The sequence below is a fragment of the Enterobacter sp. CP102 genome (assembly GCF_025152625.1).
Classification (GTDB): domain Bacteria; phylum Pseudomonadota; class Gammaproteobacteria; order Enterobacterales; family Enterobacteriaceae; genus Enterobacter; species Enterobacter soli.
On sequence record NZ_CP104014.1, the window covers coordinates 2,066,884 to 2,123,030 of the forward strand.

60 protein-coding genes (2 of these 60 only partly in view) are annotated in these 56,147 nt (G+C 54.0%); 35 read left to right on the forward strand and 25 right to left on the reverse strand.

The genetic code is table 11. The annotated features are described in order from the left end of the window. Both N1249_RS09730 and smrA read left to right on the forward strand, forming a co-directional pair. Positions 1-92 carry the 3' end of a LysR family transcriptional regulator gene (locus N1249_RS09730; RefSeq protein WP_014070022.1) on the forward strand. 820 nt of this gene lie to the left of the window's left edge, so only the last 92 of its 912 coding nucleotides appear in the window; its start codon lies beyond the left edge, outside the window; its stop codon occupies positions 90-92. A 354-nt stretch (positions 93-446) separates the two neighbouring features. After that, entirely contained in the window at positions 447-1,010 is a 564-nt protein-coding gene (gene smrA / locus N1249_RS09735; RefSeq protein ID WP_259837224.1) for a DNA endonuclease SmrA, read from the forward strand. Here smrA and N1249_RS09740 read toward each other — a convergent pair. After that, positions 1,007-1,627, reverse strand: a complete 621-nt coding sequence (locus tag N1249_RS09740) for a LysE family translocator (protein ID WP_259837226.1) — start codon at positions 1,625-1,627, stop codon at positions 1,007-1,009. The two genes, smrA and N1249_RS09740, sit on opposite strands and share 4 nt — an antisense overlap. Before the next feature lie 110 nt (positions 1,628-1,737). Between N1249_RS09740 and N1249_RS09745 the strand changes: the two genes are divergently transcribed. After that, a complete protein-coding gene (locus N1249_RS09745) occupies positions 1,738-2,637 on the forward strand; it encodes a LysR family transcriptional regulator (RefSeq protein ID WP_259837228.1) in 900 nt (299 codons plus the stop codon). A gap of 27 nt (positions 2,638-2,664) precedes the next feature. Here the strand turns inward: N1249_RS09745 and tcp are convergent, their stop codons facing one another. After that, positions 2,665-4,329, reverse strand: a complete 1,665-nt coding sequence (gene tcp / locus N1249_RS09750) for a methyl-accepting chemotaxis citrate transducer (RefSeq protein ID WP_259837230.1) — start codon at positions 4,327-4,329, stop codon at positions 2,665-2,667. A gap of 142 nt (positions 4,330-4,471) precedes the next feature. On the opposite strand from tcp, the gene N1249_RS09755 reads away from it, so the two are divergent. Next, positions 4,472-5,338, forward strand: a complete 867-nt coding sequence (locus N1249_RS09755; protein ID WP_259837233.1) for an aldo/keto reductase family oxidoreductase — start codon at positions 4,472-4,474, stop codon at positions 5,336-5,338. Positions 5,339-5,393: 55 nt separating this feature from the next. On the opposite strand, the gene N1249_RS09760 is transcribed toward N1249_RS09755, so the two are convergent. Then, entirely contained in the window at positions 5,394-5,612 is a 219-nt protein-coding gene (locus N1249_RS09760) for a hypothetical protein (RefSeq protein WP_259837235.1), read from the reverse strand. Between the two features lie 292 nt (positions 5,613-5,904). Here N1249_RS09760 and N1249_RS09765 point away from each other — a divergent pair, with 292 nt between their 5' ends. The 7 genes from N1249_RS09765 (at position 5,905) to umuC (ending at position 14,870) form a co-directional block, all read left to right on the forward strand. Further along, positions 5,905-7,449, forward strand: a complete 1,545-nt coding sequence (locus N1249_RS09765; protein ID WP_259837242.1) for a DUF1593 domain-containing protein — start codon at positions 5,905-5,907, stop codon at positions 7,447-7,449. A gap of 72 nt (positions 7,450-7,521) precedes the next feature. Further along, positions 7,522-8,910, forward strand: a complete 1,389-nt coding sequence (locus N1249_RS09770; RefSeq protein ID WP_259837244.1) for an MFS transporter — start codon at positions 7,522-7,524, stop codon at positions 8,908-8,910. Further along, positions 8,900-9,916, forward strand: coding sequence for an ROK family protein (locus N1249_RS09775; RefSeq protein WP_166716793.1), 1,017 nt, complete (start codon positions 8,900-8,902; stop codon positions 9,914-9,916). The genes N1249_RS09770 and N1249_RS09775 overlap by 11 nt, the downstream gene beginning before the upstream one ends. A 42-nt stretch (positions 9,917-9,958) precedes the next feature. Then, positions 9,959-11,347, forward strand: a complete 1,389-nt coding sequence (locus N1249_RS09780; RefSeq protein ID WP_259837247.1) for a Xaa-Pro peptidase family protein — start codon at positions 9,959-9,961, stop codon at positions 11,345-11,347. A 132-nt stretch (positions 11,348-11,479) separates the two neighbouring features. Next, the gene (locus tag N1249_RS09785) at positions 11,480-13,003 is read left to right on the forward strand and encodes a cyclic diguanylate phosphodiesterase (protein WP_259837249.1); all 1,524 of its coding nucleotides are present in this window, start codon (positions 11,480-11,482) and stop codon (positions 13,001-13,003) included. A gap of 135 nt (positions 13,004-13,138) precedes the next feature. After that, positions 13,139-13,624, forward strand: a complete 486-nt coding sequence (gene umuD / locus N1249_RS09790) for a translesion error-prone DNA polymerase V autoproteolytic subunit (RefSeq protein ID WP_259837251.1) — start codon at positions 13,139-13,141, stop codon at positions 13,622-13,624. Next, the gene (gene umuC, locus N1249_RS09795) at positions 13,608-14,870 is read left to right on the forward strand and encodes a translesion error-prone DNA polymerase V subunit UmuC (RefSeq protein ID WP_259837255.1); all 1,263 of its coding nucleotides are present in this window, start codon (positions 13,608-13,610) and stop codon (positions 14,868-14,870) included. The genes umuD and umuC overlap by 17 nt, the downstream gene beginning before the upstream one ends. A gap of 60 nt (positions 14,871-14,930) precedes the next feature. On the opposite strand, the gene N1249_RS09800 is transcribed toward umuC, so the two are convergent. Continuing rightward, positions 14,931-15,512 (reverse strand): nuclear transport factor 2 family protein, encoded by a 582-nt coding sequence (locus tag N1249_RS09800; RefSeq protein WP_259837257.1) that lies wholly within the window; start codon positions 15,510-15,512, stop codon positions 14,931-14,933. A gap of 109 nt (positions 15,513-15,621) precedes the next feature. Between N1249_RS09800 and N1249_RS09805 the strand changes: the two genes are divergently transcribed. Both N1249_RS09805 and N1249_RS09810 read left to right on the forward strand, forming a co-directional pair. After that, the gene (locus N1249_RS09805; RefSeq protein ID WP_259837259.1) at positions 15,622-16,491 is read left to right on the forward strand and encodes a LysR substrate-binding domain-containing protein; all 870 of its coding nucleotides are present in this window, start codon (positions 15,622-15,624) and stop codon (positions 16,489-16,491) included. Positions 16,492-16,574: 83 nt separating this feature from the next. Beyond that, positions 16,575-17,522, forward strand: a complete 948-nt coding sequence (locus tag N1249_RS09810) for a zinc-dependent alcohol dehydrogenase family protein (protein WP_259837261.1) — start codon at positions 16,575-16,577, stop codon at positions 17,520-17,522. A gap of 24 nt (positions 17,523-17,546) precedes the next feature. Here N1249_RS09810 and N1249_RS09815 read toward each other — a convergent pair whose 3' ends face one another. Beyond that, positions 17,547-18,581, reverse strand: a complete 1,035-nt coding sequence (locus tag N1249_RS09815; RefSeq protein ID WP_259837268.1) for an AI-2E family transporter — start codon at positions 18,579-18,581, stop codon at positions 17,547-17,549. Between the two features lie 423 nt (positions 18,582-19,004). On the opposite strand from N1249_RS09815, the gene mdtJ reads away from it, so the two are divergent. The 3 genes from mdtJ (at position 19,005) to N1249_RS09830 (ending at position 21,928) form a co-directional block, all read left to right on the forward strand. Further along, positions 19,005-19,367, forward strand: a complete 363-nt coding sequence (gene mdtJ, locus N1249_RS09820; RefSeq protein ID WP_259838069.1) for a multidrug/spermidine efflux SMR transporter subunit MdtJ — start codon at positions 19,005-19,007, stop codon at positions 19,365-19,367. Then, complete coding sequence (mdtI, locus tag N1249_RS09825) at positions 19,354-19,683, forward strand: multidrug/spermidine efflux SMR transporter subunit MdtI (RefSeq protein WP_259837270.1); 330 nt, start codon at positions 19,354-19,356, stop codon at positions 19,681-19,683. The genes mdtJ and mdtI overlap by 14 nt, the downstream gene beginning before the upstream one ends. A gap of 82 nt (positions 19,684-19,765) precedes the next feature. After that, positions 19,766-21,928 carry an EAL domain-containing protein gene (locus tag N1249_RS09830; RefSeq protein WP_259837271.1) on the forward strand — a complete coding sequence of 721 codons (2,163 nt, stop codon included), beginning with the start codon at positions 19,766-19,768 and terminating at the stop codon, positions 21,926-21,928. Between the two features lies 1 nt (position 21,929). Here N1249_RS09830 and N1249_RS09835 read toward each other — a convergent pair whose 3' ends face one another. The 5 genes from N1249_RS09835 to N1249_RS09855 form a co-directional block, all read right to left on the reverse strand. Then, positions 21,930-22,751, reverse strand: a complete 822-nt coding sequence (locus N1249_RS09835) for a serine protease (RefSeq protein WP_259837273.1) — start codon at positions 22,749-22,751, stop codon at positions 21,930-21,932. A gap of 277 nt (positions 22,752-23,028) precedes the next feature. Next, a complete protein-coding gene (gene asr, locus N1249_RS09840) occupies positions 23,029-23,493 on the reverse strand; it encodes an acid resistance repetitive basic protein Asr (protein WP_014070043.1) in 465 nt (154 codons plus the stop codon). 178 nt (positions 23,494-23,671) lie between these two features. Further along, a complete protein-coding gene (locus N1249_RS09845) occupies positions 23,672-24,214 on the reverse strand; it encodes a thioredoxin fold domain-containing protein (protein WP_259837281.1) in 543 nt (180 codons plus the stop codon). 160 nt (positions 24,215-24,374) lie between these two features. Continuing rightward, positions 24,375-25,862, reverse strand: a complete 1,488-nt coding sequence (locus tag N1249_RS09850) for a carboxypeptidase M32 (RefSeq protein WP_259837283.1) — start codon at positions 25,860-25,862, stop codon at positions 24,375-24,377. Between the two features lie 134 nt (positions 25,863-25,996). Beyond that, entirely contained in the window at positions 25,997-27,250 is a 1,254-nt protein-coding gene (locus N1249_RS09855) for an MFS transporter (RefSeq protein WP_259837285.1), read from the reverse strand. A 122-nt stretch (positions 27,251-27,372) separates the two neighbouring features. On the opposite strand from N1249_RS09855, the gene N1249_RS09860 reads away from it, so the two are divergent. The 3 genes from N1249_RS09860 (at position 27,373) to bioD (ending at position 30,445) form a co-directional block, all read left to right on the forward strand. Further along, positions 27,373-28,278: a LysR family transcriptional regulator gene (locus N1249_RS09860; RefSeq protein ID WP_259837287.1), complete on the forward strand. Its 906-nt coding sequence runs from the start codon at positions 27,373-27,375 to the stop codon at positions 28,276-28,278. Positions 28,279-28,398: 120 nt separating this feature from the next. Beyond that, a complete protein-coding gene (mlc, locus tag N1249_RS09865; protein WP_259837289.1) occupies positions 28,399-29,619 on the forward strand; it encodes a sugar metabolism global transcriptional regulator Mlc in 1,221 nt (406 codons plus the stop codon). 130 nt (positions 29,620-29,749) lie between these two features. Then, positions 29,750-30,445, forward strand: a complete 696-nt coding sequence (gene bioD / locus N1249_RS09870; RefSeq protein WP_014070052.1) for a dethiobiotin synthase — start codon at positions 29,750-29,752, stop codon at positions 30,443-30,445. Here bioD and clcB read toward each other — a convergent pair. The 6 genes from clcB to N1249_RS09900 all read right to left on the reverse strand — a co-directional run bounded on the left by clcB (position 30,380) and on the right by N1249_RS09900 (position 36,451). Beyond that, the gene (gene clcB, locus N1249_RS09875; protein WP_259837291.1) at positions 30,380-31,690 is read right to left on the reverse strand and encodes a voltage-gated ClC-type chloride channel ClcB; all 1,311 of its coding nucleotides are present in this window, start codon (positions 31,688-31,690) and stop codon (positions 30,380-30,382) included. The two genes, bioD and clcB, sit on opposite strands and share 66 nt — an antisense overlap. Positions 31,691-31,793: 103 nt before the next feature. After that, positions 31,794-32,942: an osmoprotectant ABC transporter ATP-binding protein OsmV gene (gene osmV / locus N1249_RS09880; protein WP_259837294.1), complete on the reverse strand. Its 1,149-nt coding sequence runs from the start codon at positions 32,940-32,942 to the stop codon at positions 31,794-31,796. Then, on the reverse strand, positions 32,942-33,589 hold the full coding sequence (gene osmW / locus N1249_RS09885; RefSeq protein ID WP_182060844.1) for an osmoprotectant ABC transporter permease OsmW: 648 nt from the start codon (positions 33,587-33,589) through the stop codon (positions 32,942-32,944). Before osmW ends, osmV begins: the two co-directional genes overlap by 1 nt. 8 nt (positions 33,590-33,597) lie before the next feature. Further along, entirely contained in the window at positions 33,598-34,497 is a 900-nt protein-coding gene (gene osmX, locus N1249_RS09890) for an osmoprotectant ABC transporter substrate-binding protein OsmX (protein WP_259837296.1), read from the reverse strand. 18 nt (positions 34,498-34,515) lie between these two features. Continuing rightward, the gene (osmY, locus tag N1249_RS09895) at positions 34,516-35,229 is read right to left on the reverse strand and encodes an osmoprotectant ABC transporter permease OsmY (protein ID WP_259837298.1); all 714 of its coding nucleotides are present in this window, start codon (positions 35,227-35,229) and stop codon (positions 34,516-34,518) included. A 280-nt stretch (positions 35,230-35,509) separates the two neighbouring features. After that, positions 35,510-36,451, reverse strand: a complete 942-nt coding sequence (locus N1249_RS09900) for an NAD-dependent epimerase/dehydratase family protein (RefSeq protein WP_259837301.1) — start codon at positions 36,449-36,451, stop codon at positions 35,510-35,512. A 101-nt stretch (positions 36,452-36,552) separates the two neighbouring features. Here N1249_RS09900 and N1249_RS09905 point away from each other — a divergent pair, with 101 nt between their 5' ends. Beyond that, positions 36,553-36,951 (forward strand): MerR family transcriptional regulator, encoded by a 399-nt coding sequence (locus N1249_RS09905; protein WP_259837303.1) that lies wholly within the window; start codon positions 36,553-36,555, stop codon positions 36,949-36,951. 13 nt (positions 36,952-36,964) lie between these two features. On the opposite strand, the gene N1249_RS09910 is transcribed toward N1249_RS09905, so the two are convergent. Next, complete coding sequence (locus tag N1249_RS09910; RefSeq protein WP_259837305.1) at positions 36,965-38,134, reverse strand: MFS transporter; 1,170 nt, start codon at positions 38,132-38,134, stop codon at positions 36,965-36,967. Positions 38,135-38,217: 83 nt separating this feature from the next. Between N1249_RS09910 and N1249_RS09915 the strand changes: the two genes are divergently transcribed. Continuing rightward, positions 38,218-38,718 carry an Lrp/AsnC family transcriptional regulator gene (locus N1249_RS09915; RefSeq protein ID WP_014070061.1) on the forward strand — a complete coding sequence of 167 codons (501 nt, stop codon included), beginning with the start codon at positions 38,218-38,220 and terminating at the stop codon, positions 38,716-38,718. Positions 38,719-38,749: 31 nt separating this feature from the next. Here the strand turns inward: N1249_RS09915 and N1249_RS09920 are convergent, their stop codons facing one another. The 3 genes from N1249_RS09920 to N1249_RS09930 all read right to left on the reverse strand — a co-directional run bounded on the left by N1249_RS09920 (position 38,750) and on the right by N1249_RS09930 (position 41,902). After that, positions 38,750-39,373: a glutathione S-transferase family protein gene (locus N1249_RS09920; protein ID WP_259837307.1), complete on the reverse strand. Its 624-nt coding sequence runs from the start codon at positions 39,371-39,373 to the stop codon at positions 38,750-38,752. A gap of 177 nt (positions 39,374-39,550) precedes the next feature. Beyond that, entirely contained in the window at positions 39,551-40,726 is a 1,176-nt protein-coding gene (locus N1249_RS09925; protein WP_259837317.1) for an MFS transporter, read from the reverse strand. A 48-nt stretch (positions 40,727-40,774) separates the two neighbouring features. Further along, entirely contained in the window at positions 40,775-41,902 is a 1,128-nt protein-coding gene (locus N1249_RS09930) for an alpha/beta hydrolase (RefSeq protein WP_259837319.1), read from the reverse strand. Between the two features lie 113 nt (positions 41,903-42,015). Here N1249_RS09930 and N1249_RS09935 point away from each other — a divergent pair, with 113 nt between their 5' ends. From N1249_RS09935 to N1249_RS09945, 3 genes are all read left to right on the forward strand, one after another. Then, on the forward strand, positions 42,016-42,900 hold the full coding sequence (locus tag N1249_RS09935; RefSeq protein WP_166716771.1) for a LysR family transcriptional regulator: 885 nt from the start codon (positions 42,016-42,018) through the stop codon (positions 42,898-42,900). 353 nt (positions 42,901-43,253) lie between these two features. Then, positions 43,254-43,709, forward strand: a complete 456-nt coding sequence (locus N1249_RS09940) for a hypothetical protein (protein ID WP_259837321.1) — start codon at positions 43,254-43,256, stop codon at positions 43,707-43,709. A 285-nt stretch (positions 43,710-43,994) separates the two neighbouring features. Further along, the gene (locus tag N1249_RS09945; RefSeq protein ID WP_259837323.1) at positions 43,995-44,795 is read left to right on the forward strand and encodes a Cof-type HAD-IIB family hydrolase; all 801 of its coding nucleotides are present in this window, start codon (positions 43,995-43,997) and stop codon (positions 44,793-44,795) included. 52 nt (positions 44,796-44,847) lie between these two features. On the opposite strand, the gene N1249_RS09950 is transcribed toward N1249_RS09945, so the two are convergent. Continuing rightward, positions 44,848-45,612: a DeoR/GlpR family DNA-binding transcription regulator gene (locus N1249_RS09950; protein ID WP_259837325.1), complete on the reverse strand. Its 765-nt coding sequence runs from the start codon at positions 45,610-45,612 to the stop codon at positions 44,848-44,850. A 173-nt stretch (positions 45,613-45,785) separates the two neighbouring features. Here N1249_RS09950 and N1249_RS09955 point away from each other — a divergent pair, with 173 nt between their 5' ends. From N1249_RS09955 to N1249_RS09965, 3 genes are all read left to right on the forward strand, one after another. Continuing rightward, positions 45,786-46,127: a hypothetical protein gene (locus N1249_RS09955; protein ID WP_136455360.1), complete on the forward strand. Its 342-nt coding sequence runs from the start codon at positions 45,786-45,788 to the stop codon at positions 46,125-46,127. A gap of 120 nt (positions 46,128-46,247) precedes the next feature. Next, entirely contained in the window at positions 46,248-46,835 is a 588-nt protein-coding gene (locus tag N1249_RS09960) for a sugar O-acetyltransferase (RefSeq protein WP_259837330.1), read from the forward strand. Positions 46,836-46,850: 15 nt separating this feature from the next. Continuing rightward, entirely contained in the window at positions 46,851-47,375 is a 525-nt protein-coding gene (locus tag N1249_RS09965; protein ID WP_259837332.1) for a phosphoribosyltransferase, read from the forward strand. 77 nt (positions 47,376-47,452) lie between these two features. On the opposite strand, the gene N1249_RS09970 is transcribed toward N1249_RS09965, so the two are convergent. Beyond that, positions 47,453-48,319 carry a LysR family transcriptional regulator gene (locus tag N1249_RS09970; RefSeq protein WP_259837334.1) on the reverse strand — a complete coding sequence of 289 codons (867 nt, stop codon included), beginning with the start codon at positions 48,317-48,319 and terminating at the stop codon, positions 47,453-47,455. A gap of 122 nt (positions 48,320-48,441) precedes the next feature. Here N1249_RS09970 and N1249_RS09975 point away from each other — a divergent pair, with 122 nt between their 5' ends. The 5 genes from N1249_RS09975 (at position 48,442) to N1249_RS09995 (ending at position 51,529) form a co-directional block, all read left to right on the forward strand. Continuing rightward, complete coding sequence (locus N1249_RS09975; protein ID WP_259837336.1) at positions 48,442-49,149, forward strand: AzlC family ABC transporter permease; 708 nt, start codon at positions 48,442-48,444, stop codon at positions 49,147-49,149. Then, positions 49,146-49,454, forward strand: coding sequence for an AzlD family protein (locus N1249_RS09980; protein WP_259837338.1), 309 nt, complete (start codon positions 49,146-49,148; stop codon positions 49,452-49,454). Before N1249_RS09975 ends, N1249_RS09980 begins: the two co-directional genes overlap by 4 nt. Positions 49,455-49,536: 82 nt before the next feature. Further along, a complete protein-coding gene (locus N1249_RS09985) occupies positions 49,537-49,851 on the forward strand; it encodes a PTS sugar transporter subunit IIB (RefSeq protein WP_259837340.1) in 315 nt (104 codons plus the stop codon). Between the two features lie 99 nt (positions 49,852-49,950). Then, positions 49,951-50,901 (forward strand): helix-turn-helix domain-containing GNAT family N-acetyltransferase, encoded by a 951-nt coding sequence (locus tag N1249_RS09990; RefSeq protein WP_259837343.1) that lies wholly within the window; start codon positions 49,951-49,953, stop codon positions 50,899-50,901. Positions 50,902-50,944: 43 nt separating this feature from the next. Continuing rightward, positions 50,945-51,529, forward strand: a complete 585-nt coding sequence (locus N1249_RS09995; protein ID WP_259837346.1) for a dihydrofolate reductase family protein — start codon at positions 50,945-50,947, stop codon at positions 51,527-51,529. Between the two features lie 99 nt (positions 51,530-51,628). On the opposite strand, the gene N1249_RS10000 is transcribed toward N1249_RS09995, so the two are convergent. Both N1249_RS10000 and N1249_RS10005 read right to left on the reverse strand, forming a co-directional pair. Then, a complete protein-coding gene (locus N1249_RS10000; protein WP_259837347.1) occupies positions 51,629-51,946 on the reverse strand; it encodes a YebG family protein in 318 nt (105 codons plus the stop codon). Between the two features lie 77 nt (positions 51,947-52,023). Then, positions 52,024-53,004 (reverse strand): nitrilase family protein, encoded by a 981-nt coding sequence (locus N1249_RS10005; RefSeq protein WP_259837349.1) that lies wholly within the window; start codon positions 53,002-53,004, stop codon positions 52,024-52,026. Between the two features lie 100 nt (positions 53,005-53,104). Between N1249_RS10005 and N1249_RS10010 the strand changes: the two genes are divergently transcribed. After that, positions 53,105-53,980, forward strand: coding sequence for a LysR family transcriptional regulator (locus N1249_RS10010; RefSeq protein ID WP_259837353.1), 876 nt, complete (start codon positions 53,105-53,107; stop codon positions 53,978-53,980). Positions 53,981-54,014: 34 nt separating this feature from the next. Here the strand turns inward: N1249_RS10010 and N1249_RS10015 are convergent, their stop codons facing one another. Continuing rightward, entirely contained in the window at positions 54,015-54,368 is a 354-nt protein-coding gene (locus N1249_RS10015; protein ID WP_259837355.1) for a helix-turn-helix domain-containing protein, read from the reverse strand. A 336-nt stretch (positions 54,369-54,704) separates the two neighbouring features. Between N1249_RS10015 and N1249_RS10020 the strand changes: the two genes are divergently transcribed. Beyond that, a complete protein-coding gene (locus tag N1249_RS10020) occupies positions 54,705-55,880 on the forward strand; it encodes an efflux RND transporter periplasmic adaptor subunit (protein ID WP_259837357.1) in 1,176 nt (391 codons plus the stop codon). A gap of 23 nt (positions 55,881-55,903) precedes the next feature. Then, positions 55,904-56,147, forward strand: partial view of a multidrug efflux RND transporter permease subunit OqxB gene (gene oqxB / locus N1249_RS10025; RefSeq protein ID WP_259837359.1) — the beginning only. It continues 2,909 nt past the right edge of the window; 244 of the gene's 3,153 nt are visible here — the first part of the coding sequence; it begins with the start codon at positions 55,904-55,906; its stop codon lies off the right edge, out of view.

Sequence of the window (56,147 nt, forward strand, 5' to 3'; positions counted from 1 at the left end):
TAATTCAGCGCCGTGATTCCCGACAGACGCCATTGACTGAATCATTAATTACGCAATTCAGACGAGAAGCCCGGGCATTAATTTCAGAATAAAATAAAAAAAACAGGGGCTGCCGACATCAACAGACCCTATAGTACACACAGCAGTGTTTCCTTTCGCGAGTCCCGCATGTTTTATCCGTGGGGCAGGTTTATTAAGTTATAACAGACTTTTCTCAAAATGGTAGTATTCAGATTGCTCAAGTTCACAAAAATTTAACTTAAATACAGTCATTTAATTGCGGCTGAAATTTTAGTTAAGTTAAGTTTAACTTTTTAGCTGCGATATTATTTTATTCATCGGGTGAATATATCTCATTTCCACGGAGCAGGTTGCCAGGCAGAGGACGTTGAGACGCCTGTCAGGCGCGGGTATAGTACAGGCTCAGATGTAGCCGGAGGATTGCCATGAACCCTGACGACAAATCACTTTTTCTTGACGCCATGGAGGATGTCCAGTCACTCAAGCATTGTGCGGATATTCACTGGCAGCCGAGCCGCAATACCCGCCCCCGGCAGACGCTGAATGCTGAACAGCTCGATAACTTCTTAACGCTGGGGTTTCTGGAGCTGCTTCCGCTTGCTGAACCTCTGGCGTTTCAGCGGGAAGGGGTCCAGCAGGGGGTGATTGATAAGCTCCGTTCCGGTAAATATTCCCGTCAGGCCAGCATCAATTTGTTACGCCGGCCTGTTGAACAGTGCCGTCAGATGCTGTTTTCGTTTATCCGTCAGGCCGAACGTGACGGGCTGCGCAACCTGGTGATTGTCCACGGTAAAGGGCGTGAAGAGCAGTCGCATCCGAATGTGGTGCGCAGTTATCTGGCACGCTGGCTGACTGAGTTCGACTCCGTGCAGGCATTCTGCGTTGCACTGCCGCATCACGGCGGCAGTGGCGCCTGTTATGTGGCGCTGCGAAAATCAGATGAAGCCAGGCTGGACAACCGGGAGCGTCACGCCAAACGCAGCCGCTAGCCCGCTCTGAAAGCAAATAGAATAGCGTTTCCATTCCACACTGCGCCATAGATGGCGACGACAAGCATAAACAGCGCCGTCGCCAGCCGGATGGTGCGCGCGTAGCGAAGCGACACGTAGCGCCTGACGGCCACGATCCACAAGGTGAGGATCAGGAGGTCCAGCGCAATCCAGATGAGCGTCAGCAGGGTAATGCTCTGGGCAAAATTGCGTGTCACCGGCACGAACTGTGGGAAGAACGCGACAAAGAAGAGAATATCTTTTGGGTTGGCGATGGCGGTAAAAAAACCGGTAAGAAAGCCGCCTTGCCGCGCCGATGTGGCCGCTGTGGGCTGTGGATGCGCCAGCATCCCAATCCCCATCCAGCCGATAAACAGCGCGCCGATAAAACCCACCCCTGCCAGACTTAACGGGTGAATATCCACGATGCCCGCCAGGATCATCACCGCCATCGACAGCAAAACCAGAGACGCCAGATTGGTTCCAGCAAGCGTAATAAAGGCGCGTCTGTAACCGTCCTGTACCGCGGTGTGGGTGACTAACGCAATAACAGGGCCGGGGGTGATAAGTAACAGCACCACCGCCAGCAGATATGTACCCAGTAGCGACATCGCCATGAAGAGGATCCTTTTGTGAAGAGTGGCAGGCAGTGTCGGTAAAATTCGCGGCATTGAAAAACGGAAAATCCTGCGCTTTAATGTGAGTTAAACTCACAATGAGCAATGCGATGCCATCACCACTTCCCCCTTTGTATGCGCTGCGGGCATTTGATGTCGCGGCCCTGTACGGTTCGTTCACCCGGGCCGCGCAAACGCTGCACGTCACGCCTGGCGCCATCAGCCGACATATCCGCACGTTAGAGGAGAGTTTTCAGTGTCAGCTCTTTGTGCGCAAAGGGCCGGCTGTGGAACTGACCGATGCCGGACGCGCATTAGCCAGCCAGCTGAGGCAGGGGTTCGCCACCCTGGAGAGCGCCTGCGACGCATTTCGGGCCACCCGACACGCGCTGCGCTTAAAAGCGCCTTCAACCCTGACGCTGAACTGGCTGCTGAATACCATGAAGGTATTTGTTGAGAAATACTCAACGCCGGAGGTGCATGTTTCGAGCGTCTGGATGGATGTTGATAAAGTCGATTTCCGTCAGGAGCCGTTCGACTGCGCGATTTTGCTCGGCAACGGCCAGTTTGGGGAGCAGACGCGTTCACAGTTGCTGTTTGACGAATGGCTTGCCCCGGTTTGCGCCCCCGGGCTGGTGGATAAGGCCAGAGACAGTCTCCAGGCCTGCGAGCTGATCCATCCGTCACCGGATCGCCGGGACTGGCGGCGCTGGCTCAAAGCGTGTTCGCCTGAGGCCACGCCGGATATCAGCAAAGGAAAGGTTTTCGATACCCTCGATCAGGGAAATCAGGCGGCCGTTGGCGGGCATGGCGTTTCGGTGGGGGATGTGACGCTCAGCCTTCCGGCGCTGGAGAACGGGTTACTGGTGATGCCATTTAGCCAGGCGATTAACACCGGTGATGGCTATTATCTGATCTGGCCGGAAAACAGCCCGAAACAGCAGGGGATAGCGACGCTGTGCGCGTTCCTGCTGGCACAGGTCCCGGATATTAGCGCCTACGTAAAATAGCGGGCGACCTCATCGCCCGCGTATTCCTTAAAAGGTTTCCCAGTTACCGTCTGCCACGCTTGCCGTGGCGGTTGCCGGGCGTAACAGCTGTGGCGTTTTCACATTCGTCGGGCGTGGTGCCGCGGCCTGGTCTTTGGCATTCAGACGGAATGCGGCAACGGCCTGGCGCAACTGTTCGGACTGATCTTCCAGCGCTGCGGCTGCGGTTGCGGATTCCTGTACCAGGGCGGCGTTTTGCTGCGTCACGCTGTCCATCTGCGAAACCGCGAGGCTGACCTGCTCAATACCCCGGCTTTGTTCATCAGAAGCCGATGAAATTTCGCCCATAATGTCGGTCACGCGGGTGACGGCGGCGACGATCTCTCGCATGGTTTCGCCAGCTTCGCTGACCTGCTCAGAGCCGGTATTGACCCTGTTGACAGAGTTTTCGATAAGCCCTTTGATCTCTTTTGCCGCCTGCGCACTGCGGCTGGCCAGGGTGCGCACTTCACCGGCCACTACGGCAAAACCACGTCCTTGTTCGCCAGCACGTGCCGCTTCAACCGCCGCGTTAAGTGCCAGAATATTGGTCTGGAAGGCAATGCTGTCGATAACGCCAGTAATGTGGGCGATTTGCTGCGAACTGTCGGAAATCTCGGTCATGGTGCGCACCACGTTATCCACCACCTGACCGCCGCGCGCGGCAGTTTCGGAGGCGTTTTTCGCCAGCAACGTGGCCTGACGCGCGTTATCGGAGTTCTGTTTCACCGTTGCGGTTAACTCTTCCATGCTGGCGGCGGTTTCTTCCAGCGAGGCCGCCTGCTGCTCGGTACGGGCAGACAGGTCATTGCTCCCGGCGGCAATTTCACCAGCACCGGTATAAATTGAGTCGGTACTGCCACGTACGGCGCTGACCGTGCTTACCAGCGACTGCTGCATTTCGTGCAGACCCACCGCCAGCTGACCCATTTCGTTACGGCTACCCAGGTTGATGTTATGCGTCAGATCGCCACCTGCGATGGTGCGAATATGGTTCATAATGATCTTCAGCGGTTTTAACAGCAGGTGTTGCAGGCCCTGCCAGATAACCACCAGCACGGCAACCACGGCGAGGAAAATAGCCGCCAGTGTCCACTGCATATGGGTAAAGCTGCTCTGATTCTCTTCAGCTGCGGCCTTCAGCAAGGTGTTGTTTTCGGCGCGCCAGCGGTTATAGACCGCTTCCATATCGTCCTGTGCCTGCTGGGCATCCAGGTCGCCATAAGCCTGATAGTTATCGGCACGCAGATACTCAATCGACAGACGCATCACTTCATGCATCTGGCTCCAGGTTTTCTGCATCTCTTCGGTTAACGCGGCGTTTTGTCCGTTAACCTGCGGCATTTTCTGCCAGGCGCTGTAATAGGTTTCTGCGTTGCCTAACGACGTGCTGGCCGTACCTAGAAGTTTGTTAATGGCGGCGAGGGACGCGGGATCGCGCTGGTTTTTCAGGTAGCGGATCGCCACACGGGTGACGGTGACGCGCGTTTTCACCAGCGTGTTGACGCTGTCGCTCAGGCTTTCCTGCTGGGCATTAAGCATCCCCGAGTTCTGGAAGTTATGGCGATCGTTGCTGACGGCAGAGTAGAACAAGCCTCCCGTGACAACTTGCAGCAGACAGAATATGGTGAGGGCAAAGAGAATACCGGTAATCACGTGCAGATTTTTCAGCATAGCGGTCGTCCGTTATAGGTGCAGGGGTTGCCCAAATACTATCGACGCAACGAAACTAAACTTTAATTTAACTATTGCTTAACTAATTGTTCCGTTCTGGAACCTGTTGTAAATCCGGATCATTTTTATGAGGAAGGTAGACATGAGCAGTATTGAGAAAAGCGGGACGTACACGCTCGGGACGCGTACGGTAAAACGACTCGGCTATGGTGCAATGCAGCTTGCCGGGCCAGGCGTATTCGGCCCGCCAAAGGATAAAAACGCCGCGCTGGCGGTGCTGCGTGAAGCCGTGGAAGCGGGTGTGGATCATATTGATACCAGCGACTTTTACGGCCCGCATATCACTAACCAGCTTATCCGTGAGGCACTTCATCCGTACCGGGACAATCTTACGATTGTGACCAAGATTGGGGCGCGGCGGGGTGATGACGCCTCCTGGCTCCCTGCGTTTTCGGCTCAGGAGCTGACGCAGGCGGTGCATGATAACCTGCGTAACCTCAAACTGGATGTACTGGACGTGGTAAACCTGCGGATCATGTTCAGCGCTCACGGCCCGGCTGAAGGTTCGATCACCGAACCGCTGACTACGCTCGCGGAACTGCAACAGCAGGGGCTGGTTCGCCATATCGGGTTGAGCAATGTGACCGCAGCCCAGGTCGCTGAAGCGCAGAAAATGGTGTCGGTGGTCTGCGTGCAGAACATGTACAACATTGTGAATCGCGGTGACGATGCTCTGGTGGATGCGCTTGCCGCTCAGGGGATCGCCTGGGTGCCGTTCTTCCCGCTGGGTGGTTTTACACCGCTGCAATCTTCCGGTCTTCAGGCGGTTGCGGATTCACTGGGGGCAACGGCGATGCAGGTGGCGCTGGCCTGGTTGCTGCAACGTTCACCGAATATTCTGCTGATCCCGGGGACCTCTTCCGTGGCGCATTTGCAGCAAAACCTGGCGGCGGCGGATCTGGTGCTGCCGGCCGAGGCAATCAATACGCTCAATGCGCTGGTGGCGTAAACGCGAAAAGGCCCGAAGCAACTGTCGGGCTTTTTTTATTGCACCATGTCTTACACTATGACGCCTGTTCGGAGGAGGCTTCTTCCCGGCGATTTTTCCGGTGAAGTGCTAATGCTTCTGCCACAATCTCCTGCTTGCTCTTGCGCGTTTCATACGCTGTGATCCTGACATACTCCATTAAGTCTGTTTCTACTCTGGCACTTAGCATCTTCAGATCAGCATCCTTTGCTAAACCGCGAGCAGTGCGTTTGTCCGGATAATCACGGGATGGCATAGAAAACGTCCTCCAAAAATTGTCTTGTTAATTCGTGCTATGAAATATGCTCCAGAGTATTTGTTAAGTCAATATGCAGTGATTCTTTAGTTACCTTTCATATTTGGTTTCTCTTGATTTAAGTCATCTAAAAGTGATTGTTAAGTGCCTGTGAGGGGACTTTTTAGCGCCGGATCTGGCGGCGCTAAAAATTCCGGCGTCATCACAGAATCGATCTTTTCCTTTTTACTTTGTTTCCTGTGTTAACTATGTTGAAAGCATTCGGTCTACAGCAAAAAAAAGTGAGAACAACATGGTGAACCAACAAATCAATAAGGTCGCGAAAGGGGTATTGCTGGCAATGGCAGGGGTCATGGCATTTGCCGCTCCGCTGGCTATTGGGGCAGAAACGGCGATCGCGCAAGCGGCCGGTAAAGTGCTGCCTTATCAGGAAAAACCGCGCGTTTTTGTCCTGACTGACATCGGTAATGAACCCGACGATCAGATGTCCCTGACGCGTTTTTTACTGTACTCAAATGAGATGAACGTTGAGGGGCTGGTGGCGACCACCTCCACCTGGCAGCGTGAAAAAGTACACACCGATATGATTGACCTTGTTGTGGGTCACTATGGTGAAGTGCAGCCGAACCTGCTGAAACATGCGGCCGGGTTCCCGACGGTGTCTCAGCTTCAGTCTGTGGTGGCACCGGGCCTCGCCAGTTACGGTATGGCGGCAACCGGTGAAGGTAAAAACACCGCCGGTTCCGATCTGCTGGTGAAAGCCATTGAGAAAAGTACCGATGCGGATCACCCGCTGTTTATTACCCTGTGGGGCGGGGCGAATACACTTGCGCAGGCACTTCAGGATCTCGCCAAAAAACACCCTGCGGATGTTGTTCAGTCGCTGACCCGCAACATGGTGGCGTATTCCATTTCCGATCAGGATGATGCCGGGTTCTGGATCCGCGAACATTACCCGGAAATGACCTGGATCGTCGATCCGTCCAGCCAGAATGGCGAAGATTACGCGCGTGCGACCTGGACCGGTATCAGCGGCGACCAGTATTACCGTAATGCGCCAGGCGCCGATTTTACGACCGTGTCCCAGCACTGGCTGGATGAAAATATCCGCAGCAAAGGGCCAATGGGTAAAGGCTACCTGAAGTACATGTTCATTATGGAAGGGGATACGCCGTCGTTCCTCAGTCTTATCCGTAACGGTTTAAACAGCGAACGAAACCCGGGCTGGGGCGGCTGGGGCGGGCGTTACATTGTGCGCCAGCCGCAGCATGAAACGCACCCTATCTGGAGCAGCGGCGGTGACTTCTATCCGGGCAACCCGAATGCCGCCGATACGGTGATCGGCAAAGACGGGAAACAGTACACCTCGAACCAGGCGACCATCTGGCGCTGGCGCGAAGCTTTCCAGCATGATTTTGCTGCCCGTATGGAGTGGGGCATCAAAGACTACGCTCATGCCAATCACAATCCGGAAGTCGTGGTGAACGGTCAGGCGGGGCAGCAGGTGGTTTATCTTAAGGCGAAAGCCGGAGACACGCTGACGGTCGATGCCGCAGGCAGCAAAGATCCTGACGGCGATAAGCTCAGCTATAACTGGTTCCTGTACCCGGAAGCAGGTTCAGCAAGCTCGCAACCGGTGGCGGTCAAAGATGTTCAGGGGCGTCGTGGGGAAGACAATCTCAATGCGCCGGCGGTGCTGACCCTGGGTGAAAATGGCAAACAGAGCGTGCAAGTGAAAGCCCTGCGTACCGGGACGGAACACCTGATCCTGGCCGTCACGGATAACGGCAAACCGTCGTTAACCTCCTATCGTCGTATTATTGTTTCCGTCAATTAATTCGGGTATTAGTGATGTCGGGTGCCGGTGGGCACCCGATTTCGCGTTATCGTTAATATTGTCGGTGAACCCATGATGAAAACCGCTCTTGCACCCGCCATCACTCTGCGAGAGAAGTTCTGCTACGGGCTGGGAGATACCTCAGCGAATATCTTTATGGGCATGACGATGATGTTCCTGTCCATTTACTACACCGATGTGTTCCGTCTTAGCCCGGTGGCAATGGGCAGCCTGTTTCTGCTGGCGCGTTTTATCGATGCCATTGGTGACCCCCTGATTGGCCTGCTGGCCGACCGAACCCGTTCCCCGCGCGGGCGTTATCGCCCCTGGCTGCTCTGGTTTGCCCTCCCTTATGGTCTGAGCTGTGCTGCGGTCTTTTTCTCACCGGAACTGAGCGCGACAGGGCGTATCATTTACGCCTATGTGACGTACATGGCGCTGGTGCTCAGTTTCAGTCTGGTGGTGGTGCCGTATGTGTCGCTCCTCGGGGCGATGTCCGTGGATAGCGATGAACGCATTCAAATCAACGCGATCCGTTTCCCGCTTGCCAAGCTGGCTTATCTGCTCTGTTCGCTGTTTGTTCCGGTACTTATTGCGCTGTTTGATAACGAAATCCTGGGATACCGGGCGGTGATGTGCGGCATCGGCGTGCTGTCCACGCTGCTGGTGCTGATTTGTTATTTCAATACCCGGGAGCGCGTTCCCCCGCAAAGCGTGCCGGCGATCGGGGTACGTGAGCAGTTTCGCCACCTGCTGCAAAATGACCAGGCGCTGATCCTGTTTGCCGCACAGGCCGTTGTTATGGTGATGAATACGCTAAAGTTTGGTGCGGCCGCCTATTTTGTGAAGTATGTGCTCCAGATGCCCGCCACCTTTTTAAGCCTGATGCTGACGGCCGCCTCGGTGGCCGGTATTGTCGCCCCGCTGGTGACCGGGTATCTGCTGCGGCGCGGGCGCATAAAACGCATCCCGCTGCTGGTTTACAGCCAGCTTGCCAGCGGAGTTATCACACTGGTGATGGGCTTTACACCGGCCAGCGCCGTCTGGCCGCATCTGTGGCTCTTTGTGTGCGCCACACTGATGGCCGAGCTGATTGCGGTGATCCTGTGGGCAAGCGTCGCCGATGTGGCGGATTATGGTTTTTATCGTTTCGGTGTGCGTATCAACGGCATGATTGGCGGCGGGATGCTCTTTTCCACCAAAGCAGGCATGGCCGTGGGCGGGGCGCTGATGGGCTACATTCTGGCCTGGTTTGGCTATCAGCCGGGCAACGCGACGGCGGCACTGCCGGAACAGCTTCCGGCATTCAGAGTGCTGTATATCTGGTTACCGGCCTGTTGCCTGTTCCTGACGGCAGGTATCCTGCAGTTTTACCGGCTGGATGAACAGAAAACGAGAGATGTTATGATGCGCACACAGGACGAAACCGGTCGGGCGGAGGCGAAACGACATGGACTATAAAAAGCAGATCCTCAATATTTTGCACAGCGAGCATGAGTCTCGCGCGGAAATGACCCGCCGGGTAGGTGTGACCAAAGCCTATATCACCAAACTGACCTCACAGCTTTTGCAGGAAGGGCTGATCGAGGAGCGGGAAATCAAAGATATTACCTTTGGCCGCCCGCAGCAGCTGTTGGCCGTGAAGGGCGGTTGCGCCTTCAGCGTGAATATCATGCTGCGTAAGGGCAGCTTTCAGGGCACGCTGAATGACTACAATACCCAGCGTGATGCGCTGGCCAGCCATCAATTTTCGCTGCCGGAGTCCATGACGCCAGACGAGCTGGTCATGCTGATTGCGCAAGGCATTAAGGCGCTTTGCGAGGCGGCGGGGATTGCGCAATCCCGCATTAACGTCGTCAGCGTGGCGTTGCAGGGCGGTATTGAACATTTCACCGGCGTGGTGCGTTATTGCCCGTTATTTACCGATACGAACGTTAACCTGATGGCGCGTATTCAGGAGCATGTTGGTATCACCACCCGGATTTACAATATCGCCCATTGCACTAACTATCTGCTGGCAAAGCGTTCACCGGGGCTGTCTTATGTGGCATTTATGCCCGGTTTTGGCAGCCTGGGGTATGGTTATTGCACCAACGGCGAACCGGGGCTGGGCGAGAACGGCTTTTACCCTGAAATTGTCCATCTGCCTTATGAAGGTGGCATTGAACAAGCCTTTAATGTGAAAGAAGAAAACAAAGCCGAAACCGTACAAACGACGGCCCGGGCGCTCTATTTTGCTATCTGTTGTACTGCGCCGATCCATAACATCAAACTGGCGATCGCCACCGGTGAGCTGTTTGAAGATTACGGCGACGAGGTATTACCGCGGGTGCAGGATATGCTTGATAACACCCCCAACCAGCATATTCGCGAGATCCGTATCCGGCATGATAAAACGGGATATCACTATGGCGTGAAAGGGCTGGTACAGCTCAGTTCGGACTGTATTACCGAGCTGCTGGCCTGATGATTACGCGAGGGTTCCCCATCAGAACGTGAGGTCAAACACATGGATTTTAGTGCGCTTCAGCTTCAGACGACGGTGGCTCCACACCAATTTTCGGGCGTCTCGCCCGTTCCCCTGACCGATGCCACTCTGCAGGAGCGTAAAGAGAAGCTTCTGGCACGGATGGCTATTGAGGGATATGACGCCCTCATTATTTATGCCGACAAAGAGCACGGCAGTAACTTTGAATACCTGACAGGATTTATTCCCCGCTTTGAAGAGGGGCTGCTGGTGCTGGCTAAAGAGGGTGCCGCAACCGTTATTCTCGGGAATGAAAACCTGAAAATGGCTGCCCATTCCCGTATTCCGGTCACGCTTAAACACTGCCCGTATTTCTCATTACCGAATCAGCCAATGGATAACGAAAAACCGCTCGAGGTGTTATTCGCCGAGTCGGGCCTGGGCGATATGCACCGCGTGGGGGTTGTGGGCTGGAAAATGTTTACGTCAGGTCTGGTGGATAACAAACAGCTTTTCGATTTACCCTGGTTTATTGTCGATGCCCTTAAAAACAGCCTCCCTGCCGGGGCGGTGTCAGAGAATGCCGCACATTTGTTCATTGCCGGAGACAACGGCGCGCGGACCACCAACAATGCCAATGAAATAGCCCATTATGAATATGGTGCGAATCTGGCGTCGAACTGCATCCTGAATGCCATGAACGCGGTGGAGCCGGGAATGAGTGAAGCGGCGTTAGGGGCGTATCTGACGGCGGAAGGCCAGTACAATACGGTGGTGACTATTGCTGCATCGGGCCAGCGTTTTGAAAAGGCCAATCTTTATCCCACGCATAAACCGCTGCAAAGAGGCCAGCCGCTGTCCATGACCACCGGGTTTAAAGGTGGGTTATCCAGCCGCACCGGTTTTGTGATTGCCAGCGAAAGTGAGCTGCCCGATACGCAGAAAGATTATCTTGAACGCGTGGTAAAACCCTATTTTGCTGGTGTGGTGACCTGGCTTGAAAATATCAGAATTGGCATGGAAGGCGGGGAGATGTATTCCCTGATGGAGTCCATCCTGCCAAAAGAGAAATATGGCTGGCATCTGAATCCCGGGCATCTCAGCGCCGATGAAGAGTGGATGTCATCGCCCATTTATAAACATTCGACGCAAACCCTGAAAAGCGGAATGATTTTGCAGATTGATATTATTCCGTCAGTGCCGGGATATACCGGCACCAGCGCCGAGGAGAGCGTTGCGCTGGCGGATTTCGCGCTCCAGGCCGAGATCAAACGCGAATACCCTGAGCTATGGGCAAGAATTGAAACCCGTAAACGTTATCTCAAGGATGTGCTTAAGATTGAACTGAGCGCGGATGTGATCCCGCTTTCCAGCACCGTTGCTTATTTACGGCCTTTCTTCCTGGCGAAGGATAAAGCGTTCACCTGCTAAACAATTTTTGCAGAACTTATTGAAGGAGCATGGTTATTTTTACTTTTGTCGACCATGCTCTTTGTACTTACACCATTAAGCGCCGTAAATGCCGTCAGCGTCATCGTACTCACTTGTGCCCTGGAGACGTTAATGCGCCATATTCTTGTCCCTGTTACTGCCGCTCTGGCCCTGTTTATCATGGGCATTTTTATTCTGAATACCCAGCTCTGGTATTCCGCACGGGCCGACAGCATGACGGGGGCGAAGTTTGTCGCAAAAAATATGAATACGATCCTGGGTGAAGCGCAGCGTGCTACCCGGACGGCGATGACGGTCGCCGCGGCAGGCTGTGATGCAGAAGGGCAATACCGGCTGGGCACCGAGGCGGCGCTACAACCTCATCTCAGGACTATTTTCATTCTCGCTCACGGGCAAATTGTGTGTTCATCCCTGCCGGATAACCGTGTGCTGCTGGTTAATGCGATGAGATTACCTGATTCACCACTGATGCTGCTGCCAGAAAAAGAGACGGTAAACGGTTTACCGGTACTGCTGTATCAGACGGTATCTGATGGTAGCCGTATTGGGATCACGGTCAGCGATCGCCATATCCGCGACGCCCTGGGTATTTCGATAAAAGGCATCGCTTACCGGTTAAGGGTTGGCGACACTGTGCTGGGCTTGTCTGGTGATGCTACATCGGTAAACGCTAAAGGTGAGCATGTCGGGCGGCTTGACGCTAAAGATTATCCCTACAGTATCGAGTACAACTATCCTCCGTTATTCAGCGTGCAGAGGCTGGTAAGCCAGGGGGCTGGCATCCTGCTTTTTTTACTGCTGATCGCCTGTCTTGGCGCTTACGCGCTGTATAAGTACCTGAATAAAAGTACGCCGCCTGAAGAGTCGCTACAGCGCGCCATCGCAAAGGGGGAGATCATCCCGTTTTATCAGCCCGTTGTTAATGGCCGGGAGGGCACCTTGCGGGGCGTAGAGGTGCTGGCGAGATGGAAACACCCGAAAGCGGGCTATATCTCCCCGGCCTCGTTTATCCCGCTTGCTGAAAAATCCGGCCTGATAGTGCCGCTGACGCGTAGCCTGATGGCACAGGTAGTGATACAGATGAACGCCATCGCCAGCAAGCTGCCGGAAGGTTTTCATGTGGGGATTAACTTCAGCGCATCTCATATCGCCATGCCCACCTTTGTGGATGAGTGCCTGAACTATAAAAGCCGCTTTGAGCGCAAAGATTTGAACCTGGTGGTTGAAGTCACAGAGCGTGAACCGCTGGATATTGACGAACGCCTGGTTCACACCCTGAATGCGCTGCACGAAAACGGCTTTGCCATCGCGCTGGATGACTTCGGAACCGGGTATTCAGGGCTCTCTTACCTGCACGATCTGCATATCGATTACATCAAGATTGACCATAGCTTCGTCAGCCGGGTCAATGAGCATGAAGAATCCACCCGGATCCTGGATTGTGTGCTGGATCTGGCGCGTAAGCTGTCGATAAGTATTGTCGCCGAAGGTGTAGAAACTAAAGCACAGCTTGATTACCTCAACCGGAATAATATTGTCTTCCAGCAGGGGTACTACTTCTTTAAGCCCGTTCCGTTTACGGAGCTGATAAAAATCCTGTTATCCAAACCTAACGTGAAAGTCATGGTGGAGTAACTAACCGGACAAGACGACAGAATTAAATCCCTCCACACATCAACGTGTTTGCGCGATCGCCCGGAAAGTGCCTTGATCCTTACCCATAACCCGTAATACTGTATTTATATACAGTAAATGGCAGGAAAGGCAATTATGAGCACTCTCTTTTCGTATTATCCCCTGCAGGACATGGAGTTACCGCTGTTTCTGGAGCGCGTTGCCTGTGGTTTTCCAAGCCCTGCGCAGGATTACGTTGAAGACCGTATCGACCTGAATAAGCTGGCGGTAAAACACCCCAGCGCAACGTATTTCGTGAAAGTCAGCGGGGATTCCATGATCGGGGCCGGGATCGGCGATGGCGATCTGCTGGTGGTCGACCGTTCGTTAACGGCGGGACATGGCGACATCGTTGTGGCGGCGGTGGACGGAGAGTTTACGGTAAAAGAGCTACAAACCCGGCCGGTCTTAAGATTGCTTCCCCACAATACCCGCTATCAGCCTATTACGTTTCACTCCGAAGAGGAGCTGCAAATCTTCGGCGTGGTGACGCATACGCTGAAAACACATAAACATTCGGGCGGGGTAAAAAGCCATCGCGCGGGTGACCCGGAAATGCATAGCCATGTTCGCACTTGTTGACGTCAACAGCTTCTACGCGTCCTGCGAGACGGTTTTTCGCCCTGACCTTCAGGGAAAGCCCATTGTGGTGGTGTCCAATAACGATGGCTGCATTATTTCGCTTTCCCGCGAGGCAAAGCAGCTGGGGATCAAAATGGGCGAACCATACTTTAAGTTCAAGGAGAAACGCTATCCGTCGCGGGTCTACGTGTTTAGCTCGAATTACGCACTGTATGCCGATCTCAGCAGCCGCGTGATGCAGACGTTAACCGATCTTTCCCCGGCGATAGAGATCTACTCCATTGATGAGGCGTTCGTGAATGTCTCGGGTATCGACAGCTGTATGCCACTGGATATTTTCGCGCACCAGATGCGCAACCAGGTACTGAAAAATACCGGGCTGACGGTGGGTGTGGGGATTGCGCAGACGAAAACGCTGGCAAAGCTTGCGAACTATGCGGCGAAGAAATGGCGCAGCACGGGCGGTGTTGTTGATTTATCAGACCACGATCGTCAGCGCAAACTGCTGGCCGCAGTGCCGGTGGAAGAGGTATGGGGTGTTGGGCGGCGGATCACCAAAAAGCTAAATGCGATGGGCATAACCACGGCGCTTAAGCTGGCCGACAGCTCTTCGTGGGTCATCAGGAAACATTTCAACGTGGTTCTGGAGCGCACGGTTCGTGAACTTCGCGGCGAGCGTTGCCTTAGCCTGGAGGAATTTACCCCCACGAAGCAGCAAATCATTTGTAGCCGCTCTTTTGGGCATCGCATTACGCAATACGTTGAGATGCATCAGGCGATTTGCGCTTACGCCGAACGCGCAGCGGAAAAACTGCGTGGCGAGCGCCAGTATTGTCGCTTTATCAGCGTATTTCTGCGGACCAGCCCTCATGCAGATAATGAGGTGTATTACGGCAATCAGGCTTCCGTCACCCTGTTGACGCCGAGCAATGACTCACGCGATATCATCCGCGCCGCCACGCAAGCGTTAGAGCGGATATGGCTCGATGGGTATCGCTATATGAAAGCGGGGGTGATGCTGGCAGACTTTTTCAGCAGTGGGGTCGCACAGCTTAATTTGTTCGATGACAACCGCCCGCGAGCCAATAGCATGGCGTTGATGGAGGCGATAGACAGGCTTAATCATTCCGGGAAAGGGAAAGTCTGGTTTGCCGGGCAGGGGATCGAGAAAGCCTGGTCGATGAAGCGTGAGATGCTGTCTCCGTCTTACACGACAAAGTATGCGGATTTGCCGGTGGTACGGTAGGACGCGGGGGATTAACCCGTTACCGGTATTAATCCCCGCAGGCGACAGGGCGCTCAACACTCAGGCTGACAGCCAGCGTTGCGCATCCGCTTTCATGTTTGTTTCCAGCTCGCTGCCCCGGGTGGCAAATACGCGCCCGAGCGGGAATCCGCTCTGCTCCAGTAAATACGCCAGTGCCGCATATTCCCGGGGGTATTTTTCGGCAATACGACGATCAATTTCAACCGGGCCCAGCGGGAAGGTAAACGTGCCCATGTCATAAATACTCTGGCGGTGGAACAGCTTCCAGATACCTTCTCTTTTTTCCGCCAGATCATAAAAACGATTGTGGCATTCGCAACCGATGTTCAGCTTTACGTTTTCCGCGATGATGATGGCATTTGTTTCAAGGATGGCTTTATCTCCGTTAGCATTAAAGGTCACCGCGGGAGAGGCGATAAGGTGCTTGGTTCGTAAATCTGATGCGCCCATACGCATTGAACCCTTCACAAAATCGCTTCCCAGTCCTTCAAACCAGGTGATTTCAATCGTGCCGTCGGGATGGAACAATTCATTTAGCTGCTCCCATTCGCCCAGATCCCGGTGCATCCAGCCGTTCATCAGGTCATTAAGTTGCTGGCGGTCATTTTGTTGATTACGCATGGTCGTTGCTCCTGTTGTTTGACGGGATTCAGTTTGCCGCGGGAAAAAGATAAAATGAAATATATAGATATTACCAATCAATCAATTTTAGTTATTGATAGGGTTCAGTATGGAATTACGTCATCTGCGCTATTTTTTAGCTGTCGCTGAAGAGGGGCATTTTGGTCGCGCCGCGGAGCGACTCAACATTGTACAACCCGCTTTGAGTATGCAGATAAAGGCCCTTGAAGCTGAGCTGGGGGGCGCACTGTTTATCCGCACCAGCCGCCGGGTTGAGCTTACTGAGGCGGGCGTGCTGTTACTCACTGAAGCCAGACGAACGCTTGAGCAGGCTGAACATACCCGGCTCACCGTTGAGCGCGCCATGCGTGGGGAAACGGGGCGGGTCAGGGTAGGGTTTGCCGGTAATGCTATCTTTAGCGGGAAGTTGATAGCGGACTTGCGCCTTTTTCATCAACGCTTTCCAGATGCGGAGCTGATGATTCAGGAAGTTGGCCCGCAGGAGCAGGTCGATGCCATTCTTGCCGGGCATCTGGACATTGGCTATACCCCGGCGCACAGCAATATCACAGGGCCGGACATTGCCGTCAGGCGCATTGGCGACTGGGAAATCCTGGTCGCACTGACTGAGGAAAGCCCTCTCGCACAGTATGCAGACTTAACGATAGAGATGCTTGCCGGGCAACCTCTTGTTTTATATGACGCGCACGATAGCCATGAACATCTGTTTATCATGCTGACACAACGGCTTGGGGAGCACTGCCATATTGCCTACCGCTCCGGCAGTACGCTGAGTATTCTGGCGATGGCGGCTACCGGGCTGGGGCTGGCGTTGATCCCGGCCCCGTTGCAGCAGGTGCATATTCCAGGCCTGATCTACCGTCGGCTGAATGAGCCGGATTTAACCGCCAATCTGGTGATTATCAGCCGGGAACAAGAACCCAGTGAAGCGGTAAAAGCCTATCTCATGCTGGTATAAAAGGGACACACTAAAGGGTGTGCATTTGCTGACTCCGCCTCTGCGGTGTATCAGCCGGTCTGATTCTGTTCGGTGAGAAAGTCATGAATAACCTCGCTCTCTGGTATCGCCGTTTTGGCGAACCTGCGTCCGTACTGCAACCTGAACTCACTGCGCCTGGCGCGCTGAAACCTGGGGAACTGCGGGTGCGTATGCACTATTCCCCGGTCAATGCCTCTGACCTTATCCCCATTACCGGTGCGTATCGTCACCGCACGCCATTACCGGCTGTGGCGGGTTATGAAGGGGTGGGAGAGGTGACTGAAGCGCCTGTAGGTTTCGCGCATCTTCTGGGCAAGCGTGTGCTGCCGCTGCGGGGGCAAGGTACCTGGCAGCAGTATGTTGATTGCCCGGCGGAATATGCGATCCCGGTGCCGGAAGAGGTTCACTCGCACCTTGCCGCGCGGGCATACATTAACCCGCTGGCCGCCAGGATGATGCTGAACCTCTACCCACCGCAGGGGAAACGGGTGCTGCTAACGGCTGCCGGTTCGGATTGCGCTATATTGCTCGGGCAGTGGGCACGCAGCTCCGGGGCGGCAGAGGTATACGGCATTCACCGCTCGCCTGTTCATGGCGAACGGCTGGCTGCGATGGGCATTATCCCGATAGATCAAGGTAATACGGCGATGGTGACCGCCGTCGCCGCGCGTGCGGACGTGGTGTTCGATGCCACGGGCGGTAGCCTGGCAGAAACCCTTCTGAGCCTGATGCCCGAAGAGGGGGTATTTGTCTGTTATGGGCTGCTCAGCGGGCAAACGTTCAGGCAGCAACGGGCCTTTCCACGCGTGGAGTGGTTCCACATTCGCAATTACCTGGATGCGCTGAGCGTGGAGGCGTGGCAGGCGGCGTTCCGGGACATCTGGCCGACGTTGTGTGCAAGCCAGTACAGCGGCGTTACGGTTTATCCGCTGACGCAATGGCAGGCGGCGCTACAGTGCTACCGCCAGGCCGGAAGAGTCAGTAAACCGCTGCTGGATATGAACCTGTAAGCCTCTGACAGACAGGGGCCACGCTTACTTATGGCTCATATCGCTGAGCAAAATGGCGATGCTTTGCCCACCTGCCGTTTGCTCCAGACCAATTTTCACAATGATGGTCAGCGGCACGGAAAGCAACATGCCGACCGGGCCGAGCAGCCAGCCCCAGAAAATCAGGGACAAAAACACCACCAGAGTGGAAAGCCCAAGCCCGCGTCCCATCATTCGCGGCTCCATGATGTTGCCGAAGATCAGGTTAATCACCAGATAGGCCGCCAGTAAAATGAGCGCATCGTAAAACCCGCTAAAGACCAGCACCTGAAGGATGGGCGGAATAGCCGCCAGCACCGAGCCGATATTGGGAATATAGTTAAGCGCAAAGGCCAGCAGCCCCCATACAAACGCAAAACGCACATCCAGCGCGACGAGCATCCCCCAGACAACCAGCCCCGTGACCAGGCTAATGGCCGTTTTCAGCACCAGGTAGCGCGAAACGCTGTCCAGCGCGCGTTGAATCGCGCCCATGCCTTCCACGGGGCGAGTCATTATCTGTTGCAGCTTTGCCGGCAGTTGCGGCACTTCAAGCAGCATGAAGACCACCGTTAAAAACAGCAGGAAAATAGACGTCATGGCATTCGAAAGCTGCGCCAGCAGACTGGTGACAAGGGTCATGGCAGCATTAGGATCGATATACTTCAGCAGCTCCTCAACCGATACCTCAATACCCGCGCGTTGCAGCCAGGGCTCAATTTGCAGCAGCGGGATCACCAGCGATGAACGGTATTTAGGCAGGGTACGTGCCAGCTCGTTCAGGGAGGTTCCCAGATACGCCACCAGCAGCACCATAGCGACAATGATGATGCCAATCAGAAGCGTAATGGCCAGCACGCGGGGAATGCGCAGCCGGACCATGCGCTGAACCAGCGGATTGAGTATCACGGCAATAAAAAGCGCGAGAATAAAGGGCACAATGATGTCCGCCGCAAAACGGACGCCCGTCAGAATGATCACCAACATGCCCAGCATGATGACAATTTTAAGCCCGTTCAGGGTAATGATGGGTTTAGCCATGGAAGTTCCTGAAATAATTCTTTTATTTATAATAGATGCGAATGCTGATTCAATAAACTAACCGAGGTCAAACAGGGTGGGTAAAGAAATGAAAAGACTTTGAGTAAATTCCTGGCTTATGGTACAAATCAGGCGTGTTCAACTACCGAGGACAATTTTCATCCGCAAAGACGAGAAGCAAGATCGCGGATAATTGTAATTTTATGGACAATTTGTTCAGGACGTACATTTCAAAAAACACCGCTGTATTTTCTACCTCCCTCTGCCTTCTGTCTGGTGAGCAACACTGGCGCACCGCGCTATAGTCACGTCTTCTGCCTGAGCTGGCGCTATGCGCTTAGCTGTCTGATTTAATTTCATATTTTTTTGGTTTGCCGTCTGAGGCGAGCCACGATGGATTATATTCTCAAGCAGGAGAAGATCATGTTTTACTGGATTTTATTAGCTCTGGCTATCATCGCTGAAATTACCGGCACCTTGTCTATGAAATGGGCAAGTGTCAGTGATGGCAACACTGGCTTTATTTTAATGCTGGTGATGATTTCACTTTCCTATATTTTCCTGTCCTTTGCGGTAAAGAAAATCGCGCTGGGTGTGGCCTATGCATTGTGGGAAGGTGTCGGTATTTTGTTGATTACGCTGTTCAGCGTCATGTTATTTGATGAGGCGTTATCAACCATGAAAATTGCCGGACTGACGACCCTGGTTGCCGGGATTGTGCTGATTAAATCGGGTACACGTAAGCCGACAAAACAGCCGAAGGAGAAGGCTCATGCAGCAGTTTGAATGGATCCACGCGGCCTGGCTGGCGTTCGCCATTGTGCTGGAAATTGTGGCTAACGTCTTTCTGAAGTTTTCCGATGGTTTTCGCCGTAAGTTTTACGGCCTGCTGTCCATTGCCGCCGTACTGGGCGCGTTCAGTGCGCTGTCGCAGGCGGTAAAAGGCATCGATTTGTCTGTGGCCTATGCGCTGTGGGGCGGGTTTGGTATTGCCGCAACGCTTGCCGCGGGCTGGATCCTTTTCGGCCAGCGTTTAAATAACAAAGGCTGGATAGGGCTGGCGCTACTGTTAGCAGGTATGGTGATGATCAAACTCGCCTGACGAATACAGCCAGTGTTTACGGGCAGCGAAATCCGCTGCCTGTATTACTCTTATAAAAGCATGACGTTGAAGAGGATGGCTGATGTATCTCACCTTAAGCTGGCGCAATATCCCCACCGCAAAAACGCTGTTCGTCATGATATTCATGGCGGGGATCGGCTTAATCGTGTCTGTCGTCGCGTTGCTTTACCTGTCTCTTCATCTTATCAGCACCAAAACCAATGAAATTGATGAACACCGCACCGTGCTTTCGGTTCAGGGGGCGATCCAGACCTCCGTTAACCGTGTCTCCTCGCTGGTGATCGATAATGCCGTCTGGGACGACGCCGTACGTGAGCTTTATAGCCCTAAGCTGGATACCGAATGGCTGTATAATACCTGGGGCGCGGGGTTTAAAATCAATAATCTCTACGACGGGACATTTGTACTGGATGAACATTTCAATGTGCTGTGGGGGGCATTTCAAAGCCAGCCTTTTAGGGAAAAAGATCTCTCATTTTTTGGTTCAGGCCTGAAAGCGCTGATTGATAAGCACCGCAGCGCATTACTCACAGACAAGAATATTTACGCCGGGATCACCCGAACCCGCAACGGCGTGGCGTTTATTGGTATCGGGCTTGTGCGCCCGATGGTAGGGCCGCTCCAGATTAGCGGTGATACGCGCCGTTATCTGGTCATTACCCGCCATCTTAATCCCCAGATTTTGTCCGATCTCGGGGCCACGTTTCAGATAGACCGCCTCAACTATACGCCCAATAAAATCAACGATATGAGTATGCCGCTTAACAGTTCGGCCGGGGAGATTTTGGGCTATCTCAACTGGCAAGCGCGGCTGCCGGGGGCGCAGGCGGCGATGGCGGCATCGTCAGACATCACGCAAATCGTCATTCTGGCGGCTGCCCTGATCTTGCTGTTTATTCTGGTGAGTAGCGTGGGGCTGTATAAGCTTGCCCGGGGGGAAAGTCAGGCCCGGCTGGTGGCACGAACGGACTGGCTGAGCCATTTACCCAACCGACGCGCGTTGATAGAAGCGCTGGATCAGGTCAGCCTGCGCGGTGATATTGACGTGAAAAGCGTGGTCTTTATCGATCTTGATGGCTTTAAGGACGTGAACGATATCTATGGCCACAGCGTGGGTGATGACCTGATCATCGCCATTGCAAAAACCCTGCGTGAACGGGTTCCGCCTGGCGGGATGCTGGCGCGTATGGGGGGCGATGAGTTTGCGATGACCATTGGCGGCGATCGCTCAGAGGCGCAGGCGTCAGCGTTTGCCGGGGCGGTGCTCGACTTCCTGAATGCCCCGATTCGTCTGGGGGATCGCACCATTCATATCAGCGCCAGCATCGGGATCGCCAGTGGAACCCTGATTGAGTGCACCAGCTCCGAGCTGTTCCGTCGCGCTGATATCGCCATGTATCACGCCAAAATGACCGGAAAAGGGCGGATCACCCACTACGATGCAGAGCTCAACAGCGTACGGGAACGGCAGCTGGCACTTGAAAACCAGATCCGTAGCGGCCTTGAACGCGATGAGTTTGATGTCTGGTATCAGCCGATTATTGATGCGCGTAGCCAGAAAATGACCAGCGTCGAAGCCCTGGTGCGCTGGCCACGCCGCCCGGAAGGAGAACTTGGCCCGGACACCTTTATTACGATTGCTGAAACCAGTGGCCTGATTTATAAGCTCGGCCAGTTTGTCCTGCACCGGGCCTGTAGCGATCTGGAGCCTTTTGGCGATTTAAAATTATCCGTCAATATCTCTCCGGCGCAGTTCCGCGACCCTGAATTTGAAGATAAGGTCGCCAACGTGCTGGATATCACCCATTTCCCGGCGAACCGACTCCAGCTTGAAGTCACTGAAACCTATGTTCTGGAAAACCCGGAGCGGGCGCGTTCAGCGATAGTTAACCTGAAAGCGCTGGGTACGGCGGTTGCACTGGATGATTTTGGCACAGGCTATTCAAGCATCGGCTATCTGCGCCGTTTCAATTTTGACACCATCAAAATAGACAAATCGCTGGCCGGGCTGGTGGATAACGATGAACAGGCCGCCGCGCTGGTGAGTGGTACGGTGCGAATTGCTAACGCGCTGGGGATGGCGGTGGTGGCGGAAGGTGTGGAAAACGAAAAACAGATGAAACTCTTACGGCTGGCTGGCTGCGATCAGTTGCAGGGATTCTGGTTCAGCCAGCCGATGCCGATTGAGGCAATTATTGAATTACGTCAGGTCAGACAGTGCTGACCTACTGCTGCGCCAGCGCTTCGAGTCTGTCACGAAAACCGGTAACGGACAACGCGCGGTTATCGGCACGCCATCTGTCTTTAGCGGCAGGAGCAGAGCTTTGAACGCCAATCAGCTGCCAGCCGTTGTCTGTTTTCAGCATCAACGGCGAACCGCTATCGCCCGGTAAGGTATCGCACTGATGTGACAATACGCTGTTTTGCGCCCAGCCCGTGACAATACAGTCTGAATGGGTGTACAGCGTATCCAGGTGATCAACAGGGTAACCCGATTGTGTCACTTTGCGGTCGGCGGCCTTCAGCGCGGCAGTCAGTGCGGCTTTGTCACCGTCAAACAGCGGCAGTGGCGTAATGCCAGACGGCGGATAACGTAACACCACCAGACCAAAATCCCAGGACGCCGCAGCCGGCGGCACAATCCAGCCATCACCATCCGGTTTCAGGCGTTTGCCCAGCGACGGGTCGACACGGCCTTCAATTCCGTGGATCTCATATCGCCACACCCCTTTTTGTGACACAAAGCGCAAGGCAACGGCTTTATCCGGTTTGCCGTTTGGCGGTGTTAACAGACAGTGGCCTGCGGTCAGTGCAAGCTGAGGGGTAATTAAGGTGGCAGTACATAAGTTGCCGCTGGCGGTTTCCAGCTGGCCAATAGCATCCCACGGGGGCTGAGTAGGGTTGGCAACACGCGTACGATCGTCATGGCCAAAAAAAAGCGTCTTTACATCTTTGGCGCTCATGGTGTCATCGCCACCATCATCCGCATGTGAAAAGCCAGAAAAAAGAGTAAACGTTCCCAGTAACAACACTACAGATTTACGCATATCACACTCTGGTGGGGGTAATTATGATTATTAAAAGTGAACCCTATGAAAATACTATAGACGGGACGGCGTTAAAGTGGGAGTAAAATCAGCGTGCTACATTCAGGAAAGATAAAAGTGGCTTGCGATGAGCGCGCATAAAATAAGCAGAATAAGAATGAGCTCAAACCGATAGCGTCGCAGCATACGCCCTCCGGATAAAAAAACGGCGCTGTACCTTTCCGGTTCAGCGCCGGTTTACCAACGTGCCCCGAAGGGCACGGTTAAGCTTGTACTCTTACGCAGCTGGCTGTGCAGCTGGTTTAGCAGCTTCGTGTTTTACTGCTTTTTTGTGATGCTTTTTAGCAGCCTGAGCTTTCTGCTCTACAGCCGGTTTAGCGGCTTTTTTGTGGTGCTTTTTAGCAGCCTGAGCTTTCTGCTCTACAGCTGGCTTAGCGGCTTTTTTGTGGTGCTTTTTAGCAGCCTGAGCTTTCTGCTCTACAGCTGGTTTAGCGGCTTTTTTGTGGTGCTTTTTGGCAGCCTGCGCTTTCTGTTCAGTTGGCGCTGCGGTTGCCGGCGCTGCTGCTTCTTTTTTCACAGCGGCTTTATGATGTTTCTTGTGGTGAACCGCTTTAGCTGGTGCTGCGGTGGTAGTTGCAGCCGGAGCAGCAGCTGGTGCAGGAGTTGCAGTAGTTTCAGCAGCAAATGCAGCAGAAGACAGACCCATAGCAGCGGCAACAACCAGAGCTAATACTTTGTTCATTCTCATACCCTCGAATTTGGTTTTTCATTTAACCCCACTGCGGGGCCGTTGAAAGAACTATATCCCTGTAAACCCGAGGTTTCCGTGAGTGATTGGTATCGGCGTGTAACGTAATGTACAACGGCAGGTGCAAGGTGTACGAACAAGGCAGCACGCGCCTGTTCGTACACCCCGAGGCTTATTTCTTCAGGGCTGCAAGGATGGCAGCGGGTGGCTGGCTGCCTAAGATTGAACGTGATTCAGGTTCGATCACCACCATGAATGGCGTGATGTTAATACCCAGTCTTGCGGCCAGCGCTGATTGCCGCTCGACCAGCGCAGAACAGGCCGGAGTCGAGTCGTTATCGGGTAAAAAACCGGTCATCGCTTTTTGCAGACTTTTCACCTTATCGGCGGAACACCAGACGCGCCCCATGTCTTCAATCACAGAATCACGAATAGAGTCGGGGGCGACGGTCACAAACGACATCGTCAAACCGGCATCCGTATATTGCTTAACGTTTTTCACCACATTGCTACAGTAGATGCACTGGTTATCAATAAACACCAGCAGCTTGTACTTTTCAGCAGGAGCCTGAAACGTGATGGGCTGGAGGTCAGCCAGTGAGTGTGTAATATCGTCGTACGCTTCTTTTGGCGTGTTATCCGTGGCGGCGAAAGTACTCAGACTCGTCGCGCACAGCATGGCTAAGGCCATCGTTTTCATTTTGCCTTTCATCATTCATCCCTTTATTTATTTTTTATGCCTGGCCTGATAACGGTTTAATTCTGGGCCAGAAAAAGAATTATGGCATTAAGCGCAAGCGTCAGTATATGCACAAAATCATATTCTTAGTGCGGAAATTAGGGGGGATTGCCGGAGCGAACTCCGGCAGAATGTATTACAGGTAACGCGCGGTCAGGTGTTCACGGAAATAACGGATATTCAGATCTTCCCCGGTCGCCTGGGTAATTAACTGCGAGGTGCTAAAGCGGCTGCCATGCTGCCAGATATTCTGACGCAGCCAGTCAAACAGGGCAGAGAAATCGCCGTCTGCAACAGATGCCTGAAGCCCGGGCAGCGCGGTTTTCGCGGCGTGGAAGAGCTGTGCGGCGTACATTGCACCGAGAGTGTAAGACGGGAAGTAACCAAAGCCGCCGTCGGTCCAGTGGATGTCCTGCATACAGCCATTGCGGTAGTTGTCTTTGGTGGACAACCCAAGCCAGGCCTGCATTTTCTCATCCCACAGGGCAGGGATATCATCAACTTCAATCTCACCATTAATCAGTGCGCGTTCAATCTCATAGCGCAGCACAACATGCGCCGGATAACTCACTTCATCAGCATCGACGCGAATGTAGCCAGGCTTCACTCGCTGGTTCCAGGCAATAAAGTTCTCTTCGCTAAAGGCGGCCTGGCTACCGAAACGGGCATGTACGGCAGGGAGCAGATGTTTCAGAAACGCGTTACTGCGCCCAAGCTGCATTTCAAAGAACAGGCTCTGGGATTCGTGGATTGCCGTGGATCGCGCCTGTGCGATGGGTTGGCCCGCCCAGGCACGCGGCAGGTTTTGCTCGTAGCGGGCATGTCCGGTTTCGTGAACCACGCCAAACAGCGCGCTCAGCAGTTCGTCTTCATCATAACGTGTGGTGATACGCACATCTTCTGGCACACCGCCGCAGAACGGGTGAGCGCTAACGTCCAGACGACCGGCGTTAAAATCGAAGCCGAGCATTTTCATGGCTTCCAGACCCAGCTCCCGCTGATCGGCGGTCGCGAAAGGGCCTTGTGGCGGGACAAACGACTGTTGTGACTGTTTTTCCACTACCTTCGCCAGCAGGTCTGGCAGCCAGGATTTCATGTCAGCAAACAGCACGTCCAGACGGGCGCTGGTCATATCCGGCTCAAAAATATCCAGCAGGGCATCGTACGGCGAGCAGCCTTTCGCCTCTGCACGCAGGCGGGCTTCTTCCCGGCTCAGCCTGACCACGTCCTTCAGGTTTGCAGAAAAACCCTGCCAGTCATTTGCCGGACGCTGCGAACGCCAGGCGTGCTCACATTTACTGCCCGCCAGAGACTTCGCTTCCACCAGCGATTCCGGCAGCAGGGACGCCTGCTGATAGTGGCGCGTCATTTCACGCAGGTTTGCCTGTTCCACGTCATTCAGATCTTCGCTTTGCGCTGCGGCCAGCCACTCGCCCACTTTCTTGTCTGTCAGGATCTGGTGCTGCAAGACGCTCATCTCAGCCAGGGCTTCACCCCGCGCAGCGCTGCCGCCTGGCGGCATCATGGTGAACATATCCCAGCTGGCGATGGAGGAGAGGTGCGAGAAGCGGGAAAGACGCTGGAAGGTGCGGGTGAGCTCCTGATAAGCAACATTTTTTGGCATAGTTATTGTTCTCGTTCGGTTTGATGTGTCCTGGGAGTTTAACGTGATTTTCAGAGGTTTGATACGAGAGGCGTAGGCCGGGTAAGCGCAGCGCCACCCGGCAAGAAAGACGACACAACAGTCAGAGGCTTAGGTTATTTCAAACGCCGGTGAAGGCTACTCCCCACCAGCAATGCCATACACAGCATCAGCGCAATAAACCCGCCCACGCCGTTCCAGCCGTAGTTATGCCAGAACACACCGCCGAGCGTCCCGGCGATACTGGATCCCAGATAATAGCTGAACAAGTACAGGGATGAGGCCTGGCCTTTGGCACGACGCGCGCGCGGGCCAATCCAGCTGCTGGCGACCGAATGCGCGGCGAAAAAGCCTGCGGAGAAGAGCAGCATCCCGGCGAAAATCAGCCACAGCGAAGAGAACAGCGTCATCAGCAGGCCGAGCAGCATCACGCCGGTTGAGACCAGCATGACCGGGCCACGGCCAAAACGTGCGGTCATTGCCCCGGCTTTAGGGGAACTCCAGGTGCCGGTGAGATAGGCAACAGAGAGCAGGCCAACCACCGCCTGGCTGAGATGCCACGGAGAGAGCATCAGCCGATAACCAATGTAGTTGAACAGGGTCACGAACGAACCCATCAACAGAAAACCGGTCAGGAACAGCCGCGGCAGCCCTTTATCGCGCCAGTGCAGACGGAAGTTGATAAACAGCGTTTTCGGGCGCAGGGATGTCGGGCGGAAATGGCGTGATTCCGGCAGAATTTTCCAGAACATCAGCGCAGAGGCCAGGGCAAAGCAGCCAATGACCGCCAGCGCAATACGCCAGTTAAAGAAGTCCGTGAACACCCCGCTCAGCAAGCGTCCGCTCATGCCGCCGATCGAGTTCCCGCTGATATACAGCCCCATTGAGAAGGCGACAAAACTGGGGTGGATCTCTTCGCTGAGGTAGGTCATCCCGACCGCGGCGACTCCGCTAAGCGATAGTCCAATCAGGGCGCGCATCACCAGGATGCCGTGCCAGCTGGTCATCATGGTTGAGAGCAGCGTGCAGACAGAGGCCAGCATTAATGCCGTTACCATGACCTGCTTGCGGCCAATGGCATCTGAAAGTGGCCCGGTAAACAGCAAACCGATAGCCAGCATCCCGGTGGAAATAGAGAGTGAAATACTGCTGCTGGCAGGGGATACGCCAAATTCATGGGACAAAACCGGCAGAATAGGCTGAACACAATACAGCAGGGCAAAGGTTGCCAGGCCTGCCGAGAAGAGCGCCAGCGTGACGCGCATAAATTGAGGAGTACCACGTTTAATGAACTGAACCGGCTGTGATGCTGGGGGTAGATTATCGATGTCGCTTGCCGGCGCGATATCAATGGTTGTTGTACGACTCACACAGTTTCCTTGCTTAAACATCCCCGTGATTGGCTGGTGACGGGTATGACCACATGTTCAGGGTAGGAAAATGTAAATATTCTGTCTAATATATTAATAATCTCAAATGATACTTTAAAGATATGAATATCGAACTGCGTCATCTGCGCTACTTTATTGCGGTGGCCGAAGAGCTGCATTTTGGTCGCGCTGCCGCCCGCCTGAACATCTCTCAGCCCCCGCTAAGCCAGCAAATTCAGATCCTCGAACAGCAGATTGGGGCACGCTTACTGGCGCGGACCAACCGCAGTGTGAGTCTGACGGCGGCGGGGAAACAGTTTCTTATCGACAGCCGCCAGATCCTGAGCATGGTCGATGACGCTGCAGCCAGAGCTGAGCGGCTCTACCTGGGGGAGGCCGGTGAATTGCGTATCGGTTTTACCTCATCGGCCCCGTTTATCAGCGCGGTATCGGCCACGCTGTCGTCGTTTCGCCGTCATTTTCCGGATGTCCATCTCCAGACCCGTGAAATCAACACCCGCGAACAAATTGCCCCGCTGAATGAAGGCTCGCTCGACCTGGGCCTGATGCGAAACACCCAACTGCCGGACTCGCTTGAGTGGCAGGTAATCCTGCGCGAGCCGCTGATGGCGATGATCCCGCATGACCATCCGCTTGCCTCTCGCCCCTCTGTTTCGCTGGCAGAACTGGCTAACGAGCCGTTCGTCTTTTTCGACCCGCAGGTGGGTACCGGGCTGTATGACGACATCCTGGGGTTAATGCGCCGTTACGGACTTACCCCGACAATGACGCAAGAAGTGGGCGAGGCGATGACCATTATTGGCCTGGTAGCCGCCGGGCTTGGCGTTTCAATCCTTCCGGCCTCATTTAAGCGGGTACAGTTGCGTGAAATGCGCTGGGTAGCCATTGAGGAAAAAGATGCCATTTCAGAGATGTGGCTGGTATGGTCAAAACACCGGGAACTCAGTCATGCGGCACAGCGTTTCAAAACGCAGCTGATGACGGCGTCGCGGGGGCGAAATGTATAAGGAAAGTGGGCAAAAATGTGCAGTAAATCACATGGCTAAGTAAATATTTGACGAGCACCATTGAAGTGCTTCACCATAGCCCACAGTTTATTTCGAAGCTCGAAAATAAGGGAGTACGAGGTGGTTGCTGATAGTCAGCCAGGGCACATTGATCAGATTAAGCAGACCAACGCTGGCGCGGTTTATCGCCTGATTGATCAGCTTGGTCCGGTTTCGCGTATCGATCTCTCGCGCCTGGCACAACTGGCACCTGCCAGTATTACCAAAATTGTTCGTGAAATGCTGGAAGCACACCTGGTTCAGGAGACAGAAATTCAGGAGCCAGGCAGCCGTGGCCGCCCTGCGGTGGGGCTGGTAGTGGAAACTGAGGCGTGGCACTACCTGTCGCTGCGTATCAGCCGTGGCGAAATTTTCCTCGCTCTGCGCGATCTGAGCAGCAAGCTGGTGGTTGAAGACCGTCTGGAGCTGCCGCTCGATATCGATCAGTCCCTCCTGGACGCTATTCTTACGCATATTGACCAGTTCTTTATTCGCCATCAGCAGCGTCTTGAGCGTCTGACGGCGATTGCCATCACCATGCCAGGTATTATCGATACGGAAAACGGCATTGTGCACCGGATGCCGTTTTACGATGGTGTCAAAGAGATGCCGCTTGGCGAAGTGCTGGAAAACCACACCGGCGTGCCGGTCTACATTCAGCATGATATCAGTGCCTGGACGATGGCTGAGGCGCTGTTTGGTGCATCCCGCGGCGCACGCGATGTTATTCAGGTGGTTATCGATCATAACGTGGGTGCCGGGGTTATCACCGACGGTCGCCTGCTTCATGCCGGAAGCAGCAGCCTGGTGGAAATTGGCCATACCCAGGTCGACCCTTATGGAAAGCGCTGCTACTGCGGTAACCACGGGTGCCTGGAAACCATCGCCAGCGTTGAAAGCGTGCTGGAGCTGGCGCAGGTGCGGCTTAGCCAGTCGATGAGTTCGACGCTGCATGGTCAGCCGTTAACGGTGGATGCCCTGTGTGCAGCGGCGAGGCAGGGCGATCTGCTGGCAAAAGATATTATCACCGGTGTCGGCAATAACGTCGGCCGTATTCTCGCCATCATGGTGAATTTGTTTAACCCGCAAAAGATATTGATTGGCTCACCGCTCAGCCAGGCGGCAGACATCCTGTTCCCGGCTATCTCTGATTGCATTCGTCAGCAGTCGCTCCCGGCATACAGTAAGAATATCGTGGTTGAAAGCACCCAGTTCTCTAATCAGGGAACCATGGCCGGTGCGGCGCTGGTAAAAGATGCCATGTACAACGGTTCGTTACTGATTCGTTTGCTCCAGGGCTAACTCATTTCCACAGATGTAAGAAAAATTGCGCTATCTCAAGCCGGGTAGCGTATGCATCCCGTAGACTTCCCCCACTGAATTATTTACCTGGTTTATATTTTCGAAGCATCACCAGGAGGTGGGATGAGTCATGCTTAAGCGTTTCTTTGTAACGGGTACCGATACCTCTGTCGGAAAGACCGTTGTGTCCCGCGCTTTGCTGCAAGCCCTGGCGGCAAACGGTAAATGTGTTGCAGGGTACAAACCGGTCGCAAAAGGCAGTAAAGAGACGCCTGAAGGACTGCGTAATAAAGATGCGCTGGTCCTGCAAAGTGTCTCAACGCTGGAATTGCCGTATCACGCCGTGAATCCTATCGCGTTAAGCGAAGATGAGAGCAGCGTGGCGCACAGCGGCCTTATCAATTACACCCTGTTGTCAGACGGCCTGGCAAACCTGAGCGAAAAGGTTGACCACGTTGTTGTCGAGGGGACGGGCGGCTGGCGCAGTCTGATGAACGATTTGCGTCCGCTGTCAGAATGGGTTGTTCAGGAACAACTGCCGGTCATTATGGTGGTGGGCATTCAGGAAGGGTGTATCAACCATGCATTGTTGACTGCTCAGGCGATTGCCAATGACGGCCTGCCATTAGTGGGCTGGGTCGCAAACCGCATCAACCCGGGGCTGGCGCATTACGCCGAAATCATCGATGTGCTGAGCAAAAAGCTGCCGGGGCCATTAGTTGGCGAGCTGCCTTATCTGCCCCGCGCCGAACAGCGCGAGCTATCGCAGTATATCAATCTCTCCGCGCTCGGTAGCGTGTTGTCCGTAGATAGAGTCGTGGCGTAACGTCCTCGACAGCACCGAGGCCATTACACACGCAACCAGTAAACCGGGCAGCAGCGAATACTGCCCGGTCATTTCGCAGACCATCAGGGCCGACATGATCGGCGCATGTGTGGTGGCCGCCAGCAGCGTTGCCATTCCCGCTAACCCCAGCAAAATCGCGGTTTCTGAACCAGGGAACCACAGCGCGAAGATCTGCGCAAACAGCATTCCTGTCGCCATACCGACGAACAGCGTCGGGGTGAACACCCCGCCCGGTGCGCCCGATCCGCTGCTTGCCAGCACCGCCAGCAATTTGCAGATAAAGACTCCGGCAATCACCGCCAGCAACGGCGGTGACAGCAGAAATGCCTGTACCACGCTGTAGCCATTACCCCAGACTTTTGGCGTCAGGAGCGACAACAGGCCGACTATCAGGCCGCCAAGCGCAAGCTGGAACGGTGGCGAGAGCTTGAGCCGCAGAAAAAGAGCGTGGCTGGCGTCCATCAGCCACATCAGCAACGGGCCACACACGCCTGCCAGCAGTCCCATCCCCAGCATGAGGGCATAATCCATGGCGGTCAGCGTTTCGCTAAGATGCACCTCATAGAGCGTGCTGGCGCCCGGGCTGAGCAGGCGCGTGGTGAGCAACGCCACAACGGCCGCAATCACCACCGGGCCAAGTGAGGCCAGCATCAGCGTGCCAAACAATATCTCGGCGATGAACAGGCTTCCGGCCAGCGGCGCGTGGTAGGCGCTGGCCATCCCGGCAGCGGCACCGCAGGCAATCCACAATTTCCATTCTGATTTCGGGGTGAAGCGTTGGGCAAAAAACGATGCGGCAAGCGCTGCGAGCAGGATCATCGCACCTTCACGGCCGATGGCGCTGCCGCTGGATACCACCAGCAATGATGCCAGCGATTTAACAAGGCTGGCGCCGTAGTCGAACTGCCCGTCACCCGTTTCGAGGGCTTCCATGTAATCGGTAGGTGCCTGAGGGCGTTGCGCGGTCAGGCGTTGCCATCCCCAGAGCAGTAACCCTGCCGCCAGCCCGCCCAGTGCTGGCGTGAGCGCCCGTCGCCAGGGGGAAAGTTCACCCGCAGCATTCACCAGGCTACCGCTCTGGTTACCCAGAAACAGCCATTCGAGCAGGAACATCGCGTGGCGAAAAACAGCCACGGCCAGTGCAGCCAGCACGCCTGTCAGGGTGGCAATCAGGAGCCGGCGAAACATGGCGCGAATGTCGGGGTAAGTATGAAGACGTTGCATGGAGCACGCATAAACGGGAAAGATACAATATTGTGATGGGAAATCGCGAGGTTAGCAAAAGGTATGCGTGCGAAAAAAAAACCGGGCATTGCCCGGCCCGGTATTAGCTCTCGCTGGAAATATTCAGCGCCCGACGTGTACGGCCTGAGCTCAGGTATTCCGCAATGTAATCCTGAGAAATTTCGCCGTTATAGCGTCCATCCTCATCGACAATCGGCATCCAGCTGGCGTTGCTCTCGTACAGACGGGACAACACCACGCGCAGGTTATCTTCGGCTTTGCCGGTCATGCGGAACGGGTGGAGGATATCGCGGCATGTTCCGCTGGCATTACGCGCTTCACGGCGCTTCACAAAGCCCAGCGGTTTGCCCTGGTCATCCACCACGGTAATGGCGCGGATATCGTTGTCATCCATTGTGGCAAAGGCCTCTGGCAGTGGTGTTGCTTCACGCGCCGTGATGGTGGGCTGCTGATCGGTCACATCACCGGCAGAAACCAGCAGCAGGCGCTTCAGGGTTCTGTCCTGCCCGACAAACGAACCGACAAACTCATTCGCCGGTTTCGCCAGCAGCTCGTCCGGGCTGGCGCACTGAACAATCCGCCCCTGGCGGAAGACGGCGATCCGGTCGCCAAGTTTCAGCGCTTCATCGATATCGTGGCTCACCAGCATGACCGTCTTTTTCAGCTTACGCTGCATCTCCAGGAACTGGTTCTGGATCACCTCACGGTTAATCGGGTCGACGGCGCCGAACGGTTCATCCATCAGCAGCACCGGCGGATCTGCCGCCAGGGCGCGGATCACGCCGATACGCTGCTGTTGCCCGCCGGACATTTCACGCGGATAGCGGTTCAGGAACTTATGCGGATCCATCGCCACCATGTCCATCAGCTCTTGCGCGCGGGTTTTGCAGCGGGCTTTGTCCCAGCCCAACATGCGCGGCACCACGGTAATGTTCTCTTCAATGGTCATATTCGGGAACAGACCGATCTGCTGGATGACGTAACCAATGTTGCGGCGCAGGGTGACGGTATCCATGGCGCTGGTGTCTTCGCCGTTGATGAGGATCGTCCCGCTGCTCGGGGCAATCAGGCGGTTAATCATCTTCAGGGTGGTGGTTTTCCCGCACCCGGAAGGGCCAAGCAGGACGCACATTTCCCCTTCGGGGACGTTCAGGTTGACGTTGTCGACAGCCTTCACGGTCTGCCCATGTTTCTGTGAAAAGTGTTTGCTGAGGTTTTCCAGTTTTATCATTATCGAATCCCCTTCGGAGTCAGCACGACCTGGAGGCGATGCAGCAGCCAGTCGAGCACAATTGCTAAAAGACAAATCATCAGTGCGCCCGCAATCAACATTCGGATATCGCTGCCGCCAATGCCGTTAAGCAGCAGCAGGCCCAGCCCGCCCGCGCCGATGACGGCGGCAATCGCCATGACCCCAATGTTCATCACCACGGCGGTGCGGATCCCGCCGAAAATCACCGGCAGCGCCATCGGAATTTCGACCCAGCGCAGGCGCTGCCAGAAGGTCATACCGATGCCGCGTCCTGCTTCCCGCAAACCCGGCGGCAGGCTGTCGAGCGCGGTGTGAGTGTTACGCACAATCGGCAGTAACGAGTAAAGGAACACCGCCGTAATGGCGGGCAGGGCACCAATACCCTGACCGATCAGCGAAAAGAGCGGGATCATCAGGCCGAACAGGGCAATAGACGGAATGGTCAGCACAAGCGTGGCAACACCGAGCACGGGCGTGGCCAGCCATTTATGGCGGACAATTAAAATACCCAGCGGCACGCCCGTGATGATGGCTAAGCCAACGGCGAGCGCCACCAGCCACAGGTGCTGTAGCGTCAGGGTTAACAGGTAGCTCCAGTTATCAAGGATGTAATGAACGGTATCCATAGCGCCTCCTACAGCATCTGTTTGCTACGCAGGAAATCACGGGCGACCTGCTGCGGTGACTGATGGTCGATATCCACCTTCTTATTCAGTTCGGTGATAGCGTCGTTGTTGAGCTGGGCAGAGAGGGTGTTGAGCGCCTCTTCCAGCCCGGGATTGGCCGCCAGCGTGTCTTTGCGCACCACCGGAGTCACCGCGTAGCTCGGGAAGAAGCCTTTATCGTCTTCCAGTACCTTCAGGTCGAAACCCTTCACGCGCCCGTCGGTGGTGTAAATCAACCCGGCATCGACAAAGCCATCGCGCACGGCGTTATAAACCAGCCCCGGATCCATCTGACGGATTTGCGGGCGATCCAGCGCCATGTTGTACGCCGCCTGTAGGGGCTTCATCCCGTCGCTGCGCCCGGCAAATTCCAGGTCTAAGCCCAGCAGCCAGTTGTTGTCCGGGTCGGTTTTGCGGATCTGCTCAATCTTCGCCACCAGCTCCGACATAGTATTGATGTGCTCGGCCTCGGCGCGCTTGCGTTGCATAGCAAAGGCATAAGTGTTGTTCATATTCGCGGGTTTGAGCCAGACCAGACCGTGCTTCGCGTCCAGGCGTTTTACCGTCTCGTAAGACTCCTGCGGTGACATGCGTTTGTTGATGTGGTTAAAGATGATGAGGGAGGTACCGGTGTACTCCCAGGTCATATCAATCTGCTTATTGATCATCGCATTGCGGGAAATCACCGTTGCAATATTGGTTTGCGGCTGCACCTGAAAACCTTTCTTTTGCAGGTATTGCACCGTCATGGCCGACAATATGTGCTGCTCGGTAAAGCTCTTGGTCGCCAGTATCAGCGGGGCGGCAAGCGTCTGGCTGGAGAACAGCGCCGCAGCACACAGGGCCGTGAGGCCGGAAAGTAATCTCATAAAAGCTCCTTGTTATTGTTATCGAGCGAGATGCGGGCTCATTATGCGACCCAGCGCGGCCAGTAAGGTATCCAGAATCAGGGCGAAGAGTGCGGTCGCCACCGCGCCCAGGATCAGCGTCGGGAAGTCGTTAAGGTAGATGCCGGGGAAAATCAGCTCGCCGTAGCTGCTGGCACCAATCAGGAAGGCCAGCGGCGCAGTACCGACGTTGATCGCTGTCGCAATGCGAATACCGGAGAGCATCACCGGCCAGGCGTTAGGGATTTCGACCTGAAGCAGGCGCTGCCACCGGGTCATCCCGATGCCGTTCGCGGCTTCCAGCAAGGATGCTGGCACCGAGCACAATCCGGCGTAAGTGTTACGCACAATCGGCAGCAGAGACGCCAGGAACAGCGCGATAACGGCGGGTTTATCGCCAATGCCGATCACCACCATCGCCAGTGCCAGCACGGCCAGCGGCGGCAGGGTATTGCCGACGTTAAAGATTTGCATCACGTATTCGGCTATCCCGCGTGCTGCGGGGCGGCTTAGCAAGATCCCGCTTGGGATGCCGATCAGCAGAGCGAAGAACATCGACGAGAAAACCAGTATCAGGTGCTGTTGCCCGAGGTAGATCAAATCAATCTGGCGCGCTTTGATTGTTTCAGGCCCGATGCCCCAGGTCAGAAGGGCAAGTATTGCGATAATGGCGGCGATAAAAAGCAGAGAACGTTTTAGTAATGACGCGTGCATTGCGGTGTGTCTCCCTGTGCTCATGCGTTATAGCAACCACCGGTTGCCTGTTGTTATGCCATGTTTTGGCAGGGGTAGTTGAGCTATAGCAAGGGACCGGGAAGGGTTCCAGCGAAGGGGGAAAATCAGTAACCCTATGATTAATGAGTAAACCTAATGTCAGGCCAGATGGGGTAAGGGCTGGCTATGGGAGAGGCAGAATAGTCCTAAAGACGAAAATGAAATGTGACACTGTCACATATTGGGCCGCGCGCCCGGTGTGCGGGCAACGCGTTTTACCTTACAACGTGCCGGAATTGCTCCATTCCTGCCAGATTTTCTCCAGCCCTTCGCGGTAGCTAGTGACGGCAAAATCGGGAAAGCGCTGTTTAAATTTTGCTGACTCAAACAGGTTATCAAATTCATACCTCGGCAGCAGTTCACGAATTTCACGGGCGCCCTTCGACACTAACCCCGCCGCAGTAAATGCCAGTTTGCTGATGACGCTGTAATCCGCCTGCTGGCCGAAGATGTCACAGGCAAGCGTGACAAACTGCTGGTAGGTGAGACGGTCATCGCAGCAGGGCAAATGCCAGCTCTGTCCGTAGGCGTCGGGCGTATTGCCCAGAACCGCCAGCGCGCGGCTGGCGTCAGGTGTCCATATGAGCGTGCGGAGTTTATCGTCACGTACCGGAACACGCGGCTGTTTGCCGCTTTTGAGCTTGTCGAGGATCAGCGCATTGGTGAAGCTTTGCGTCTTACCGGGTCCGTAGAACTCGGGCGCACGGCCGATGAGAACGGGGATTTCTGCACGTTTCATCTCATCAAGCACCTTGTCAGCCATCGCAGCCCGCACTTTTCCTTTTCGCCCGCGCGGGGCAAAGCGCGTCTCTTCGGTTTGCGGTGCGTTGCTCTGGGGGTACATATAGGTATTGTCAAAATAGACGAATTTCGCCCCGGCCATTCGGGTGGCTTCAAGCGCGTTTATCAGCATGGCCGGGAACTGTCGCTCCCACAGGGCGGAGTCGGGCGGCAAACCCGCGGCAAAATAGACCGTATCGCTACCTTTCACCGCGTTCCGGGTTTGCTGCGCATCAAGCAGATCGGCGGCAAACGTCATGTCGCTGTCGTTAACTTTCTGCGGATGACGGCTGACCAGTCGCAGGTCATCGGTGTAATTGCGCTTTAACTCGCGGGCCAGTTCGCGGGCAATTTGCCCGCTGGCACCCAGAATGGTTTGCATTTCAGCTCCTCAGTGAAAACTTATATCGCGATCGTCAGTTGACCGTGCAAAAAGTATAAGTTTAAAGTGAACTTTAAGGTCAACAGGCAAGAGCGGATGAAATGAAAATTGGCGAGCTGGCAAAAATGACGGGAATTACGCCATCGCGTATTCGTTTTTACGAAGCGGAAGGCCTGCTTCCGAGACCTTCGCGACAAGGCAACGGGTATCGCACCTATTCTTTGCAAGCGGCAAATCTGCTGAAGATTATCGACAACGCGCAGCGCACCGGTTTTTCACTTGAGCAAATTCGCCGCTTTCTGCCCCAGCCGCAAAAACAGTGGGATCATGAGGGACTGATCCAGTCCCTGAACACACGTATTGCGGAAATTGAGACGATGCAGAAGCAACTCGAGGAGAACAAACAGGCTCTGCTGAACCTGGCCGCCAGTATCACGAACCGGCCTGACGAGATCTCCTGCGACGATAATATGCAACGTTTACTGGGGCAGTTGCTTTAACAGCGAACGGTGTTTATTCCACCTGTAAGGCATATTCTTTGCGCGCACTCTGCCATGCAATCAGCGCAAGCCCGAGCGCAATAACCGACAGGATAGCGCCAGCCCAGTTGGGTGATGCCAGGCTAAAACCGGCCGAGATGGCGGCACCGCCCGCCCAGGCACCCATCGCATTCCCAAGGTTGAACATGCCGATATTAACGGATGCCGCCATTGTGGGGGCACCGGCATGGCTTGCGCGATCCATCACCAGTTTCTGAATCGGTGACACTGTCGCAAAACCGAAGGCCGCCATCAGGAATACAGAGCCTGCCGCGACAATCTGGTTATCGACGCCCGCCCAGAACACCATCAGGACAATTCCCTGAGCGGCGAGGGTGACGAAAAGGGTGCCAAACAGCGAACGGTCCGCAAAGCGTCCACCGATCCAGTTTCCGACTGCCAGCCCAAGGCCAAACAGGACCATCAGCCAGGCGACGCCACCGGCAGAAAAACCGGCTTCTTCGACCATCATCGGCGCGATGTAGGTAATGGAGGTGAAAAAAGCGGCTGGCCCGAACACGGTAATGCCCATCACCAGCAATACCTGAGGATCAACAAACGCCCGCAGCTCCGTTTTCAGGGCGATCGGCTTACCTTTCTCGATGCGCGGCACCAGCAGGGCAATGCTGGCAATAGTGACCAGACCAATCCCGGCAATCACCCAGAAAACCAAACGCCAGCTGAATGTCTGAGCAAGCCAGGTTCCCACCGGGACACCCACCAGATTGGCCAGCGTCAGCCCGGAAAACATAAAGGCAATAGCGCTGGCCTGACGCCCTGGCGCAACCAGCGAAGCCGCAATAATCGAGCCGATACCAAAAAAAGCACCGTGGTTGAAGGAGGTGATTATCCGGCCCGTCACGGCAAGGGACAGCGTCGGGGCGAGTGCGGTGATGATGTTGCCGAGCGTGAATATGAGCGCCAGGCCCATCAGCATGGTTTTACGCGGAACGCGTGAACCCACAATGGTCAGCAGCGGCGCCCCGATAAACACGCCGAGCGCGTAGGAGGTGGCCATTTGCCCGGCAGCGGGAATGCTGACAGCAAATTCAGCGGCGATTTGTGGGAGGATCCCTGCGATAACGAATTCGGTAAGACCGATCCCGAATGCGCCGATGGCGAGGGCGAAAAGTGCGACAGGCATGTTAACTCCGGTAATGATTGCAGGATGAATGCTATTAAGTAGAATCGAGTATATTCATATTTTTATTCTGCAATCGAGGCTGTATGGGTGACGTTGATAAAGAAAAAGATGGCATTAAGCCGGTGAGACACAAACCGGCGGATCTTGATGCGATTGACCGAAAAATATTAGGCGCGCTGGCGGAAGATGCCGGGCGGAGTTACGTCGAGCTGAGTGAAATTGTTCATCTTTCAGCCCCGGCGGTTCACGACCGTGTGAAGCGCCTGAAACGCGACGGGGTAATTAAAAACACGGTTGCGGTGCTGGATGGCTGCAAGCTTGGCAGGACGTTACTGACCTTTCTGGTCATCGACACCAGTACCTATAAAGCCACCCGGGATCTGCTCCAGTTCACCAGCCGAAAAGAGGTTGAAGAGCTGCATACTGTCGCCGGGGATGGCTGCGTGCTGATTAAGGTGCGGGCTGCCGATACCGAATCGCTGGAGAACTTCCTGATGGAAATTCAGAGTGTTGACGGCGTGCGTTCCGTGCGCAGTTATATCGCGCTCTCTACCTTCCTGGAGCGCGGGCCGTCTCCGGACTGATTTGCGGCAATCAGAAGACGGCGCATTAGAATTACACCATCCCGTTATTGCCGTGGCGTAAAAATGCCGGACGCTGGTTAAGGCGCGCAAACCAGGCATCGATGGCCGGGACAGAAGGGTGCTCGAACGGCGTCATTTTCCAGCGGTTTACCGACAATCCCAGCACGATATCCGCAAGGGTAAAGGTATCACCCGTCGCCCACGCCCCTGTGCGCTGGAGCTGTTGTTCAAGGATACCAATGCAGTGGTTCCACTCTTTAATGCCTGCGGCAATGCGGTCTGGATCGTTATAGTCCGGGTTCTTGCGTGCCAGCGCCGGGAAGACGTAGCGCCAGGCGTTGTTGAATTCCGTGGCTTGCCAGTCCATCCAGTGTTCGACATTTGCGCAGGCTTTTGGCTCAGAAGGGAGCAGATCGTCGCGCCCGGCTTTGCGCGCCAGATAGCGGCAAATGGAGTTGGACTCCCACAATACAAAATTGTCATCAATCAGCACCGGCACCATCGCGTTCGGGTTCAGGGCGCGAAATTCTTCCGTTTCCGTTGAGGCAAAACCGATGCCGAAATCTTCCTGTTGATAGTCCAGTCCGGCTTCTTCACAGGTCCAGAGTACTTTGCGAACGTTTATCGAGGTGGTTTTGCCGAGGATCTTGAGCATGGTGCAGGTGTCCTTTATGGGATGAATTCATTCAGACAATAGGCCAGATTGCGTTTTTGCCGCAAAGCTACCAGAAATGGCAGAGTACAACGGGAAGGGCAAACTAACGGTTCCTTCACGGATATGTTGCGTGTTTTATGCACATCCCCGAGCAAGGCTCCAACCTGTCAGGTTAGCTCACCTTTGCCGTGACGTGAAAAAGGTCAGTACAACGGCACTCAGCAGTAACAGGGCACTCATTGCAAAGGTGCTCTGCCAGCCGGAATGGTCGAACACCATGCCACCCACCGTTGAGCCCAGCGCAATGCAGAGCTGGATCACGGCAACCATCAGCCCACCGCCTGCCTCTGCGTCATCGGGTAGAGTCCGGGCAAGCCATGTCCACCAGCCTGTTGGCGCCGCCGTTGCCAGCATCCCCCAAACGGCGGAGAGCACTGCCACCATCCACACGCTGTGTCCGGCCAGGATTAACGCGCCAGCAATGGCTGCCATCAGAAGCGGGATCGCCATTAACGTCGGGTAAAACGCGGCGTTCAGAACCCGGGCAACGATCAACGTGCCAATAAAACCCGCGATACCGATGGCGAGCAGGATCAGCGATAAGCCGGAAGGGCTGATACGGATGACGTTTTCCAGGAATGGCCGGATATAGGTAAATAACGCAAACTGTCCCATAAAGAACAGGCCACAGGCCATCAGCCCTATACCAACCACGTGCTGGCGGAACAGGCGAAACACACTTCCGCGTGGGCTCTGATGACTCTTCATGTCAGGCAGGCTAAAACACTGCCAGATAACGGCGACGATGGCGACAGGTACCAGACACAGAAAGGCACCGCGCCAGCCAATGGTCGCACCGAGATAGCTGCCAAGCGGGGCGGCGATGACCGTCGCCAGCGCGTTACCGCCGTTGAAGATGGCCAGCGCGCGGGATACCTGATGTTGCGGCACAAGACGGAGTGCCGTTGCGGCGGACATCGACCAGAATCCGCCGATCGCGATGCCGATGAGCGCACGGCCTGCCATATACACCAGATAGCCAGTCGCGAAGGCAATAATAATCCCCGATATCGCCATCAGCATCGTCATGCCCAGCAGCAGATATTTGCGATTCAACTTCCCGGCAAGTTGAGAAAGGCTCAGGCTGGTCAGTACCGCCAGCGCACCGGAGATGGCAATCCCCTGACCTGCGACCCCCTCTGTCACCCCCAGATCCCGGGCAATGGGGGTGAGCAGGCTGACGGGCATAAATTCCGAGGCGATCAGGACGAACACGCACAGGGTCATGGCAAAAATACCGCCCCAGTGCGCAGGCTCAGCGTTTGCTGATGAGGTGTGGTTCAGTGTGGACATAGTCAGATTTCACAAAGAGCCACCCGTAAAAACGGGTGGCATAGCAGGTTATTTCAGGCTGGTTTTGAAGAACTGCTCAAAGCGGGTAAACGGAATTTTTCCGGCAACGTTGTCGTAGAGATCAACATGGTTTGCGCCCGGGACAATCACCAGTTCTTTCTGTTTGCTGCCTACGGCGTTGAACGCATCTTCGGCAAAATAGCGGGAGTGCGCTTTCTCACCGGTGACGATAAGCGTCGGGATGGTTATCTCTTTGGCATAACTCAGCAGCGGCATGTTCATAAAGGATAACGGCGTTGTCGCCGTCCATGCGCCGGTTGAGTTGACGGAACGCGCATGGTAGCCACGCGGCATCCGGTAGTAATCAAAGAACTCTTTCAGCACCGGATGCGGGTTTGCAGGTAATGACTCCGGCAGGATACGGTCGGCAGCGCTCACCTTACCGTTCTCATCGACATAAATGTCATGGCCCGCATGGGCGAATGTGCCGCTTTCGGCATCTTTCCAGCGCTGCTCGTTCAGATACTGCAACACGGCATGGCGGTCCGACGTGGTGTAGCGATCTTTCCCGTCGCCCACACCGTGACCCATGGCGCGGCTCATGTCATACATTACGCTGGTGGCGACCGCTTTCACGCGGGTGTCCATGGATGCCGCGTTGAGCGCCATGCCGCCCCAGCCGCAGATGCCGAGGATACCGATACGGTTCCGGTCCACCTCTTCCTGAATACCGAGGAAATCCACCGCCGCGCTAAAGTCTTCGGTGTTGATATCCGGGGAGGCAACGTTGCGTGGCTGGCCGCCGCTTTCGCCCGTATAGGACGGGTCGAACGCCAGGGTCACAAATCCGTTTTCAGCCAGAGTCTGCGCGTACAGGCCGCTGGACTGCTCCTTAACCGCGCCAAACGGCCCACTGACGGCAATTGCCGCCAGTTTGCGGTCGCCACGATCTTTAGGAAGATACAAATCTCCCACCAGGGTTATCCCGTAGCGGTTCTGGAATGACACCTTGCGATGGTCGACCTTATCACTTTCGGCGAAGGTTTTGTCCCAGGTGGTCACCATTGATACAGGGGCGTTTGGGTTGGTGGTTTCTGCATAACTCATTGTTGTAACTCCACTTAATGATGCACAGAGCAGCATCGCAACTGACAGTTTTTGAGTGAATGTTTTCATAAGAGGTACCGTGTGTTGTTGTGATGCGGCCATTATAGTTAGCAGAAATAGTGCTGATTAGAGGGCTAAAACTGCTAGGATTCATATCATGTTGTTATAAATCCGGGTGTGGGATGGCGAAGCGGGAAAACTACAATGAGCTGTACCTGTTTATGCAGGTGGTGCGGGAAGGGAGCTTTACGGCCGCCGCGCAGCGGCTTGGGCTGGCACAATCCGGGATCAGTCGTTCGGTGCGCGAACTGGAAGCGCGGCTGGGCGTTCAGCTGCTGGTACGCACCACACGAAAACTGTCCCTGACTCAGGCCGGCGAGCAGCTTTATCGCACCACTGAATCGGGATTTGATGCGCTCGATAACGGCCTTGCCACCCTGGCGCATTTTCGCGAGACACCCTCCGGCACGGTGCGTATTAATGCCAGCCAGCACGCTATCGACAAATGTCTGCTGCCGAAACTGGCGGTATTTAAGCAGCGCTACCCGGATATTCGGCTGGAGCTAATGAACGAGAGCCGCTTTGTCGACATCATCGCCGAGCGGTTTGATGCGGGCGTGCGGCTGGGGCCGGAAGTGGGGCAGGGAATGATCGCTGTACGTATCACGCCCGATATGGAGATGGCGGTGGTGGGCACGCCGGAGCACTTTCGCCGCTACGGCTTCCCGCAAACGCCTGCCGAACTGACGGCTCACCCCTGCATTGCTTACCAGTTTGCCGACGGCAGTCTTTACCACTGGGAACTGGTGCAGGACGAGAAAACAATTACCCATCGGCCAGAAGGACAGTGGGCGTTATCCGACAGCTATATGGAAGCCGAAGCCGCACGGCTGGGTCTGGGGCTGGCGTATGTGCCGGTAGAGCTGGTGGAGGACGACCTTGAGCGCGGCACGCTTATCCGGGTGTTGCTACGCTACAGCCTGCGCATGGAGGGGCTGTTCCTTTACTACCCGCATCGCAACGTGTCGCCCGCGCTGAGAGCGGTGATCGATACGCTGAAAATGTAGGCCGGGCAAGTGCAGCGCCCCCGGCATGGCTGCCGTTCTGGAAGGCGCCTCGCAAAGCGTAAAGTAACCCTGTGTAATTCAGGGTTATCTCTTTTATTCAGGCGATCGCGGTCGTAAAGTGACGGCGTTGCGGCACATCCGCAATCGGGCGTAGGAACCCGTCTTCCATATAGTGACATTTCGCATGTCATGGCAGCGTGTATCCCGTTAAAATTGCGGTGGCGCTGGCGGAGCAGCCGTAAGGCTGACCGTTTTTCTATATGGGCGGTATTCCTACCTCTGTCAGCGCTACCCCCCGAGCGTAGGAACTTACGGGGTGGTTATTTGAATTGCATATAGAAGGAAGCCTTACTATGGCGACTATCCCAACCCTGATCTACCCCGAATCTGACGAAAACATTATTCCGCAGCTTATCTCCTGGTCACTAGCGCCTGATGCGGATCTGTTTGACGTTGCCGACCACTGTGCCGCGCTGGTGAGCGTGCTGGTCGAAACGGATGATAGCGAAACCGCTATTGCACTCTGTGAACGCTTACTGCAAGCCCTGCGCAAACTGCGTGAACTCTGCGATGTCGATCTCCCGCCGTACCTGGTGGCACTGCTGATCATGGGGGAGAAGACCCATTCCTGTGTACCGGATTGCTGGCAGGACACCTTGACTCAGGTGGACTACGCACTGGCGCTGGTGCAGGCGGTGATGAGTGGGGAGCTGCCTGCTAACGTAGCGAAAGAGCTGACGGGCTTGCTGCACGACATGGTGTGGCTTCTGGCGGAGTTTGTGAAAGAGCCACGAGTGGTGGCGCACTAAGCGCGGGTAATACGGTAAAGGGGCGGTAGTGTGCCCCTTTGAAATTGGAGGGTGCTTGTTCTGATTGAGAATGTGTCTTGTGAGGGAGAGATTTGATGATGTTTAACTGTCTGCTTTGAGCGAGAAGCGGCCATTATCTCTTGCTTATTCATCAATAAAATGAACACAAATAAACATAACTTTGCATGATCTATCATGCGGTGATACTTTGAGTTACGTAACGTGTAAGCGCTCAGATTTATTTGTTCAAAACGACTATTGATGACCAGGCAGTCAGGAGGAAGCATGATAAAGCTGATTATTACGGATCTTGATGGCACATTTTTAAACAGCTATGGGGACTATGACCATGATTTATTTGCCAAAACGTGGGCGAATATGTTGTCCCACGGGGTGCATTTTGCTGCATGTACCGGCAAGCAATGCGAGCGGGTGGAAGAGCTTTTCGGGGAATTGAGTAAAGACATCTGGATAGTGGGCGATAGCGCTACGCGCATTAAACATAAGGGTAATTTTGCCTTTCAGTCACTGATAGATAATGCTACAGGCAAGGCAATCATTAACACGCTTGAGAAAGTGAGCTCCACGCATGTCATTATTGCCTGTACTCCGGAAGGCGCGATTGTGCGCTCTGATGTTCCGCAACATCTTAAGGATAAAGTCAGACGCTCCTATGCCCGCATGATAGAGACCGTGGACTTTGACAGGGTCGATAGTGATTTTGTCAAAATCACTGTTTTTGATGAAGAGGGAAACTGCCCGCAAACTCGCCCGCACTTGAGCCCGTTTGAGGATGATGTGTACATCGTGGTGTCTGAAGCCTCATGGATCGATATTGCCGGTTATGGCGTGCACAAGGGGAGCACCGTACAAAAACTTCAGGAAATCCTGAATGTCAGTCCGGAAGAAACAATGGCCTTTGGTGACGGGTACAACGATCTGGAACTTCTGGCCCAGGCAGAATATAGCTTTGCCATGCGAAACGCTTTTGAAGAGGTGAAGCACGCGGCGCGTTTTGTCACCGGAACCAACGATGACAGTGCGGTGATGGAAACCATCAACCGCCTGCTGGCACTACAATCCTGACGGTAATGAAAGGGAAGGCTTAACACATGCCTTCCCGAAGATTGGGTGCATATCAGCCTGCAATTTCCAGCCGTATATTTGTATGCGTAAGAGAGCCTGTATCCGTCAGACTGCTTGCCACGACGACATCAATATCCTCACATGAAGCGACTTTATACCGGGCGACCTGGGGCATTTTATCCGCAATGACAGCGGCGATAACCTCATTGCTCTGGCGCATTACTTCTTTTTTGAAGCAGGCATCCTCATAGTAAACCGCAGTCAGTCCTGCCTGAAGGTCTAATCCGCAGACGCCGATAAACATCTGGTCAAACAACATTTCCCTGACGTGATTAAGCGGTTCTGATCCCAGAATGCTTCCGGTCTGTGGATTGAGTTTTCCGCCCAACATAATAACTTCCCCCTGCTTGCGTCCACTCAGTGCTGCTGCTATTTGTGGGGAATTTGTCACGATAGTGAGAACGTAGTCCTCAGGAATGAAGCTGACCATAGCAAGATACGTCGAACCCCCGTCTATAAAGATACAGGTTCCGGTTCTAATAAGTTCCGCACAACGTCTGGCCACCCCTGACTTTTCTTCAATGCTGTGCATAACCCGCGTTTCAAAGCTTGCGGATTGTTTGAACTGGCTGACAGCCCCCCCGTAGACCTTCTTACACATCCCCTTGCGAACCATCGCCTGCAAATCTCTGCGTATCGTGTGTTCAGACACGCCCAACTGGCGGGCAATATCAGCGCCAATCACCCGACCAGTCTGCTGCAGCATCTGGTAAATCACTTCCTGCCTCTGTTCAGGCAGAGCATCATAATCAATCATTCTATACTCTCAAAATAAACGTAATATTGCATAAGTGTACACAATGAAGCATAGTGGGTCTGTGAATATAATACACGTGTGATATACCGGGCAGGTATCTTTTGACAATGTTGATCAGGAGAGCGGGAAAAATGTGTGGGCCAGTATGTATAAACAGACTTGAGCAAGACGCTGTGAACCTGGAAAAACTCAATTCCGCGTGGTTTGACGCTCATAAACATAACGCATTATCAGCAATGCTTGTTCTCTATCTCAAAGAAGCGCAATCCGGAGATTTAAAAAATACTTATGCCTACTTCCTGGATGATTCACTGGAATGCTTGATAAGCGTTCTTCCTCAGGTTGCCAACAGCCTGGCCAATTCCATCATGCGCGTCCGGCAGGTACCTCAGTACAGACTACGTACCGCATTAAGTTTAATAATTTACTGGTTAATACAGGGTCACACTGGCAAAAAAGACAATCTACCGGAGAGTCATGAGATGCTGGACATTATTGATAACATACTGACCTGACCTTTACTAATTAATGCCGCTCGTACTCTGTAATACAGCTTCTGGCACAAGCGGCTGAGCTCATATGTTAACGAAGCATTGCTCGCAGATTATACGTTGAACACAGAGGAAACAGAGTTAATGACCGAAAAATCTTCTCCCTGCGCTGACGTCGGGATGGAACGTGTCTATCTTAAAGACGGGGATTATTTTTTCCCTTCTGAACCCGCCATAAAAGCAGATTCTCTGCGAACAAAATCGCTCCTTCATCGTTTTAACCATACCGATCCCGCCGATACTGTTTCCCGCCTGCAACTGATGAAAGAGCTGCTGCCTGAATGCGGGGAAGGTGCCTCTGTCACCGCGCCTTTCCACTGTAGCAGAGGGTATAACATCCAGGCGGGGAAGAATTTTTACTGTAATTTTGACTGCGTCATCCTTGATCTCACTGACGTTATTATCGGGAATGATGTTCAGTTGGGTCCTCAGGTGAATATTTATACCGTCAGTCATCCCGTCAACCCCGGGCACCGGAGTACCGGAATTGAGTATGTACAGCCGGTTACCATCGGTGACCGTGTCTGGGTTGGAGGTAAATCGGTCATTCTTCCGGGAGTAAAAATTGGCAATGATGTTGTTATTGCCGCAGGTAGCGTCGTGACCCGTGATATCCCTGACAGGGTTATAGCCGGTGGGGTACCCGCCAGAGTGTTAAAACATATTCAATAAAGGGGAGTAACTAAAATGAACCATCCACATGCAGGAAAAATTATTCTCAACGAATCCACCATCGCGGAAGGTGTCAATCTTGTTGCCGACAGCCTTAATTCTGACTTCAGTGATGCGGTGATTATGACCGTTATACCAGGAGGTATATTTTTCACCGCTGACTTAACCAGAAAGCTAAAATTTGATGTTGAAATGGATTATATTTCTTGCCCGCACACACCTGGAGAACGCAATAACGCGTCAGAGATTGTCTACCATAATAATATCGGAATTGAAGGACGAGATGTGATTGTTATCGATGACGCAATCGAATCCGGAGGTACAATGAAACGGCTGATTGAACATCTTAACGAAAAATATAACCCAAAGTCAGTTTCGGTTGCCGTGCTTTTCGTTAAACCCGGCCGCATATCCATTCCTGCGCGCTGTTATTACGCTTATGAAATGGAGAATGATGATCTGCTAATAGGCTACGGCATGCCCTGGCAGAACAAATTCCGTAATTTGCCCCACATATCTCAGTTGGTCAAAGGCAACTGAGCAATTTTCAAGTTAAAACTAGCAACGTCCGCTCCTGGCACAAAGCGGACATTGATACATCTAAAATCGTCTCACCGTTACACTTTTCTGACTCGTAACGTTCGCAGTAGCAAATCATACAAACTATCCACAGCAGAAGACCCCTGGGAAGCACGGCTTCTGAACAATGCGACCTCCATCGGTTCCAGGGGGCCCAAAAGATGTTCGCTGCCAAGAACGTGCAGGTGAGGCGGCACGCTGCACTGGGTCAGAACCGCCACAGCCAGGCCACTTTCCACTGCGGTGATCTGCCCTGACAGACTGGAGCTGTTATACACCACCTTATATCTCCGCCCCTGTAGGGCTAATGCGTTGATAGCACTACGCTTAGCAAGGCTTGTGCTTTCATACACCGCAATGGGTAATGGATCACGCCTCCAGACCTCAAACTGTGGAGAACCGACCCACACCATCGGTTCATAAAATAATAACGCTCCCTGGCCAGGATGTTCCCGGGAGACCAGCGCCAAATCTAGATCGCCGGCCTCAACGCGAGGAATTAATGACGTAGATTGCTCGCAACTCAGCTCGATCTCGACTGACCCAAAATTCGGGGCAAACCTCTTCAGAGCAGGTGTAAGGTATTTTGCTGCATAGTCATCAGGGACACCCAGGCGAATACGCCCCGTTAATTCCTTACCGTGGAATGCCGCCTGCGTTTCAGCATGAAGGTCGAGCATCCTTCGGGCATACCCGAGCAGTTTTTGTCCTTCAGAGGTGAGTTGATGCTGACGGGGGCCGCGTAGCAAAAGCTGGCACCCTAATGCAGATTCCAGCTTTTTTAGCTGCATACTGACCGCAGACTGTGAGCGATGGACCTCAGGTGCCGCAGCCGAAAGCGATCCTGCATCCACTACCGCTACAAAACATTTGAGCCAGTCCATCTGGAGGTCTTGATAATGCACCGGTGATCCTCACATTCGATTATCAAATAGTAGCGTCAATTATTATGCGTTTTTGTCAATTCAACAATACTGCCATAGTGGCCCTCATCGCTTTCACCGTTTGAACGATCATGAGGTCACCGATGACGTATCACGAGCCCGATTTGTCTCAGCTTAGCCATTCACTGGTATGGGCGGGTTTTCGGCAACTTATTCCGGTTTCACTGTTTGTCGCTTTTTTTGGCGCTGCCTTTGGCCTGGCCGCATCGCAGAAAGGGTTGGACCAGATGTCGGCGACAATGATGAGTGTGCTGGTTTTTGCCGGTTATGCGCAGTTTGCCGCGTTGGAACTTTGGACGTCTCACGTTCCTGTATTGACACTTATCGCCACCGTTTTTGCCATTAATGCCCGACATTTGTTAATGGGGGCCACCTTATACCCGTGGCTGCGATCGTTAAGCCCCGTGAAACGCTACGGGATCATGATGGTCGTATCCGATGCGAACTGGGCCATGTCCATTCAGGCATTCAGCAGGGGAAGAGCGGGGCTGGGATTACTCTTTGGCGGCGGTCTTGCGTTATGGCTTTTTTGGAGCGTCGGTACCCTCGCAGGGCTTTATTTCGGGAGTGCTATTCAGGATCCCAAAAGCGTTGGTCTGGATATGGTCATGGGGTGTTTTCTCCTTTCGATGGTGTTCGAAGGGGAAAGAAACCTGAGGATGTTTATTATCTGGGCCGTAGCGGCTGGTGCTTCGCTGATAGCGTTTAAATGGTTACCAGAAAATAGTCATGTGATCGCCGGAGCCCTTGCCGGAGGTATTACTGGAATTATCATGAGAGAGAAAAAATGAGTATTGAGACGGCAGGTGCGGGACCTCTGATTATTATTTTAGTGATGGCGCTGGTCACACTCGTTACCCGATGGGGCGGTGTGTGGATTATGTCTTTTGTTCCTTTTAATCACCGCATAAAAGCCTTTATTCAGGGTATGTCAGGCTCGGTTCTTGTGGCGATACTCGCCCCCGTAGCCCTCACTGGTGACAAAGGCGCGCAGTTGGCATTATTGACCACGGCAGTCGTGATGTTCGTTTTTAAAAGGCCTTTGACTGCTATCACCGCCGGGATTGTCGTTTCAGCTATGGTCAGATCTTTTTAACCGTTCACACAAATATGAAGTAGTGCTCATTTTATGAACATGCCGAGTCATATCCTGTGATTAATTCTCAGGAGGTCACAAAATGAAAAAACTACTGATCTGTTGTTTGTTTGGAAACACAGCAAATTCTCTCGCCAAAAAGATGCAGTTACTGGCAGAACACAAAGGGCATCCTCTTATTGTCGGTGCGGTAGGCCTGGATAATTTTGCCAGCGTGGCTCCCGCTTTCGACGCATTTCTCATTGCCCCGCATATTCAGTATAAGGCCGAGGAGATTGAAAGCATTGTCGGAGACTCTCGTTCTATTGCGGTGATTGAAAGTCTTCCCTATGCCTCACTCGATGCGGAAAAAGTTTTAGCGTTTGCGATGGCGCAGATGCCAGAACTGGCGGGCTGACGCCAAAAACCACACCTGGCATGAAGCAAACATGAAGTGATTGACACGTTCCCTGCAACAATGGTTGTATAGTACAACTATTGTTGCAGGGTAATACTGATGATTTCTGAACTGAAGAACATACAAACGATACGTGCGGCATCACGCTTAATGGTGCGGGAACTGGGGTTTATGAACCAAAATCTGGCGACAACGGACTATCCGCCCTCAGCCGTTCACTCCATGCTGGAAGTTGACGCGCATGGGTCAATGACTGCCGCGCAACTGGTTCAGATCCTGGGGCTAGAGAAATCCAGCGTCAGCCGGATGCTTGCTAAACTTGTCAAAGCCGGAGAACTCGAAGAAACCCCGTCCGCTGAAGATGCGAGGACGAAACTGCTAAGCCTCACAGGGAAGGGCAGAGAGACCGTACGCAACATTAATACTTTTGCTGACGAACAGGTCGCAGCGGCACTCGGGAAACTGGATCCCTTTACCCAGGACGCCGTATCACAAGGCCTTTCTTCTTACGCCAGCGCGCTGAAAGCCAGCCGCGAAAACAGCGAAGGCAACGTGCGAAACAGCATCAAAATAGTCACGGGTTATCATGCCGGCATGATTGGCCGAATTACTGAAATGCATGGCAGCTATTACGCCAGAGAGCATAACTTCGGTTCATTTTTTGAAAGGAAGGTTGCCGCAGGTCTTGTTGATTTTTCTGACCGCCTGGATAAGCCCTGTAATCAGATCTGGCTCGCAATGGTGAACAATCGCGTCGTCGGATCCGTTGCGATAGACGGGGAAGACCTGGGAAATAATGAGGCACATCTGCGCTGGTTTATCCTTGACGATGGATGTCGTGGCAGCGGGGTGGGCAGAAAACTCATTGCCGGGGCGATGAAATTTTGCGATGAGCAAAAATTCTCGTCAGTACAATTATGGACGTTTAATAAGCTTAAGGCGGCAAGGCGGTTGTACGAATCATTTGGATTTGAATTATCGAAAGAATGGGAAGGCGATCAGTGGGGCAGTACCATCACTGAGCAACAGTTCACCCGAAAAGCCCGTTAAACAGCCCTCACCAGTCAAGTATCAGGGGGGGTGGGAGAAAATCATGAGAAAGCTCGTGTCGTTTGTTCATGTGTCGCTGGATGGTTTTGTCGCTTCTACCGCTGAGGGGCTGGCGAGCCTGGACTGGATAAGCATCAGCCCCGATTTGTTTGAATACGTGGAGCAGCGAATTCAGCAGACCGACACCGCCTTATATGGGCGCATCACCTACCAGATGATGGAATCGTACTGGCCAACGGCTGCCGATAAGCCCGACGCCAGCCCGCATGATCGTGCGCATTCGCGGTGGTATAAATCAGCCAGCAAAGTGGTGTTGTCGAAAACGCTGTTGCAACAAGATCACCCTAATGCGCACATTATCAGTAGCAATTTAAGTGACGAAATCACCAGGCTCAGGCAAAGCGCGGGCAGCGAAATCTTAATATTTGGCAGCCCATCAGCGACTCACTCGCTAATGGCGGAAAACCTTATCGATGAGTACTGGCTGTTCGTCAATCCGGTGCTGCTGGGGCACGGTATTCCCTTGTTCAAAAACGTAAAAGACAGAACCTCACTCGTGCTGGTGAAGAGTAACGTGTTCCCGTCGGGCGTAGTGTGCTTGCAATACGAAGTGAAACGAAATCAATAATGCAGGGTTCTAACGCTGCCGGCCCTCCCTTCAGACAGCAAAAAAGCCGTAAGCAGCTGTCTGCTTACGGCCCAGGGCAGGGGATGATTTTTCTGACGATCAGGCCGCTTTTACGGCTTTGATTTTTTTCGTGTCAGCCGCGCCGGATTCTGTTTTATCCGCTGCAGCTGGATCAGTGAGATCGGGAAGCTTGCTGGTACGCAGAATATGCTGCACGGTCTCTTTCTGCTCGGCGAGATACAGGCCAAGATTTTCAGCCTGCGTTTCATCCATCTGCATTCCGCTTTGCAGCAGCCAGTCGGTGAACGCGTCTGCCATATCGAGCAGTTTGTCGTAAGCGTCAGCCTCTTTCTTACTGGCAAATGTCATTTTCTCTTCACCTTTTCTTACGACAACAAATTTTGTTTCAACAGCCATTATGCGCACCTTATACTGTAGTTATGTACAGTATATCGATTCCTGATTTAAGTTGCAGCTAAAAAGTGCAGACATTTCTAGCGAGCAGGGGGCTCAGTCGAAAATCGTGCACTGATCGCATCACGTTCATAGCCCTGCGGTTGTGTCAGTATCTGGTATAAATCAGGACGACGACCATGGATCCAGCGGCGTCCGGTGCTCATGGCAAGCAGGCTTAAATCCAGCTCAGCGCTCACCATAGCATCTTCCGCGACCCAGGTTTCAACAATGATCCGCCCATAAGGGTCGAGGATCATGGCATTCCCTGTGCGCACTTCGTCATCATCTGCCCCGACACCGTTGCTGAAAAGAAGAAATAATCCGTTGTCATGGGCACGGGCGGGAAGCCAGCGCATGAGCCATTCCCGACCGCCTGGCCCTTTGAATGCAGCAGTAATTTCTTCCTTGCGCGTTTCCCGCTCCTCCCAGAGCGCCAGCGGAATACGCTTCATCCCATGAGGGCTGCGGGAATCGGTACCGCCTGTCTGATGCGGCGCGAGAAGAATATCTGCACCCAGCAACGCCGTTGCGCGTACATTTTCGACCAGATTATTGTCCCAGCAAATCAGGATACCGATTTTCACTCCCCAGGGCGTATCAAAAACGGTAAAGCTGTCCCCGCTGCTGATGGCCGGATGTTCAAACGCATGGAGTTTACGATGCGTATGCATTGAGCCGTCCGGCATACAGGCAACATACGCATTATAAAGACTGCCATCGTCGGCTCTTTCAATAAGACCGGCGCCAATCAGCATTTGGTGTTTTATCGCCAGAGCGCGAATTAACGTCAGGGAAGGGCTATCAGCAATCGGCTCTGCCAGAGCAGACACCTCAGTTGCGGTGAGTTTGGGTACGTGCCAGTAGCCGGTGATACACATTTCCGGGAAGGTGAGAATTTTCACCTGCTCAAGCGCCGCCTGTTCAATAAATTTTTCCATTATCAGCAGGTTGTGTTTTTTGTTATTGGCCTGATGCTGAAACTGTACGGTTGCCGCCTTTAAGGTTTGAGGTTCGTTCATGATGTGTCTCCAGTTGTCATCGAAACTGAATTACATAACGATAACCAATAACTGTATAATCAAATGATTTCTGGTTTCGATAACCATCTGGAATGTAAAATTGAACATCCGTTTGCTTAAAGCCTTTTTGACACTGGCTGAAAAAGGAAATTATGCCGATGCGGCGCGGGCGTTGTTTATCTCGCAACCGGCACTGACCAAACAGATTAATCTCCTCGAATCCCAGGTGAATATGTCTCTGTTTTCACGTGGTCGTCACGGCGCAATACTGACGGCCTCTGGCAGGCGTTTGCTGCCAGAAGCTGAAAAAGTGGTCAGGCAAACCCAGTCATTTATGCAACATGCTGAGTGGGTATCAAAAGGAATGGAGGGGCATATCACCGTTGGGTTCGGTCTCTCGAGCTTTTATCTGGCGCCGCGCTGTATCGCTGACTTTCGGCGAGACTATCCGGGCGTAGAGATGTCATTGACGGATCTGCCCTCATTCCAGCAGTACGAGCTTTTGCAAAATGATGAGCTTCAGGTTGGTTTTGTCAGGGTTCCTCCCCCTGCAGCGCTTGAATACCTGCCGCTATTTACCGATCGACTGGTTCTGGTGGCGCCAGCGACGTCTGCGAAAATGTCTGCTGCGGAGTGGCTATCGAAGCGTCCTCTGTTACGCCTTTATGATGAGCGGGGACGGGGTTTAAATACGCAGATAGACCGTTATCTGCACGACAACGATCTTTTCATCTCATCAACTCAACTGACTGACGATATACAAACTATCGTCGCGATGGTGATTGCGGGGATCGGTGTTGCCATTCTGCCCAACAGCGTTACGCACATCGCACCGCCGGAACGGGTGATCATCCCGTTAACAGGGGAGTCAATCAGCTGGCAGGTGGGCATCGCGTGGGACGCAAGCAAGGAGGATGTCATCCGTGACAATTTTATTGCCAGCATCCGAAAGGGTATTTCTGCTGATTGCGGGTGATGAGCCCTGAGTAACTTACCCGGCTCGACCTGGATTACTGGCGTAGCTGCTGCGCTTCCGGGCTACCCATACTGCGCCGCCATGCCCCTGGCGCCTGACCATACTGACGCTTAAAGCTGCGGTTGAAGGACTGCTGGGAGTCAAAGCCCAGCGCGATCGCCACGTTCAGAATGGGTTCATCGCTGCGGGTTAAGCGCTCTACCGATTTTTGCAGCTTTTGCGCGCGAATATACCCGGCGAGGGGATGGCCTGTATGTTCCTTGAACAGGCGCTGGAGGTGCCATTTCGAGTAGCCAGACCGCCTGGCGACGGACTCAATATCCAGACGGCTATCCAGGTTGTTGTCGATCCAGTCAAGTAAATCATGCATAAATGCGCCAGTGTTCATCTGGTTACCCCACGCAGTATATCTAAAAGTATCTTTGTCTGTTGCATTTAAAGGTGGCGTGTTTTTACGTTAATTGCAAGTTTTATTGTTGCATTTAAGTCCCTGTCCGAAACGGGTCTTTTCACATCGACACAAATAGCACATAAAGTGCAACAATTATTCTTGCACTTAATTAAGCGCCTTCCTACAATCGCCGCGAATAGTGTATTCGCAACTGTTACAGTTTTGTGGCGATGAACGACACAAATGGCCTTAAGCCAGCTACCGGACAAAGGAAGTGGCGCGGCGTCTCCCGCAGCGTCTTGCCCGGCGGCTATCAATACCGGAATAAAAATAATGAGCCTGCAAAAAACCTGGGGTAACGTTTATCCGAGCGCGCTGGGGGCGATGATGCTCTCCCTGCTGCTCGTCGGATGTGATAACAGCGTCGCGCAAAACGCCGCGCCACCTGCGCCCGCCGTCAGCGCCGCTGACGTGGTCGTGAAATCTATTAGCCAGTGGGACAGTTTTAACGGCCGGGTTGAAGCGGTGGAGAGCGTTCAGCTGCGTCCGCGCGTTTCCGGCTACATTGATAAAGTGAATTACACCGACGGCCAGGAAGTAAAAAAGGGCGAGGTGCTGTTCACCATTGATGACCGAACCTATCGTGCGGCGCTGGAACAGGCGCAGGCGAACCTGGCGCGAGCCAAAACCCAGGCCAGCCTGGCGCAAAGTGAGGCTAACCGTACCGATAAACTGGTCAATACCAACGTGGTTTCCCGTGAAGAGTGGGAGCAGCGTCGTTCGGCCGCTACTCAGGCACAGGCCGATATTCGTGCCGCACAGGCGGCGGTTGATGCTGCACAGCTCAACCTGGATTTCACCAAAGTCACCGCACCTATCGACGGCCGCGCCAGCCGGGCGCTGATCACCAGCGGCAACCTGGTCACTGCGGGGGACACCGCCAGCGTGCTGACCACGCTGGTCTCGCAGAAAACGGTTTACGTTTACTTTGACGTAGATGAGTCGACCTACCTTCACTATCAAAATCTGGCCCGCAGCGGGCAGGGGGCGTCCAGTAATCACATGGCGCTTCCCGTTGAGATTGGCCTGACGGGCGAGGACGGCTATCCCCATCAGGGGAAAGTGGACTTCCTTGATAATCAGCTCACGCCGAGTACTGGCACGATCCGTATGCGCGCGCTGCTGGATAACGCGCAGCGGCAGTTCACGCCGGGACTGTTTGCCCGTGTACGTTTGCCGGGCAGTGCGGAATTCAAAGCCACGCTGATCGACGACAAAGCTGTGCTGACCGATCAGGATCGTAAATACGTTTATATCGTGGATAAAGAGGGGAAAGCGCAGCGCCGCGACATTACGCCTGGGCGTCTGGCCGATGGTTTACGCATCGTGCGGCTGGGGCTGAATCCTGGCGATAAAGTCATCGTCGAGGGGTTACAAAAAGTGTTTATGCCGGGGATGCCGGTTAACGCGAAAACCGTTGCCATGACCGCCAACGCCGCCCTTAACTGATCCCTAACCCGAGAATCCAACCCATGGACTTTTCCCGTTTTTTCATCGACAGGCCGATTTTTGCCGCCGTACTGTCGATTCTGATTTTTATCACAGGATTGATCGCCATCCCGCTGTTGCCGGTGAGCGAATATCCTGACGTCGTGCCGCCAAGCGTGCAGGTGCGCGCGGAGTACCCGGGCGCCAACCCGAAAGTGATTGCCGAGACCGTGGCGACGCCGCTGGAAGAGGCGATTAACGGCGTTGAGAACATGATGTATATGAAGT

Coding starts and splice junctions, on each gene's coding strand:
- smrA (WP_259837224.1), top strand. CDS start 447: ATGAACCCTGACGACAAATCACTTTTTCTTGACGCCATGGAGGATGTC.
- N1249_RS09740 (WP_259837226.1), bottom strand. CDS start 1,627: ATGGCGATGTCGCTACTGGGTACATATCTGCTGGCGGTGGTGCTGTTA.
- N1249_RS09745 (WP_259837228.1), top strand. CDS start 1,738: ATGCCATCACCACTTCCCCCTTTGTATGCGCTGCGGGCATTTGATGTC.
- tcp (WP_259837230.1), bottom strand. CDS start 4,329: ATGCTGAAAAATCTGCACGTGATTACCGGTATTCTCTTTGCCCTCACC.
- N1249_RS09755 (WP_259837233.1), top strand. CDS start 4,472: ATGAGCAGTATTGAGAAAAGCGGGACGTACACGCTCGGGACGCGTACG.
- N1249_RS09760 (WP_259837235.1), bottom strand. CDS start 5,612: ATGCCATCCCGTGATTATCCGGACAAACGCACTGCTCGCGGTTTAGCA.
- N1249_RS09765 (WP_259837242.1), top strand. CDS start 5,905: ATGGTGAACCAACAAATCAATAAGGTCGCGAAAGGGGTATTGCTGGCA.
- N1249_RS09770 (WP_259837244.1), top strand. CDS start 7,522: ATGATGAAAACCGCTCTTGCACCCGCCATCACTCTGCGAGAGAAGTTC.
- N1249_RS09775 (WP_166716793.1), top strand. CDS start 8,900: ATGGACTATAAAAAGCAGATCCTCAATATTTTGCACAGCGAGCATGAG.
- N1249_RS09780 (WP_259837247.1), top strand. CDS start 9,959: ATGGATTTTAGTGCGCTTCAGCTTCAGACGACGGTGGCTCCACACCAA.
- N1249_RS09785 (WP_259837249.1), top strand. CDS start 11,480: ATGCGCCATATTCTTGTCCCTGTTACTGCCGCTCTGGCCCTGTTTATC.
- umuD (WP_259837251.1), top strand. CDS start 13,139: ATGAGCACTCTCTTTTCGTATTATCCCCTGCAGGACATGGAGTTACCG.
- umuC (WP_259837255.1), top strand. CDS start 13,608: ATGTTCGCACTTGTTGACGTCAACAGCTTCTACGCGTCCTGCGAGACG.
- N1249_RS09800 (WP_259837257.1), bottom strand. CDS start 15,512: ATGCGTAATCAACAAAATGACCGCCAGCAACTTAATGACCTGATGAAC.
- N1249_RS09805 (WP_259837259.1), top strand. CDS start 15,622: ATGGAATTACGTCATCTGCGCTATTTTTTAGCTGTCGCTGAAGAGGGG.
- N1249_RS09810 (WP_259837261.1), top strand. CDS start 16,575: ATGAATAACCTCGCTCTCTGGTATCGCCGTTTTGGCGAACCTGCGTCC.
- N1249_RS09815 (WP_259837268.1), bottom strand. CDS start 18,581: ATGGCTAAACCCATCATTACCCTGAACGGGCTTAAAATTGTCATCATG.
- mdtJ (WP_259838069.1), top strand. CDS start 19,005: ATGTTTTACTGGATTTTATTAGCTCTGGCTATCATCGCTGAAATTACC.
- mdtI (WP_259837270.1), top strand. CDS start 19,354: ATGCAGCAGTTTGAATGGATCCACGCGGCCTGGCTGGCGTTCGCCATT.
- N1249_RS09830 (WP_259837271.1), top strand. CDS start 19,766: ATGTATCTCACCTTAAGCTGGCGCAATATCCCCACCGCAAAAACGCTG.
- N1249_RS09835 (WP_259837273.1), bottom strand. CDS start 22,751: ATGCGTAAATCTGTAGTGTTGTTACTGGGAACGTTTACTCTTTTTTCT.
- asr (WP_014070043.1), bottom strand. CDS start 23,493: ATGAACAAAGTATTAGCTCTGGTTGTTGCCGCTGCTATGGGTCTGTCT.
- N1249_RS09845 (WP_259837281.1), bottom strand. CDS start 24,214: ATGATGAAAGGCAAAATGAAAACGATGGCCTTAGCCATGCTGTGCGCG.
- N1249_RS09850 (WP_259837283.1), bottom strand. CDS start 25,862: ATGCCAAAAAATGTTGCTTATCAGGAGCTCACCCGCACCTTCCAGCGT.
- N1249_RS09860 (WP_259837287.1), top strand. CDS start 27,373: ATGAATATCGAACTGCGTCATCTGCGCTACTTTATTGCGGTGGCCGAA.
- bioD (WP_014070052.1), top strand. CDS start 29,750: ATGCTTAAGCGTTTCTTTGTAACGGGTACCGATACCTCTGTCGGAAAG.
- clcB (WP_259837291.1), bottom strand. CDS start 31,690: ATGCAACGTCTTCATACTTACCCCGACATTCGCGCCATGTTTCGCCGG.
- osmV (WP_259837294.1), bottom strand. CDS start 32,942: ATGATAAAACTGGAAAACCTCAGCAAACACTTTTCACAGAAACATGGG.
- osmW (WP_182060844.1), bottom strand. CDS start 33,589: ATGGATACCGTTCATTACATCCTTGATAACTGGAGCTACCTGTTAACC.
- osmX (WP_259837296.1), bottom strand. CDS start 34,497: ATGAGATTACTTTCCGGCCTCACGGCCCTGTGTGCTGCGGCGCTGTTC.
- osmY (WP_259837298.1), bottom strand. CDS start 35,229: ATGCACGCGTCATTACTAAAACGTTCTCTGCTTTTTATCGCCGCCATT.
- N1249_RS09900 (WP_259837301.1), bottom strand. CDS start 36,451: ATGCAAACCATTCTGGGTGCCAGCGGGCAAATTGCCCGCGAACTGGCC.
- N1249_RS09905 (WP_259837303.1), top strand. CDS start 36,553: ATGAAAATTGGCGAGCTGGCAAAAATGACGGGAATTACGCCATCGCGT.
- N1249_RS09910 (WP_259837305.1), bottom strand. CDS start 38,134: ATGCCTGTCGCACTTTTCGCCCTCGCCATCGGCGCATTCGGGATCGGT.
- N1249_RS09915 (WP_014070061.1), top strand. CDS start 38,218: ATGGGTGACGTTGATAAAGAAAAAGATGGCATTAAGCCGGTGAGACAC.
- N1249_RS09920 (WP_259837307.1), bottom strand. CDS start 39,373: ATGCTCAAGATCCTCGGCAAAACCACCTCGATAAACGTTCGCAAAGTA.
- N1249_RS09925 (WP_259837317.1), bottom strand. CDS start 40,726: ATGTCCACACTGAACCACACCTCATCAGCAAACGCTGAGCCTGCGCAC.
- N1249_RS09930 (WP_259837319.1), bottom strand. CDS start 41,902: ATGAAAACATTCACTCAAAAACTGTCAGTTGCGATGCTGCTCTGTGCA.
- N1249_RS09935 (WP_166716771.1), top strand. CDS start 42,016: ATGGCGAAGCGGGAAAACTACAATGAGCTGTACCTGTTTATGCAGGTG.
- N1249_RS09940 (WP_259837321.1), top strand. CDS start 43,254: ATGGCGACTATCCCAACCCTGATCTACCCCGAATCTGACGAAAACATT.
- N1249_RS09945 (WP_259837323.1), top strand. CDS start 43,995: ATGATAAAGCTGATTATTACGGATCTTGATGGCACATTTTTAAACAGC.
- N1249_RS09950 (WP_259837325.1), bottom strand. CDS start 45,612: ATGATTGATTATGATGCTCTGCCTGAACAGAGGCAGGAAGTGATTTAC.
- N1249_RS09960 (WP_259837330.1), top strand. CDS start 46,248: ATGACCGAAAAATCTTCTCCCTGCGCTGACGTCGGGATGGAACGTGTC.
- N1249_RS09965 (WP_259837332.1), top strand. CDS start 46,851: ATGAACCATCCACATGCAGGAAAAATTATTCTCAACGAATCCACCATC.
- N1249_RS09975 (WP_259837336.1), top strand. CDS start 48,442: ATGACGTATCACGAGCCCGATTTGTCTCAGCTTAGCCATTCACTGGTA.
- N1249_RS09980 (WP_259837338.1), top strand. CDS start 49,146: ATGAGTATTGAGACGGCAGGTGCGGGACCTCTGATTATTATTTTAGTG.
- N1249_RS09985 (WP_259837340.1), top strand. CDS start 49,537: ATGAAAAAACTACTGATCTGTTGTTTGTTTGGAAACACAGCAAATTCT.
- N1249_RS09990 (WP_259837343.1), top strand. CDS start 49,951: ATGATTTCTGAACTGAAGAACATACAAACGATACGTGCGGCATCACGC.
- N1249_RS09995 (WP_259837346.1), top strand. CDS start 50,945: ATGAGAAAGCTCGTGTCGTTTGTTCATGTGTCGCTGGATGGTTTTGTC.
- N1249_RS10000 (WP_259837347.1), bottom strand. CDS start 51,946: ATGGCTGTTGAAACAAAATTTGTTGTCGTAAGAAAAGGTGAAGAGAAA.
- N1249_RS10005 (WP_259837349.1), bottom strand. CDS start 53,004: ATGAACGAACCTCAAACCTTAAAGGCGGCAACCGTACAGTTTCAGCAT.
- N1249_RS10015 (WP_259837355.1), bottom strand. CDS start 54,368: ATGAACACTGGCGCATTTATGCATGATTTACTTGACTGGATCGACAAC.
- N1249_RS10020 (WP_259837357.1), top strand. CDS start 54,705: ATGAGCCTGCAAAAAACCTGGGGTAACGTTTATCCGAGCGCGCTGGGG.